The organism is Polyangium sorediatum, assembly GCF_029946465.1.
Taxonomy (GTDB): Bacteria; Myxococcota_A; Polyangia; order Polyangiales; family Polyangiaceae; genus Polyangium; species Polyangium fumosum.
The window spans coordinates 230,687-283,797 of the sequence record NZ_JARZHI010000008.1 but is presented as its reverse complement, the minus strand read 5'-3'; the positions used below and the strand labels follow the sequence as shown (position 1 = coordinate 283,797).

Annotated in this window: 42 protein-coding genes and 1 riboswitch (1 of these 43 cut by a window edge); of the genes, 23 read left to right on the top strand and 19 right to left on the bottom strand. The window is 67.9% G+C overall.

The genetic code is table 11. The features are described 5' to 3' along the window. A partial coding sequence (locus QHF89_RS13095) for a hypothetical protein (protein WP_284720434.1) occupies nucleotides 1–344 on the top strand: 344 nt, incomplete at its 5' end. Here the strand turns inward: QHF89_RS13095 and QHF89_RS13090 are convergent. The 4 genes from QHF89_RS13090 to QHF89_RS13075 all read right to left on the bottom strand — a co-directional run bounded on the left by QHF89_RS13090 (nucleotide 333) and on the right by QHF89_RS13075 (nucleotide 2,548). Continuing rightward, nucleotides 333–851 (bottom strand): hypothetical protein, encoded by a 519-nt coding sequence (locus QHF89_RS13090; RefSeq protein ID WP_136968684.1) that lies wholly within the window; start codon nucleotides 849–851, stop codon nucleotides 333–335. The two genes, QHF89_RS13095 and QHF89_RS13090, sit on opposite strands and share 12 nt — an antisense overlap. Nucleotides 852–1,108: 257 nt before the next feature. Continuing rightward, on the bottom strand, nucleotides 1,109–1,711 hold the full coding sequence (locus QHF89_RS13085) for a sigma-70 RNA polymerase sigma factor region 4 domain-containing protein (protein WP_136968683.1): 603 nt from the start codon (nucleotides 1,709–1,711) through the stop codon (nucleotides 1,109–1,111). Further along, a complete protein-coding gene (locus tag QHF89_RS13080) occupies nucleotides 1,708–1,989 on the bottom strand; it encodes a hypothetical protein (protein WP_136968682.1) in 282 nt (93 codons plus the stop codon). Before QHF89_RS13080 ends, QHF89_RS13085 begins: the two co-directional genes overlap by 4 nt. Nucleotides 1,990–2,317: 328 nt before the next feature. Next, nucleotides 2,318–2,548, bottom strand: a complete 231-nt coding sequence (locus tag QHF89_RS13075) for a hypothetical protein (protein ID WP_136968681.1) — start codon at nucleotides 2,546–2,548, stop codon at nucleotides 2,318–2,320. Between the two features lie 594 nt (nucleotides 2,549–3,142). Between QHF89_RS13075 and QHF89_RS13070 the strand changes: the two genes are divergently transcribed. The 6 genes from QHF89_RS13070 (at nucleotide 3,143) to QHF89_RS13045 (ending at nucleotide 11,055) form a co-directional block, all read left to right on the top strand. Then, entirely contained in the window at nucleotides 3,143–4,639 is a 1,497-nt protein-coding gene (locus QHF89_RS13070; RefSeq protein ID WP_284720433.1) for a serine/threonine protein kinase, read from the top strand. 195 nt (nucleotides 4,640–4,834) lie between these two features. Next, nucleotides 4,835–6,553, top strand: coding sequence for an NHL repeat-containing protein (locus QHF89_RS13065; protein WP_136968680.1), 1,719 nt, complete (start codon nucleotides 4,835–4,837; stop codon nucleotides 6,551–6,553). 32 nt (nucleotides 6,554–6,585) lie between these two features. After that, the gene (locus QHF89_RS13060; RefSeq protein WP_136968679.1) at nucleotides 6,586–7,890 is read left to right on the top strand and encodes a tetratricopeptide repeat protein; all 1,305 of its coding nucleotides are present in this window, start codon (nucleotides 6,586–6,588) and stop codon (nucleotides 7,888–7,890) included. Continuing rightward, a complete protein-coding gene (locus QHF89_RS13055; RefSeq protein WP_136968678.1) occupies nucleotides 7,890–10,025 on the top strand; it encodes a hypothetical protein in 2,136 nt (711 codons plus the stop codon). Before QHF89_RS13060 ends, QHF89_RS13055 begins: the two co-directional genes overlap by 1 nt. 140 nt (nucleotides 10,026–10,165) lie before the next feature. Continuing rightward, entirely contained in the window at nucleotides 10,166–10,585 is a 420-nt protein-coding gene (locus QHF89_RS13050; protein ID WP_136968677.1) for a hypothetical protein, read from the top strand. 50 nt (nucleotides 10,586–10,635) lie between these two features. Beyond that, complete coding sequence (locus QHF89_RS13045; protein WP_136968676.1) at nucleotides 10,636–11,055, top strand: SpoIIAA family protein; 420 nt, start codon at nucleotides 10,636–10,638, stop codon at nucleotides 11,053–11,055. A gap of 4 nt (nucleotides 11,056–11,059) precedes the next feature. On the opposite strand, the gene QHF89_RS13040 is transcribed toward QHF89_RS13045, so the two are convergent. Next, complete coding sequence (locus tag QHF89_RS13040) at nucleotides 11,060–11,821, bottom strand: glucose 1-dehydrogenase (RefSeq protein WP_136968675.1); 762 nt, start codon at nucleotides 11,819–11,821, stop codon at nucleotides 11,060–11,062. A 126-nt stretch (nucleotides 11,822–11,947) separates the two neighbouring features. Between QHF89_RS13040 and QHF89_RS13035 the strand changes: the two genes are divergently transcribed. Next, nucleotides 11,948–13,210 (top strand): serine/threonine-protein kinase, encoded by a 1,263-nt coding sequence (locus tag QHF89_RS13035; protein WP_136968674.1) that lies wholly within the window; start codon nucleotides 11,948–11,950, stop codon nucleotides 13,208–13,210. Nucleotides 13,211–13,281: 71 nt separating this feature from the next. On the opposite strand, the gene QHF89_RS13030 is transcribed toward QHF89_RS13035, so the two are convergent. Next, a complete protein-coding gene (locus tag QHF89_RS13030; protein ID WP_136935734.1) occupies nucleotides 13,282–13,647 on the bottom strand; it encodes a response regulator in 366 nt (121 codons plus the stop codon). 288 nt (nucleotides 13,648–13,935) lie between these two features. Beyond that, on the bottom strand, nucleotides 13,936–16,404 hold the full coding sequence (locus QHF89_RS13025; protein WP_284720432.1) for a hypothetical protein: 2,469 nt from the start codon (nucleotides 16,402–16,404) through the stop codon (nucleotides 13,936–13,938). Nucleotides 16,405–16,591: 187 nt separating this feature from the next. Between QHF89_RS13025 and QHF89_RS13020 the strand changes: the two genes are divergently transcribed. Continuing rightward, a complete protein-coding gene (locus QHF89_RS13020; protein ID WP_136968671.1) occupies nucleotides 16,592–17,368 on the top strand; it encodes a crotonase/enoyl-CoA hydratase family protein in 777 nt (258 codons plus the stop codon). Nucleotides 17,369–17,715: 347 nt separating this feature from the next. Continuing rightward, a complete protein-coding gene (locus QHF89_RS13015) occupies nucleotides 17,716–18,048 on the top strand; it encodes a helix-turn-helix domain-containing protein (protein ID WP_136968670.1) in 333 nt (110 codons plus the stop codon). A gap of 35 nt (nucleotides 18,049–18,083) precedes the next feature. Here QHF89_RS13015 and QHF89_RS13010 read toward each other — a convergent pair whose 3' ends face one another. Together QHF89_RS13010 and QHF89_RS13005 are read right to left on the bottom strand one after the other, a co-directional pair. Further along, nucleotides 18,084–18,905 (bottom strand): NAD(P)H-binding protein, encoded by an 822-nt coding sequence (locus QHF89_RS13010; protein WP_136968669.1) that lies wholly within the window; start codon nucleotides 18,903–18,905, stop codon nucleotides 18,084–18,086. A 128-nt stretch (nucleotides 18,906–19,033) separates the two neighbouring features. After that, nucleotides 19,034–19,726 carry a helix-turn-helix transcriptional regulator gene (locus tag QHF89_RS13005; protein WP_136968668.1) on the bottom strand — a complete coding sequence of 231 codons (693 nt, stop codon included), beginning with the start codon at nucleotides 19,724–19,726 and terminating at the stop codon, nucleotides 19,034–19,036. A 205-nt stretch (nucleotides 19,727–19,931) separates the two neighbouring features. Between QHF89_RS13005 and QHF89_RS13000 the strand changes: the two genes are divergently transcribed. After that, nucleotides 19,932–22,316 (top strand): pyridoxal-dependent decarboxylase, encoded by a 2,385-nt coding sequence (locus tag QHF89_RS13000; RefSeq protein WP_136968667.1) that lies wholly within the window; start codon nucleotides 19,932–19,934, stop codon nucleotides 22,314–22,316. A 232-nt stretch (nucleotides 22,317–22,548) separates the two neighbouring features. Next, complete coding sequence (locus QHF89_RS12995) at nucleotides 22,549–24,282, top strand: hypothetical protein (protein WP_284720431.1); 1,734 nt, start codon at nucleotides 22,549–22,551, stop codon at nucleotides 24,280–24,282. A gap of 43 nt (nucleotides 24,283–24,325) precedes the next feature. Here QHF89_RS12995 and QHF89_RS12990 read toward each other — a convergent pair whose 3' ends face one another. Further along, on the bottom strand, nucleotides 24,326–25,069 hold the full coding sequence (locus tag QHF89_RS12990; RefSeq protein ID WP_136968664.1) for a hypothetical protein: 744 nt from the start codon (nucleotides 25,067–25,069) through the stop codon (nucleotides 24,326–24,328). A gap of 144 nt (nucleotides 25,070–25,213) precedes the next feature. Here QHF89_RS12990 and QHF89_RS12985 point away from each other — a divergent pair, with 144 nt between their 5' ends. Beyond that, on the top strand, nucleotides 25,214–25,816 hold the full coding sequence (locus tag QHF89_RS12985; protein WP_136968663.1) for a glutathione S-transferase family protein: 603 nt from the start codon (nucleotides 25,214–25,216) through the stop codon (nucleotides 25,814–25,816). Nucleotides 25,817–26,518: 702 nt separating this feature from the next. Here the strand turns inward: QHF89_RS12985 and QHF89_RS12980 are convergent. Together QHF89_RS12980 and QHF89_RS12975 are read right to left on the bottom strand one after the other, a co-directional pair. Continuing rightward, nucleotides 26,519–27,139, bottom strand: a complete 621-nt coding sequence (locus QHF89_RS12980; RefSeq protein WP_136968662.1) for a hypothetical protein — start codon at nucleotides 27,137–27,139, stop codon at nucleotides 26,519–26,521. 3 nt (nucleotides 27,140–27,142) lie between these two features. Continuing rightward, nucleotides 27,143–28,036: an alpha/beta hydrolase fold domain-containing protein gene (locus QHF89_RS12975; RefSeq protein WP_284720430.1), complete on the bottom strand. Its 894-nt coding sequence runs from the start codon at nucleotides 28,034–28,036 to the stop codon at nucleotides 27,143–27,145. A gap of 207 nt (nucleotides 28,037–28,243) precedes the next feature. Further along, nucleotides 28,244–28,454: riboswitch (cobalamin riboswitch) on the top strand. A gap of 361 nt (nucleotides 28,455–28,815) precedes the next feature. On the opposite strand from QHF89_RS12975, the gene QHF89_RS12970 reads away from it, so the two are divergent. The 7 genes from QHF89_RS12970 to QHF89_RS12940 all read left to right on the top strand — a co-directional run bounded on the left by QHF89_RS12970 (nucleotide 28,816) and on the right by QHF89_RS12940 (nucleotide 37,297). Then, nucleotides 28,816–31,146, top strand: coding sequence for a ribonucleoside-diphosphate reductase subunit alpha (locus QHF89_RS12970; protein ID WP_284720429.1), 2,331 nt, complete (start codon nucleotides 28,816–28,818; stop codon nucleotides 31,144–31,146). Continuing rightward, on the top strand, nucleotides 31,143–32,165 hold the full coding sequence (locus tag QHF89_RS12965) for a ribonucleotide-diphosphate reductase subunit beta (RefSeq protein ID WP_136968659.1): 1,023 nt from the start codon (nucleotides 31,143–31,145) through the stop codon (nucleotides 32,163–32,165). Before QHF89_RS12970 ends, QHF89_RS12965 begins: the two co-directional genes overlap by 4 nt. A gap of 44 nt (nucleotides 32,166–32,209) precedes the next feature. After that, nucleotides 32,210–33,814: a hypothetical protein gene (locus tag QHF89_RS12960; RefSeq protein ID WP_136968658.1), complete on the top strand. Its 1,605-nt coding sequence runs from the start codon at nucleotides 32,210–32,212 to the stop codon at nucleotides 33,812–33,814. A gap of 42 nt (nucleotides 33,815–33,856) precedes the next feature. Next, nucleotides 33,857–34,855, top strand: coding sequence for an NAD-dependent epimerase/dehydratase family protein (locus QHF89_RS12955; RefSeq protein WP_284720428.1), 999 nt, complete (start codon nucleotides 33,857–33,859; stop codon nucleotides 34,853–34,855). A 4-nt stretch (nucleotides 34,856–34,859) separates the two neighbouring features. Further along, entirely contained in the window at nucleotides 34,860–36,167 is a 1,308-nt protein-coding gene (locus QHF89_RS12950; RefSeq protein WP_136968656.1) for a hydroxyacid-oxoacid transhydrogenase, read from the top strand. A gap of 29 nt (nucleotides 36,168–36,196) precedes the next feature. Next, nucleotides 36,197–36,697: a cupin domain-containing protein gene (locus QHF89_RS12945; protein WP_136968655.1), complete on the top strand. Its 501-nt coding sequence runs from the start codon at nucleotides 36,197–36,199 to the stop codon at nucleotides 36,695–36,697. A 123-nt stretch (nucleotides 36,698–36,820) separates the two neighbouring features. Then, nucleotides 36,821–37,297, top strand: coding sequence for a hypothetical protein (locus QHF89_RS12940; protein ID WP_136968654.1), 477 nt, complete (start codon nucleotides 36,821–36,823; stop codon nucleotides 37,295–37,297). 3 nt (nucleotides 37,298–37,300) lie between these two features. Here QHF89_RS12940 and QHF89_RS12935 read toward each other — a convergent pair whose 3' ends face one another. From QHF89_RS12935 to QHF89_RS12925, 3 genes are all read right to left on the bottom strand, one after another. Next, the gene (locus QHF89_RS12935; RefSeq protein ID WP_136968653.1) at nucleotides 37,301–37,582 is read right to left on the bottom strand and encodes a hypothetical protein; all 282 of its coding nucleotides are present in this window, start codon (nucleotides 37,580–37,582) and stop codon (nucleotides 37,301–37,303) included. Next, entirely contained in the window at nucleotides 37,579–38,112 is a 534-nt protein-coding gene (locus QHF89_RS12930; RefSeq protein ID WP_284720427.1) for a hypothetical protein, read from the bottom strand. The genes QHF89_RS12935 and QHF89_RS12930 overlap by 4 nt, the downstream gene beginning before the upstream one ends. Nucleotides 38,113–38,532: 420 nt before the next feature. Beyond that, nucleotides 38,533–39,468, bottom strand: coding sequence for a hypothetical protein (locus tag QHF89_RS12925; RefSeq protein WP_284720426.1), 936 nt, complete (start codon nucleotides 39,466–39,468; stop codon nucleotides 38,533–38,535). Nucleotides 39,469–39,663: 195 nt separating this feature from the next. On the opposite strand from QHF89_RS12925, the gene QHF89_RS12920 reads away from it, so the two are divergent. The 3 genes from QHF89_RS12920 to QHF89_RS12910 all read left to right on the top strand — a co-directional run bounded on the left by QHF89_RS12920 (nucleotide 39,664) and on the right by QHF89_RS12910 (nucleotide 44,735). Next, the gene (locus tag QHF89_RS12920; RefSeq protein WP_136968652.1) at nucleotides 39,664–40,902 is read left to right on the top strand and encodes a S41 family peptidase; all 1,239 of its coding nucleotides are present in this window, start codon (nucleotides 39,664–39,666) and stop codon (nucleotides 40,900–40,902) included. Nucleotides 40,903–41,087: 185 nt separating this feature from the next. Further along, complete coding sequence (locus tag QHF89_RS12915) at nucleotides 41,088–42,641, top strand: vWA domain-containing protein (protein WP_136968651.1); 1,554 nt, start codon at nucleotides 41,088–41,090, stop codon at nucleotides 42,639–42,641. 39 nt (nucleotides 42,642–42,680) lie between these two features. Further along, complete coding sequence (locus tag QHF89_RS12910; protein WP_136968650.1) at nucleotides 42,681–44,735, top strand: serine hydrolase domain-containing protein; 2,055 nt, start codon at nucleotides 42,681–42,683, stop codon at nucleotides 44,733–44,735. On the opposite strand, the gene QHF89_RS12905 is transcribed toward QHF89_RS12910, so the two are convergent. From QHF89_RS12905 to QHF89_RS12890, 4 genes are all read right to left on the bottom strand, one after another. Next, nucleotides 44,722–49,686 carry an AAA family ATPase gene (locus QHF89_RS12905; protein ID WP_136968649.1) on the bottom strand — a complete coding sequence of 1,655 codons (4,965 nt, stop codon included), beginning with the start codon at nucleotides 49,684–49,686 and terminating at the stop codon, nucleotides 44,722–44,724. The two genes, QHF89_RS12910 and QHF89_RS12905, sit on opposite strands and share 14 nt — an antisense overlap. A 120-nt stretch (nucleotides 49,687–49,806) precedes the next feature. Next, nucleotides 49,807–51,813, bottom strand: coding sequence for a DUF4215 domain-containing protein (locus QHF89_RS12900; protein WP_136968648.1), 2,007 nt, complete (start codon nucleotides 51,811–51,813; stop codon nucleotides 49,807–49,809). A gap of 80 nt (nucleotides 51,814–51,893) precedes the next feature. Further along, nucleotides 51,894–52,835, bottom strand: coding sequence for a DODA-type extradiol aromatic ring-opening family dioxygenase (locus QHF89_RS12895; RefSeq protein ID WP_136968647.1), 942 nt, complete (start codon nucleotides 52,833–52,835; stop codon nucleotides 51,894–51,896). Between the two features lie 113 nt (nucleotides 52,836–52,948). Continuing rightward, nucleotides 52,949–53,111, bottom strand: partial view of a hypothetical protein gene (locus tag QHF89_RS12890; RefSeq protein WP_136934311.1) — the 3' portion only. It continues 53 nt past the right edge of the window; the window shows 163 of its 216 coding nt (coding positions 54–216); its start codon lies beyond the right edge, outside the window; its stop codon occupies nucleotides 52,949–52,951.

Below are 53,111 nucleotides of genomic sequence, written 5' to 3'. Positions count from 1 at the left end.
GCAGGCGTCTGCGCGGTGCTTGCTGTCGAAGCCCGTTGGCGCGCGGTGGCAGGCCCGGATGCGCGTGCTCGCGGCGCCTGCCACGGGGGCGGGGCGGCGTCCAGACGGGGGTGGGCGAGGTGTTACCATTCGAGTTCATCGATGACACGATTTGCCTCGTGGCGTGGCCCGCTGGCATGACCTTGTTCGATACCGCGTCGATGACTTTCGACGCGGTATCGCTGGGCGATGAAACGGTCGTGTTCGGCTATCGATGCCACGTTCCTGTGGTCATCGTACGATTCGTCGACAAGCGAATCGTTGCCGGCTACGTCGAATGTTTTCAGGCGCCTTTAGGCGTGTAAGACTCGCATGTCTTGTATCGCCGTCTCGACCATGCGCCGGGCCGGGAACTCTATTCCGCTGGGACCGGAACAAAGTCGCTGCCCATCGAACGAACCGTAGTGATGATACTCTGCCTTGCCGCCCAAGCGGGCGATGCGGCCGAAGATATGCAGGTTTTGCGTTCGGTACACAGGTATGAAGTGTATCGGGAAGCGCACCAGTGTGACCCCGACCGGCCCGCCTTGCGGGAAAAAGGACAGCGTGAACCACGCACGAAGTCCTTTATGTAGTAGCGCGGAATGTTGTCGAACCACATCGGCAACATCTTGGTCGTATTCGACGATGGGCTGGCGGCCCATCTTCTCCAGCGACTGAAACGCTGCTCCGATGACGCCCGAGAGTATCGGTCGGGACTGTTCCAGACTGTAGTCGAACGCACGGTTCGCGCGCTCGTTGATACTCTCGCGGTCTTTCTCCTCAGAGGGTTGTTCACGCTGGTATTGATTCAGGACGTTGTTGAACAGCATATGCGATCTCTGTGCTGAGATCGAGCGCGGCGCACCGAACCCTTGACGAGATCCCGGTACCCTTGCATCCTCACGAACCCCCTTAACCGGGTGGCGGGCGAGTATGTTGGGGTGTAGGCTCCGCGGCTCTCCCTTCACTTCCCTGAACGGCGAACCCGAGATGGGCGCGCCGTGCCGGGCGAAGGAGGGTTCGATCGCCCGGCACGGACATGGATGCCAGCACACCAGATGGGCGTCAAGCGTCGTGTGTGTCCAATTTAACGATGGCGCTTGCGCTTCCGCTGCTTCCACGTGGGGCGTGGAGCCTGCTTCGGGGCGGGAGCCGCTCCGAGCTTCCGGAGAGCGGCGCGGAGCCGTTTTTCGTGAGCGTAGAACGTGGCCCGTGGTTGTCCCGCGGCTCTCGCCGCATCGGCCCCGATGAACCCACGGGCGGCGAGTTCCACAACGTGCGCGACGTTCGGGCTCGACTCCATTACCCGCGCGAGCAGATCCCGCGCTTCAATGGCCGTCATTGGGTCCGACGTTGCGAGGATCGGGACATCCCGAAGCGATGACGCCGGCACCTCGTGTAGCGTGGAGGCGCGCCGCGAAAGGTTCTTGGCATGGAACCACGCCGTCTGCTTCATGAAGCCCCACAGGGACACCTCGGGCGGCGTCCTTTCCCCACCACGCACGCGCCCCTCATTCAAGGCTTCCCACGTCGTGATCACCGTCTCCTGCACGATGTCCGGTACATGCGCAGACACCACGCCGATCGCGCGAACATAGCGGACGAGCATCGGGCGCATGGCCTCGACGTCGTCCACGTCCACTTCGACGATCGGCGCGCCCCCACCGGGGGAGGCGCGCTGCCGGATCACGTGCTGTCCCCTCGCACGAGGGTTTCCACTTCAATGCCGAGCGCGTGCGCCACGCACATTGTGAAATGCAGCGTGCAGTGGATTTCCCCGCGAAGGAACGCCTGGACGTACTTCGGGGCGTAGCCGATCGCTTCGGCGGCTTTCCACGGCCCGCGACCGGCAACGAAAGGCGTGAGAGCTTTCCGCACGCGATCCGCCTGCTCGCTCGTAAGGATCGCGGGAAGGCTCTCGGGAGCCTTGTCCTGGTCGTGGCCCTGGCCCTGGTCGTGCTCGTTCATGAAGCACCGCCCTTCCGGCGAGGGCCCTTCGGAGACGCGACCAGCACGAGAGACGGGGCTTTCCTCGGCGGAGCTTTCCCCATGAGGGCATCATCGAGCGTGAGACCAACGGCGCGCGCGATGCTCCGCGCAAGCGCCATATTGCCGGGCTCCGTCCCATCGCAGAATGCGAGAATGAACGAACGGCGGAAACCGAGCTTATGCGCCACCAAGATCCACGAGCCCAGCTCCCGATGGAGATGGCGAAGCAGCGCGCGCAGATTTGCCCGCTGAATCTCGATGAGATCCGACCCCTTCAACGGGCGCTGGCGGTAAGGAGAATTCGTCATCACGACGCGCCTCCCTTCCGCCCGCAAAGAGCGCACGAGCCCGCCACGTGGGGACGCCCGGTGAGGACCTGCTCGACGGGGATGCCGCCCGCGCGCGCGAGCAGGACGGCGATTGCGTAGGAACTCTCGTGGCGGATCTTGTTGAGCGTGCCGGGTGCGACGCCGAGCACGGAGGCGAGCACGTCCCGCCCGCCGTAGGCGCGGGAGATGTTGCGTTCGGCGGCCCGCATGTGGGCGCGCTCTTCGGGTGTGGGGAAGAGGTAGGGACTTTTCCGGCCTTTGGGCGGACGAGTCCCTTGGCCCTCGGGACGAGGGTGGACTAGACGAAGCATCGGGTGGCTCCTCGCAGAGTGAGGTGGCTGCCAAGTCGCCCCGGGGGTTTGCAGACCCTTCGGGGCGGCGCCTTTTAGGGGCAAGCCCAAGGGCGCTCTCGCGCCCCCGGCCAGCCCTTCAGGCAAGCCCGATCATGGAGTGTAGTAGGACTGGAATCTACCGAGATCTGGCAAACTTGACCACTCAGAGGCAAATTTGCCCACTACCCCTCGACGTTCGAGTACGAGCCCTCGACGTTCGCGTACGAGCGGTACCTCGTTCGCGTCCGAGTCCTCAACGTTCGCGTCCGAGCCCCCGACGTTCGTGTCCTAGCGGGACCCCCTTCGCGTCCTGGCCCTCGCCGTTCGCGTCCGAGCGGTGCACCCACCGCGTCCGAGCCCTCCCCGCACCCCCCGAAGCTTGACTTCGCTGGCAACTGGCCGTCTACTGCGACGGAAAACCGTTTGCATGCAAACATGTGAACGGCGGGATCTTTGTCGAGGGAGCAGGTCGTGTCGTCTGATCTGGCAGCCGGATCCATTTTCGCCGGGCGTTACCGCGTCGAGCGTCGCATCGCCGCGGGGGGCATGGGGGCCGTGTACGAGGTCGTCCACCTCGAGACGAACCGCCGCCGCGCGCTCAAGGTGATGCACGCGAACTTCCTCCAGAGCGACGACCTGCGCGGGCGTTTCCGGCAGGAGGCGCGTGTCGCTGCCGAGATCGAGAGCGAGTACATCGTCGACGTCTTCGACGCGGGCATCGACGACGCGACCGGCATGCCCTTCCTGGTCATGGAGCTTTTGCGCGGCGAGGAGCTCGGCAAGCGGCTCCGCCACACGGGCCCCTTGCCGCCGGCGGAGGTGGTCTCGTACCTGCACCAGACCTCGCTCGCGCTCGACAAGACGCACCGGGCCCACATCGTCCATCGCGACCTCAAGCCCGACAATCTGTTCCTCTGCGAGCGCGAGGACGGCCCCCCTCGGATCAAGGTGCTCGATTTCGGGATCGCGAAGATCGTGGCCGCCGGCTCTACGGCGGCGGGCGCGACGCAATCGCTCGGCACGCCGCTTTACATGGCGCCCGAGCAGTTCTTGATGGAATCGTCGGTCTCGCCTGCGACCGATATTTTCGCGCTCGGGATGATCGCGTTCACGCTCCTCGTGGGCAAAGCGTATTGGTTCGAGGAGTCGCGCGGCGGCGCGAACGTCTTCGCATTCGCCGCGCAGGCCGCGATCGGGCCACGCGAGCCGGCGTCCGCGCGGGCCGGCCGGCTCGGCGTGAGCTTGCCGCCTGCGTTTGATGGCTGGTTCGCGCGGGCCACGGCGAAGACGCCGTCCGAGAGGTTCCCGTCGGCCACGAGCGCGGTCAAGGCGCTCGCCGAGGCGCTCGGGGTGGCGCAGCCGGGGCTCGGTGGCTCGGGGGTTTTCCCGCCGGGGGCGTTCCCGCGACCGTCGTTCGCGTCGCGCCCGTCTGAGGTGGCGATCAGCACGCTGGACACGCAGGCGACGACGCCGATGGCGCCAAGGCGCGCCCCGCTGCCGAGCGGGGCGGAGTTCGGCGTGATGACGCCGGTGGGGCAGGCAGGGACGCCGATGGGCCCGGTCATGACGCCGCTCGGGAGCGGGATGACCGCGGTGCCGGCGGGGCGACGTTCCTCGCCGGCGGGGCTCATCGCCGCAGGCGTGGGGCTCGCGTGTTTGCTCGTGGCGCTTGTTCTTTTCTTCGCACTCTCGTCGCGCGAGGAAGCCAAGACGCCGGAGCCGGCCGCGGCGGCGCCGTCGGCGCAGCCGGTCGTGGCGACGGCCGCGCCCGTGGTCGTGCCGGCAGCGCCGGTGGAGACGGCGGAGGTGGCGCCTGCGGCGATTGCGTCGGCGAGCGCTGCGCCTGTGGTGAGCGCGGCTGCGGCGACGCCGACGAGCACGCCAGCGACGACGACGCAATCCACGAAGACCAGCGGGACGCCGGCCGGGAAGACGGCGAAACCCAAGTCGACGTGGAGCAGGGATTGAGGCGTTTGGATGCGAGCTTGGAAGCTGCTTGGTGTCGCGGTGTTGCTCACGGCGGCGAGTTGTGTGCAGGTTCTTGGGGGGGACAATCCGTATAACGCAGGGGAATCCGCGGGTGGCGGGGGGTACGCGGGGGGAACGGGGGGAGCCGCGGGCGGCGGAGGAGCCTCGTCAAGCTCGACGGGGGGGACCGGCGGGATGATTGAGCCGTGCACCCCGGGTGAGGCGAGGTCGTGTTATTCGGGGCCCGCCGGCACGGAGGGCGTGGGCCACTGCATAGGCAGCACGCAACAATGCGGGGACAACGGCATGGAGTGGGGCCTCTGCGACGGAGAAGTCGTGCCGGCGAAGCTCGGGGAGGATTGCGTCAACGCCGGGGACGAGGACTGCAATGGCGAGGCCGACGCGATGGATAAGGTATGTGTTTGTGCGCCTGGAGCGGACGTCGAGTGCGACTTGCCGGATCTCGAAGGTACCTGCGCCGTTGGGAAGGGGACGTGCAGTAGCGATGGGAAGACCATTGAGGGCTGCATGCAGGTGACCTTTCCTGCGTTCGACAATTGCACGACGGCGGCGGACGAGGATTGCGATGGGACGGTCATCGCGATGTGCACGGGCGCCGTGAAGCAAGGCGTCACGCCGGCCGGCAAGAACGCCGATCCGATGGACGACGCGATCTACGACGTGGCGTTCACGCCGGACGGTGGGTATGTGGTTGCTGGCACGGTCGACGCGGCGATCGGGGCGGATCTGTTCCTCTTCAGCGCGGCCGAGGGCAGCACTTACGTAGCAAAGGTCGGCGCTGACGGAGCGATCGGGTGGGTGAAAACGTTTCCTACGAGCGTCAACCTCGCCCGTGGTGTCGCCGTCAGCGGCGCGGGTCAGATCACTGTGGTCGGTGAATTCAACGGCACGATCAATTTCGGCGGGAGTGACCTGCAGAGCCAGGACAGCGATATCTACATCGCCACGTTCGACGCGGCGGGCGCGCATGTCTGGAGCAAGAAGTACGGCGCGGGAAATACGCAAACCGCGCAGGACGTGGACGTCGACGCCGCGGGGAATCTCTTCGTCACGGGGTGGGTCACGGACGACTTGGTGAACCTCGGAGGCAACAACCTCGACCCCGACGGCGAAGACATTTTCTTGGCGAGCCATGATTCCGCAGGCAATCACCGTTGGAGCAAAATATTCTCCAGCAATGGTAATGAGCGAGGACGGCGCCTCACGGTCACAAAGGACGGCAACGTCGCGATTTTGGGTGAGACGTTCGACACCGGCGTGAATCTCGGCGGCGGCCAGATGGCCGGTGCCGGCGGTCGTGATGTCGTGGTCGCGATGTACAACGGGTCGAACGGCAATCACATCTGGAGCAAGCTCTTTGGTTCGAGTGGCGATCAATCCCACGGCAACATCGCCACCGCGCCGAACGGCAACATCCTCGTCACCGGACGCTTCATGGATTCGCTCGATTTCGGCGGCGGTGCGATGACGGCCGTGGGAACCACCGACGTGTACGTCGCCGAACTCGCAGCGGCGAACGGAAATCACGTGAACAGCAAGCGCTTCGGGATCACTGGAACCTCGCGCGGCGCGGGGATCGCCGTCGACGGCGCAGGAAACGTACTCGTGACCGGGCATTTCGACGGGTCGATCGATTTCGGCGCCGGCACGATCTCGACGGGCGACGGAAGCGACGTGTTCGTCGTGAAGCTCGCCGCGTCGAGCTGGGCTCCGCTCTGGACGAAGACGTTTGGCGGAACCGGCACGCAGACGGCCTTTGGCGTCGCCGTCGACGGCAAAGGTGACGTGATCCTGGGTGGCAGCTTCGAGCAGCAAATCGTGTTCGGCGCCCCGCTCGGCACGATCACGAGCAGCGGCGGCGCCGACCTCTTCAGCGTCCGGCTCTCGCCGTGACGCACGAACCATGCAGCAAAGGTAGGCACGACATGCGTAAGGCACGATGGTTCTTCGTAGGGCTCCTCTGCGCGGGCCTCGGGCTCCCGGGAGGCATGGCGTCCGCCGCGCCCACGCCGGCGCAACAAGCGGCCGCGGGAAAGCTCTTCGACGCCGCCGTCGCGGAGGTGCAAGCCGGGCGATACGCCGAGGCGTGTCCGCTGCTCGAACAAAGCCACGTGCTCGATCCGAAGCCCGGGACGTTGCACGCGCTCGCCGAGTGCGAGGTGCAGATCAAGAAGCTCGATCAGGCGCTCGCGCATTACAGGGAGTACCTCGAATTCTACGCGACGATGAAGAGCCCGCTGCGCGAAAAACACACCGATCGGGCGCGGGCCGCCGAGGAGCAGGAAAAGAAGCTCCTGGCGGAGATCCTGTTCAATCGGGCCGTCGCGCACCAGGAAGCCGGCCGTCACGCCGAGGCGTGCGCCGCGCTCGCGGAGAGCCTGCGGATCGATCCGACGCCGGGGACGTTGTACGCGCTCGCCGAATGCGAAACCACGCGGGGCCGGAGCGCGACGGCGCTCGGGCATTACACGGCGTACCTCGGGCTCTTTGCGGCGATGAAGAGCCCGCTGCGCGAGCGTCACGCCGAGCGCGCGCGGCTCGCGGAGGTGCAACGGAAAAAACTCGACGCCGAGGCGCCGCGGCTCAAGCTCGTGTGGGCGGGCGAGGTGCCCGAGGGGGTCGTCGTGACGCGGGGCAATACCACGCTCGACCCGAAGGCCCTGGGCGCCTCGGTGCCCCTGGATCCCGGTGAATATGCATTCCGCGTGGAGGTCCCGGGCCGCCCGCCGCAGGAGCGAGCGGTGCGGCTGGAGCAGGGGGATCGAAAGATCCTCGAGCTGACGCCGGGCGTGACGCAGGAGGCGAAGGACGAGCAAGCATTGCGTCCGAAGGAGCCCTTGCCGCCGCCGCCCCCGAAGCCGAGCGCGCCGCCGAAGCCGGGGATGCACCCGTGGACGATCGGCGGAATCGCGGCGATGGGCGTGGGCGGCGCGGGGCTCCTCGTGGGCAGCGTGCTCGGCGGGCTCGCGGTCGCGCAGAAGAGCGAGGTCGACGCGGTATGTGACGCGAATTTCGCGTGTGGCGTCGAGGGCATGAAGACGGTCGAGCGGTTCTGGGCGCTCGGCAATGCGAGCACGGCGACGTTCATCGTGGGGGGCGTCGTGCTCGCGACGGGGGTGACGTTGTTCGTGCTTTCGCCGAAGGCGACCCCGGAGAAGGTCGGGACGGTGCGGGTGCGGGGGATGGCCGGGCCGGGAGCGGGGTATGTGAGCGTCGAAGGGGCATTTTGATGCGATCCTGGAAGCTCGTTTGGATCGGAGTGCTCGTCACGGCGGCGAGTTGTGTGCAGATCCTCGATGGGGACCATCCCTACAGCGTGGAGGGCGTGCCCACGGCCAAGGAGCCTTGCGAGTCCGCCGCCAATTGCAACGACAAGAGCTCGTGCACCATCGACACGTGCAGCGACGAGAAGGTCTGCGTCTACACGCCGATCCAAGACGGGTCGAGCCCGGCGCAGACCGTCGGTGATTGCCAGCGGATCGATTGCGCGGCCGGCAAGGAAGTCGCCGTCCACGACGACGCGGACATCCCCGACGACAACGAGCCCTGCACGATCGACGTCTGCATGGCCGGCACGCCGAGCAATACGGACGCGCCCGAGGGCGAGGCGTGCCAGCGCGGCGACCAGAGCGGCACGTGCGAGATGGGCGTCTGTCAGATCTCGTGCGACGCGCAGAACCCGTGCAACGACGACAATCCCTGCACGGATGATGTCTGCAACATCGGCACGAGCAAGTGCGTCTTCACGAATATCGACGGCCTGCCCACCCCGGGCGCCACGCAGCACCCGGGGGATTGCAAGCAGAAGCTCTGCGTCAATGGCAAGGACACGGACGTCACCGACGACATGGACGTGCCTGTCGACGTGAATCCCTGCACGCTCGACGTGTGCACGATGGGCACGGCGACCAACCCGCCCGTGAGCGCGGGCGAGCCCTGCGAGTTCGGCAAACCCGAGGTCTGCGACGGCGCGTCGGGCTGCGTCGAATGCAACGAGCCCGCCGATTGCGGCCACCTGCCGCAGGATGACATCTGCCAGCAGCGCTCATGCGACAACCACATCTGCGGGCAGACGTTCGCGCCGGACGGCACCACGTTCTCCAGCCAGACGGCCGGCGATTGCATGCGGGTCGTGTGTGACGGCGCGGGCGCGACGAAGGAGGTCGTCGACGATGCCGACCTGCCGAACGACGACAACGCCTGCACGAAGAACGTCTGCACGAACGGCGAGCCCTCGTTCCCGAGCGAGGCGATCAACACGCCGTGCGGCGCCGGGCTCTACTGCGACGGCGGCGGAACCTGCGTCGGCTGCAACGAGGCCGCGCACTGCGACGGCACCGACGATTTCTGCAAGGTCCGCACGTGCATCAACAACCAGTGCGGCGTGACATACACGCCCGCGGGCACGGATTTGCCAGACGGCCAGACGGCCCTCGATTGCAAGGTCGTCGAATGTGACGGCCAGGGCCACATCGTCACATCGCCCGACACGGCCGACAAACCCGTCGACGGCAACGAGTGCACCGACGACGTGTGTAGCGCAGCCGGCGTGCCCTCGAACCCGAACCGGCCCGTCAACGCCACGTGCAATCAGAACGGCGGCATCGTGTGCAACGGCGCAGGTGTGTGCAAGAAGGGGCCCGCGCAGACGTGCAGCGCGGCCGTCGAGTGCTCGAGCGGCCATTGCGTGGACGGCGTCTGCTGCGACGCGGCCTGCAGCGGGATGTGCAAGGCGTGCAACGTCGCGAGCAGCGTCGGCACGTGCACGAACGTGCCCGCCGCGGTCGAGGACGCGCCGACCTGCACGGGCGTGAACGCCTGCGACGGCGCGGGCACATGCAAGAAGGACAACGGGCAGGGGTGCGGCGGCGCGGGCGAGTGCGTGAGCATGTTCTGCGTGGATGGCGCCTGCTGCAACAACGCCTGCACGGGGACGTGCCAAGCGTGCAACGTCGCGGGCAGCGTCGGCACGTGCACGAACATCCCCGCGGGGCAGGACGACAATTTCCCCGCGAGCGCTTGTACCGGCGGCCATCAATCGTGCGACGGCAACGGCGTCTGCAAAGCCGAGTTCGGCATGGCCTGCGCCTACGCGGCGGATTGCCTGAGCGGCTTCTGCGTCGACGGCGTCTGCTGCAACAGCCTCTGCACAGGGACGTGCAAGGCGTGCAACGTCTCGGGGAGCGACGGCACATGCACGAACATCCCCTCGGGGCAGGACGACTATTTCCCCGCGAGCGCCTGTACCGGCGCGGGCCAGTCGTGCGACGGCCTGGGCGCGTGCAAGGGTGAAGTCGGCGCGGGATGCGCCAGCGCGGCGGATTGCCTGAGCGGCTCCTGCGCCAACGGCTTCTGCGTACCATAAACCAGCCGCTCGTCCCCGGGGTTCGGCCACTTCATCGGGCACGCCGTTTCTCCGCAGGCAAACCGGGCGTCTTCCTTGCTCGCCCGCCCCCTGCCCCTCCCCTTGCCCGCCTCCTTTCTCGCAGATACATCGTTGCCGAAATGCCCCCCTCCCCCGCCGAAAGCCACGTCCACACCGAGGAGCCCGATCTCGTCTTCTTCCATTTCCGCGGCCACGTCGGCGCGGACGTGGCGCGGCGCCTCTACGACACCCAGCTCCGTTTCTCCGAAGGCAAACCGCACCTCTTCCTCATCCTCGACGTCCAGACGTTCGAGGAAATGCCCGTCGAAGCGCGTCGCGTCGTCATTGACGGCCCCCGCGACCGAGCGCCCGCCGTCCCCGTCCTCGGCTGCGCCTTCATCGGCGCGAGCTTTCACGCCCGCGTCCTCGGCACCATGATCTTCCGCGCCGCGCGTATCCTCCGCGGGGCGAACGCCTTCCCCCTTCGCTTCTGCGAGACCGAAGCCGAAGCCCGCGCCTTCATCGACGGACTCCGCCGCGACCTCGCCCGCCCCCGCTGAGCCGCCCTCCGCTTGCCCAGGTGTGCGCTCGCCCGATACCCTCCCCCACAATGCCCTCCGCGCCCGGTGAAACCTTCGCCCTCACCGAAGAACCCGACCTCATCGTCTGGCGCATGATCGGGCACGTCTCCGGCGACGACATCCGCCGCCTCTTCGACGTCCAACAGCGCTTTTGCGAGGGCTGGCCCCACGCGTTCGTGCTCGTCGACGTCCGCCGCGCCGAGCACTTCACCCCCGAGGCGCGCCGCATCGCCGCCGAAGGGCCGGCCGGCGGCGCCGTCGTCCTGCCCATTCGCGCCAACGCCGTCGTCGGCGCGAGTTTTCACATTCGTGTCCTCGGCACCCTGGTGAGCCGCGCCGCGGCCCTGCTCAATCCCACGAACACGGCCCCCTTACGCTTCTTCGAGACCGAACCCGAAGCCCGCGCCTGGCTCGCCGAGCGCAGCCGCGAGATCAACGCCCGCCGCTGACGCGTCAGCTCGCCAGCAATCCACCGTCCACGAGCAGCTCCGTGCCCGTCACGAATTTCGCGTCATCCGACGCGAGGTACGCGACCGCCGCCGCCACGTCCTCGGGTTCGCCGAGCCTGCCCAGCGGAATGGGCTTCGCCAGGTTCGCCTTCGACCGCGCCGGATCCGCAGTGTTTTCGACCATCGCGTCGACCATCGGCGTGTCGATGAACGACGGGTGCACCGAGTTCACCCGGATCCCATACCCCTTCCGCGCGCAATGCATCGCCACCGATTTCGTGAACGTGCGCACGCCGCCCTTGCTCGAGCAATACGCCGCGAGGTTCGGCGCGCCGATGATGCCCGCCACGCTCGACAGGTTCACGATCGCCCCGCCTCCGCGCTCCTTCATCACCCGGATCGCGTGCTTGCAGCCGAGGAACGTGCCCTCCGTGTTCACCGCGTGCACGAACCGCCATTGCTCGAGCGTCGTCGATTCCACGTCGCCCACGATGCCCACCCCGGCGTTGTTCACGAGCACGTCGAGCCGACCATGCTTCGCGACGACCGCGTCGAGCACCTCGATCCACGCCGCCTCCTGCGTCACGTCGAGCAGGGCGAACTCCGCCCGCGCCCCGAGCTCCGCGGCGAGCGCTTCGCCCCGCTCCCGCGCGAGGTCCGTGATCACCACGATCGCACCCTCCGCGTGCAATCTCCGCACAGCCGCCGCCCCAAGCCCCGACGCAGCGCCCGTGACCAGCGCTACCTTTCTCTCGAATCGCTGCATGGGCCGGAGGAGAGCGGAGCCGCCCGCTCCGTGTCAAGCTCGCTGCAAGAAAGGCAGTGACCGGCCGGGACAGACGAGCGGTGTTCCGAGCGCGCCCCCCGGCGGGTCCTGTTGGCGGAACTCCCCATGACCTTGCTCGAATCGATGAACGCGGAGACCTTGCTCGCGCCTGGGGACGATGGCTTCGCCCGGGCCAAGACCGCGATGGCGCCCGGGAAGCTCCTCTCCTCGCTGCCGCCGCCCCCGTCGGTCCTGCGCACCACCGTGCTCCCGCGCGTCGAAGGTGATGGGGCCGAGGTGCGCCTCGTGCCCGAGTCCAAGTCGCGCTACGAGCCGATCAAGACGCTCGGCGCAGGCGGCATGGGCGAGGTGGTGCTCGTGCACGATCAGGACATCGCCCGCAAGGTCGCGGTCAAGCGCCTGCTGCCCGAGGCGAGTGATCCCGGGATGCTCGCCCGCTTCGTGGACGAGATCCGCACCGTCGGTCGCCTCGAACACCCGAACATCGTGCCCATCCACGACGTCGGCGTCGACGAGCTCGGCCGCTACTTCTTCGTGATGAAGTACGTCGAAGGCGAGACGCTCGAGACGATCATCCGCAAGCTCGCCGACGGCGACCCCGAGTCCCACGCGAAATACACCTTCGAGCGCCGCGTCGAGATCTTCATCGACGTCCTCCAGGCGCTCGCCTACGCCCACGCGAACGGCGTCGTGCACCGCGACGTCAAGCCCGCGAACGTGATGGTCGGCCGGTACGGCGAGGTCGTGCTCATGGACTGGGGCATCGCCAAGCCCATCGCCGCCGAGCGGGATCTCGCCCGGGGCGCGGACGCGACGCTGGGCGACGAGACCGAGCGCGGGCGGATGTTCCTGACACACGTGGGCATGCTCGTCGGCACCCCCGCGTACATGTCGCCCGAGCAGGCGCGCGGCGACGTGGACCAGCTCGATACGCGGAGCGACCTCTACAGCGCCTGCGTCCTCTTCCACGAGCTCGTCACCCTGCGCCACTACCTGGCAGACAAGCAGACGCTCGGCGACATCCTGACAGGCGTCATGGAGCACGAGCTCACCGTGCGGGACATGAAGCGCCACGGGCACCCGGCACAAGAAGGGCTGCCGCCCGAGCTCGTGCATTTCGCCGTCGATGGGCTCGCGAAGGACCCCGCGAAGCGCTACCCCTCCGCGGGGCAGATGATCGAGCTCTTGCGGCAGACCCTCGAGGGCCGGATCCACGTGGCCTGCAGCGGGACCCTGGCCAAGCGCTTCCTGCGCGAGGCGGCGCGGGGCGTGGACCGGCACCCTCGCCTCATGTTCTGGGGCCTCGTGGGGACGTTCGTCGCCGTCGTCTTCGCCTTCGCCCAGCTCGTTCGGATGATCGTGGCCTAGCGAACGGCGTCGGCACGTGTGCCGGGCACGTGCTGGCACGTGTGCCAGGCACGGACGGCACCCGGCCGGGGTCAGGCGGCGAGGAGCCGCGAGCGGAGGGCCCTCGCGAGCTTGCGGCCGTCCTCGGGGACTGGCTCGAAACGCAGGGTGCGCTCGCTCGTGTGTTCGTTTGGACGCACCGAGAGCCTGTGCCCGCGTGCCAGGCCGACGTGCAGACCTGGGAACCGCGCGTGGAGCTCCTTCGCGAGCTCCAGCCGGTCGCCGGTCGGCAGGGCCAGCACGACAAGCGCGCAATCGAAGTGGCCGGGGCCGTCGAGCGCGACAAAGGCCTCGCGGCGGGTGCCCACAGGCACCACCTCGAGTCCCTCCGCTCGCAAGCCGCGGGCAATGATCTCCGTCCGGTCGTGATCGTCGTCGATGAGCAGGACACGCGCCATGGGTCCGCACCTCTGTTGGTAGCGCCGACCTCATTGCAATCGTCGTGCCGCCCCGAGTCCCTCGCTCGGGCGCGGCGTGACCTGCGCTCCGGCGTTCACGTAGTGGGATGGATGAGGAGTCTAGGCATCAGTCCTGCGGATCACGGGCCGCAGCCCACCGAAGACGCGGGCGGCGGGGGCGGATGGCACAGGCGCCGGATCCGCGTCCTGCAAGGTCTGCATGAAGGGTCGCGCCGCAGGTGCCGGGACGACGCGGCCATGCCGCCGGGGGGCGCGGGCCCGTGCGCGTCAGGGCGAAGGATTTGCGCTCGCGGGGACGATCGACGGCAGCGCCTCTTTCAGCATGTCAAAGGAGCGCTTGCGGTAGGCGTGGTACGTCGGGGTTTCCCACTCGGCCCAGGTGTACGAGACCACCCCGTCTGCGGGGATCACCCACGAATTGCCGAGCTTATGGGCGCGCGGCAGCGTGTCGACCACCACGCCCTCCGCCTCGGCCGTCCCTCCGAGCGCCGCCACCATGAGCCCGAAGCCAGGCGTCTTCGTGATGGTCAGCTCATTCTGCTTGTTCTTCGGCCCGGGCACGTGGTCGTCGACCACGAGGCGCTGCGAGGGATCCGTCACGTTGAGCAAGGTCCAGGGAATGCGGACCTCGATCGTTCCGTCCGCCAGCGAATACCAGAAATTGCTCGTCGAGCGCACGGCTTCGGGGCCCGTCCGGAAGCGCCCCGTGTCCTGCCAGAGGATCGGCGCGAGCATCTCTCCCTGGTACCAGAGCGAGTTGTTCGTGATGGTGCGGACCGGGTTGAACAGACCGTCCTCGTTGGGGGCCGTGCGATAGAGCTGCCAGTCCTTCCGGTCCTGGTGCCAGATGCCAAAAAGGTCGTAAGGCTGATCGACGAACAATGCGACGTCCTGCTCCGACTCGATACGGAGGAGGAACTCGATGTTCCGCTCGGTGCGGAGCGAACACTCCGGGTCGAGGCACGCGTCGCCCGCCTCGGGCAGGAAGGTGTCGAGGCCGACGACGTAGTCCACGTGCTCCCAGTCGACCTTTCCATTGCCGTCGGGGTCGAGCGACTCGACCCGGATCAGGAGGTGCAGAAATCCCTCGTCGGAGTCCACCTTGACCTCGCGGAGGGTGCGCAGAGGATCGTGCACGTCGCCCTGCGGCGCGAGGGGCGGTCCCTCTTGCCAGGCGTTCGGCTCGACCAGAAAGTCGTCCCCGCTCCCGTCGAGCACGTGGTGGACCCCGTCCACGCCGGGGCGCACCGCGATGAGGCCGAAGTTTTGCTCCGGGCTCATCGGGTTGTACCAGACCCTGCGCCGATCCGCCGGCAGCTCGACGCGCTCGACCACCCAGGCCCGCTTGAACCACTCGTCGATGAGCTCGAAGAGGAACGCGCCGTTCAGATCGGCGCGGCGGATCGTCCGGAGCGAGCGCTCGACGGCCTGGGCTTGCTCGACCTCGTCGAAATCACCGTGGTGCAGCCCCGATTTCGCGTAATGCGCGGTTCCCTGGCTCGAAGGGTGCCCGATCTCGGCGATGAGCAAGGTGCGGCCGGCGTAGACCTTCCGGAGGTCTTCGAGGTAGCCGAGGTAGGAGTTCGGCCCGACCTCGTCCTCGACCTGGTAGGCTGGTTCATAAAGGACGAACTCGGGATAATACGGATAGGCGTGGTAGGAGAAGAAGAGCCCGGGGCCGAAGCTCGGGGCGACCTCGATCTTCAGCAGGTCGAGCTGCTCCATGTCGTCGACGGACTCCGGGTACTCGTACTCGACCACGTGATCGATGGGATCGAGCGTGGGCCAACTGGAGAACCCGATGGGGTGCTTCACGTCGTACCGCTTGTCCTCGTAGACCGTGAGGTAATCGAGGTGCTCGGTCACGAACGCCTCTATGGGTGTGGCGTGCTCGATGGAGAACCACGTGCCCGAGAAGGAGACCTCGCACGGCTGCCCCTGGCAGTGGTCGTCGTAGTATTTTTGGTGCGTGGTCATGATGGTGAGCGGCTCGACCTCGCGCCCCACGAGCCAGCCGAGGAGCCACGGCGAGACGTCGGCCGTGAACGTGCCGAAGGCGCGGCCGTAGTTCATCGGGTTCTCGGGCGTGCCGTAGGGGATCTCGCGGTTGCCGTGGACGACGTCGACGACCTTCTCGATCTCGTCCCGGAACCAGCTCCGGATCGAGGGATCGAGGTAATCGGGGATGCCCGAGAACGCGGGGTCCTCGTCGGGCTCCCTGAGCCATGCCCCCTGCAAGAGGAAGAGCGGGTGGTCGGGGTGGTCGGTGTTGTACCGGAGGAGCTCCTCGTAAAAGAGCGGGGATTGTACGGTATAGACGCGCAGCGAATTGGCGCCGAGCTCCGCGATGGCTTCGATCCACTCGGCGATCTGCTCGCGCGAGGCCAGAAACTCGCCGGGCGACGTGCCGGGAATCGCGTGGCTGTAATTGACGCCGATCGGCCAGAACGGCTCGAATTCGCCGTCCTTCACGCGGATCTCGAAGCCGTTCTCGCCTGCACGGAACGTGTAGGGCGGCGCGTCCGTCGTGCCGCCGCCGCCGCCGCTGCCTCCCGTCCCGCCGCCACCTCCTATCCCGCCGCTGCCGCCGTTCGCGCTGCCTGACGTGGCGCCGCCCAGCGTCACGCCGTCCGAAGCACCACAGGCCGCCGTCACGAGGCCAAAAAGCGCCACGAGCGGGCCTGAAAGGACGCGAAGGACGGATGGGGGTTGGAAACAATTCGTGCGCCATTCCATGACCACCACCATAGCAATGCAGGCCATGAAATCCCGAGACATCCCGATCCTGGAAACGAAATCATTTCAATGTCCGGCGATGACATATCGCCGCGCGCCGCCTGCGCCTCGGGCGAAACGGCGCGGTGTGCGGGGCGTGCTTCGATTCCCGGCACGGACGAGCTTCAGGGCGTGGTAACGTCCGCCCATGGCACGTGTCACGGTGGAGCGTCTCGGTTCTGTCGTCCGCATCGGCCTCTGCAGGCCGGAGAAGCGCAACGCATTCGATCTCGCCATGCTCGACGAGCTCGCGCAGGCGTACACGGCCTACGAGGAGGACGAGGGCCTCCGCTGTGGCCTCCTCTTCGCGCACGGAGGCCATTTCACGGGCGGCCTCGATCTCGCGGAGGTCGGGCCCGCGATCGCGTCCGGGCGCGCGCTCTACCCGAAGGGGAGCGTGGATCCGCTCGCGATCGGGCCGCGGCGCCTCACGAAGCCGATGGTCGTGGCCGTCGAGGGGTATTGCTTCACGATCGGGATCGAGCTCGCGCTCGCCGCCGACATCCGCGTCGCGGCCGAGGACACGCGTTTCTCGCAGCTCGAAGTGCAGCGCGGCATCTTCCCGTTCGGCGGCGCCACGCTCCGGTTCCCGGCGCTCGCGGGCCACGGCAATGCGATGCGCTGGCTGCTCACGGGCGACGTGTTCGACGCGAAGGAGGCGTATCGGATCGGGCTCGTGCAGGAGGTCGTCCCCGCGGCCGATCTCTTCGATCGGGCCACGTGGATCTGCGAGCGGGTCGCGGCGCAGGCGCCGATCGCGGTTCGCGCCACACTCGCGTCCGCGCGCGCGGCGATGACCGAGGGCGTCGAGGTGGAAGCCGCGCGCCTCGAAGACCGCGCCCGCGCCCTCATGGGCACGGAGGACGCGGCCGAGGGCATGCGCTCGTTCGTCGAGAGGCGCGCCGGCCGCTTCCAGGGGCGCTAGAACATCGATCGGTTGGACGACCGCGCCGAACGGTTCGGCGCTCTCGAACGACGACAACGGCTCGTCGTTCCTTTCTCCTTGCGAACGCAGCCTTCTCCCTACGTACACGGAACGGAAGACGTTTCGGAACGTTCCCCCGAGGTGCGTCCTGGTGAAACGGCTTGTCAAGACCAACCGGCTGGGTGCGAGGCGATGCCTATGAAGGGCGTTCGGCGCATGTGGGCAGGAGGGCTTCGAAACCACGCCCCTGGGAGGGTTCGTCCGAGGAGCCGGACGGCTCTCCCCCCCTCGCGGCGCGCGCATAGGTTTGTCTCGACCGTTGGTTTGTCCCGTGGTATGTCCTGGCCATGCCTCGACGAACCGAGCCTGAACCCCACTGCGCGAAGGTAGGCGCACGCCTGCGTGAACTTCGCATCGAACGCGGCCTGTCCCTCTCCGCCCTCGCGGACGCCACCGGCCTATCGAAGGGCCACCTCTCGAGCTTCGAGCGTGGCCTCGTCGCGCTCAACGCCATCTCCCTCGTGACGCTCGCGCGCGGCCTCGGCATGTCGCCGCTCTACCTGCTCACCTTCCCGCACGAGGACGAACGCGCCCACGTCGCCGAGCTGCTGCGCAAGCTGCCCGATCGTGACGTGACCAAGTTACGCCAGGAGCTGACAAAGGAGGCAGGTCGGAAGTAAGACGGATGCGCGTGGACCGGGGGGGGATGGTTTGCCTACGATGAGAACGCTTCGGCGTGCTCTGCCGCCCACTGCGCGAACGTCCGCGCCGGCCGTCCCGTCACCTGCTCGACGGTGGGCGTGACGGTAAAGCCGACTTCCGGGGTGTTTCCGTAGACGAACAGGAGGAACTCGATCGCTTCGGACGAGAGCCCCATCCCCTGCCACCGGTCGCGCGCTTCCTGCTCCGTCAGCTCCACGAGCTTGATCTCGCGCTTGGCGGCGGCGGCCAGGATTTCGATCTTCTGACGCAGGCTGAGCACGTCCGGCCCTGTGAGGGTGTACGTCTTGCCGGCGTGGCCCTCCTGCGTCAACGCGGCGACCGCGACGGCGGCGATATCGGCCTCGTGGACCACCGCGCTCAGCCGATCGGGGAACGGCTCGCGCACCAGCCCTTCGCTGCGAATCGACGCCGCCCATTCGAGGTGGTTCGCCATGAACTCCACGGGCTGTAGAAACGTCCAATGGATTCTCCCGGCGGCGACCGCTTCGTCGAGCGGCGCAGGCGCGCCGCCGAGCAGCACCGTGATCCGTTGCACCCCGGCCTGTTCGGCGAGCGCGACGATCCGTGCCCCGGTTTGCAGCGGCGCTTGATCGTCGCCGCCGAAGTTGATCAAGTGCAGGGCCTCGATCCCTTCGAACGCGCTGGCGAAGGTCTCCGGCGTGGTCAGGTCGCCGGCCACGGCGTCGACGCCCTCCGGGAAACGGGCCCGGGCCGGATTGCGCGACAGCGCGCGCACGTGGTGCCCCCGCTCGACGAGCTGCTTGACGATCTCGCGGCCGACGGTGCCGGTCGCGCCTGTGACGAGGATGTTCATCGGTGTCTCGCGTTGGTGAATGGTCATCGTGGCGCCTTGGAAGTGGGCGCCCGACGAACCTGCACCACCCCTCCTGACAAGAGGTGGCAGCAGCGAACCACGCGCGGCATCGGGCCCCGGGATGCTTGCTAGCTCTGCTCGCGCTCCCAGGCCTCGATCCACGCTTGCACCAGCGTTCGACGTGGCTCGCCGTAAGGCTTCTCCGTGAGCGCGAGGCTCACGATCCGATCGGTGCGAAAGTGCCGGAACGACGCGCGCAAGCAGCACCATGCCGCGACGATCTGCTTCCCCTCGTAGTACGCGATCTGCACCGGCCAGATCTCGCGCTCGGTGGTGCGCTCGGACGCGTCCTCGTAGCGCAACGCGAGCGCCCGCTCCTTCCGCATCGCCTGCCGTACGAGGCTGAGGACGGGCACCGGCGCGGCGCCGGCCCCGTGGAGCACGACCGGCCAGAGGCCCACGTCGGCCATGTGATCACGCAGCTCGCGGGGCGACACGGTCGCGATCTTGGCGAGCGCGTTCTTCGCGGCGCCGGCGAGCCCCTCGTCGACCTGCGCGCCGACCCAGCGCGCGCCGAGGACGAGCGCTTCGAGCTCCTCCAGCGAGAACATCAGCGGAGGCAAGAAGAATCCGGGCCGGAGCACATAGCCGACGCCCGCCTCCCCCTCGATCGGCGCGCCGAGCCCGATCAGCGTCTGCACATCTCGATACATCGTGCGCACCGAGACCCCCTGCTCGGCCGCGAGTTCGGCCGCGGTGACCGGGCGTCGATGGCGTCGGAGCGCATCCATGACCGCGAAGAGGCGTTCGGTCCTGTCCATCGCCCACGACCATTGCAGGGCGAGTGGCCTTCGTCGAGCCCGCGCTGTCGTGGCCCGACGCAACGCCCCCGGTGGCCATAAAGAATCCGCCGACGCTCGTCGTGGGGGGCCCTCGCGTTGACCCCGGGAGCAACGCTCCTGTATAGGGACTTCGCCCCTTGCTGCAGGAGGCGCTGGCGTGCGGGGGAGAAAGGGTCGTGGAGAGATGAGCGACAAAAAAGCACGAACAGGCAAGTCGGGCGTGAAGCAATATTTCAGCTTCGGAGAGAGACCTTTCCTCAAGGGGGCCGGGACCCGGTCGCCGGAGGCTTGGTTCCTGGGCACCAAAGCCGAAAACGCCGATGAGCTCGAGAAGCTCCTCGTGGAGGCCATCCGGGACCATTCCTTCTGGAGGCGGAACTTCCACCCCCAGGATCCCACGCACATCACCGAGCAGGCCAAGCGGCACCCGTCCTACCTCCACGCGATGGACACGCTGAAGGACAACCTGCGCTCGCTCATGTCGTTCCTCAAGAAATCGGTGCCCTTCTTCAGCGGCCGATATCAGGGACACATGCTTTGGGACACGTCGCTCCCCAGCATCCTGGGGTACTTCGCGGCGATGCTTTACAACCCCAACAACGTCGCGTTCGAAGGGTCGACCGCGACGACCCTGCTCGAGATGATCGTCGGGGACGATCTGTGCCGAATGCTCGGCTACACCGTCCCGGAGGACGGCGACGCCACGAAAGGGCTCGTGAGGCCCTGGGGACACATCACCTGCGGCGGGACCGTGGCCAACATCGAGGCCCTCTGGTCGGCGAGGAATCTGAAGTTTTACCCGCTCTCGCTCCGGGATGCCTTGAAGGCCGAGTCCTCCCTCGCCGCCGCGCGCGACATCGAGGTCAGCACGTGCGACGGCCGGCGCGCGCGCCTCGCCTCGCTCGATGCGTGGTCGCTCTTGAACCTCAAGGTGGACGACATCCTCGCGCTGCCCGAGCGCCTCACGGAGGAGTTTGGCATTTCGAGCGATACGATCACGAAGGCCATGTCGTGTTACTCGCTCCAGCACCTGGGGATGCACGAGCTCTACCGCCGCTGCGGGGCGGACCTGCCTGCTTCACCGGTGATCCTCGTCCCCGCCACCAAGCATTACTCGTTCCCCAAGGCCGCGGCGGTGCTCGGCCTGGGCTCGGCCAACGTGCTCGATGTCCCCGTCGATTGCGACGCGCGCATGAGCCTGGCCGCGCTGGAGAAGATGCTGCGGGATTGCCTCGAACAGCGGCGGCCCGTCGTCACGGTGGTGGCCGTCATCGGCAGCACCGAGGAGAGCGCCGTGGATCCGCTCAAGGGGGTTCTCGAGCTGCGCCACAAGCTCCAGAAAGAGGGCCTGTCGTTCACGGTCCACGCGGACGCGGCATGGGGTGGATATTTCGCGTCCATCCTGCGCCCCGACGAGGGGCCACGCCCCCGAGACGAGCGCACCGGACCGGTGGCCGAAATCGGGATGAGCGGGTACGTGACCTCGCAGTTCTCGGCCCTCGGCCGGGCAGACTCCATTACCGTAGACCCGCACAAATCGGGCTACATCCCTTACCCGGCCGGGGCGCTCTGTTATCGCAATTCGGCCATGCGCGACATGGTGACGTTCAAGGCGCCCTACATCCTCCACGGCGATGCCGAGCCGACCGTGGGGATTTACGGGCTCGAGGGCTCCAAGCCGGGCGCGGCGGTGGCGGCGGTCTACCTGAGCCACAAGGTCATTCGACCGACCCGGAGCGGATACGGGCAGATCCATCGGAAGAGCCTGTTCAATTGCAAGCGCTTCTACGCGCGGCTGCTCAGCATGGCGGTCCCGGAGGATCGCTTCATCGTGGTCCCGGTCCCGCGGCTGCCCGCGGAGATCTCGGGCGCCGACGTGGAGACCGAGCGGCGCTTCATTCGCGAGCGCATCGATCGGCGCAGCGTCGAGGATCTCCTGTCCGACCCGGAGGCGATGGCGCTCCTGCCCGAGATCGGGCCCGATCAGAACATCCTGACCTACGCCGTGAACTTCAAGCACCCGGACGGGTCGCTGAATACGAACCTCGATCTCGCCAATCGGTTGAACAAGGCCATCTACGATCTCCTGAGCATCAATCCCGGCGACGATATCTACGGGTATCGAATGATCGTGAGCACGACGGACTTCAGCGAGGAGCACTACGGGAGCGTCTTCATCGAAGATTACAAGCGACGCCTCGGGGTCGCGTCGTCCCCCGGCACCACGGTGACGGTGCTCAGGTCCACGACGATGGAGCCGTGGATCCTGGAGACGCCCGAGGGGTCGATGCTCGACGTGCTGGAGAAGGAGTTCCGTGATGCGATCTTCAAATCGCTGATGCGCGACTCGATGTTCCAGATCTTCGAGGAGATCGACGCCAACCGGGACGGCGTCCTCGACGTGGGCGAGGTGATGGCCAAATTCCGGGAGAAGGGCTATCGGGACACCGAGATCGACGAGTTCTTGCACATGTGCGACATCGACAGGAGTGGAACCGTGACGATGGACGAGTTCCTCGGCGCATTCTCTCAGTTCGTGGCCAAGGGGGCGCTCACCGCCAGCCGGTAAATCGGCTGCCCATGCCTGGCGCCGCGGCCCCTGCCGGCGGCGCAGGTCCCACCCCGCAGGCGGCTGTCGAGCCCATTCCTCTCCGTCCTCGCCACGTCGATGAAATCTTGCAATACAGATCGGAGGACGCTATACGCTGCCTCCCCGCGCTGGACGTCTTCCTGCGCGGTCTACATCGACATCTTTCGCCCCGTCCGCGACGCGGGCGATTTTGATCTTGGAGAATTGCACCATGCAACGTAGCATTGTTTTGTCCGCGCTCTGTGCGCTGTTCATCGGCACGACCGGCTGTGACGGCAGCGGCGAGGGCACGGGCGGCAACGGCGGAAGCGGCAACGGCGGAAGCGGCGCGGAAGGCGGCGCCGGTGGAAACGGCGGCGAGGGCGGCGTCGGCGGCAGCGGCGGCGAGGGCGGCGTCGGCGGTGGAATGGGCGGCAGCGGCGGAATGGGCGGCTCCCCCGAGGAGAACGCCGCCGACCAGCTCGAGGCCGTGCGCAACGATCACGCGGCCCTCGTTGCATTCGTGCGAAACATCCCGAAGGGCGCCGATCTGCATAGCCACACCTCGGGCGCCGTGACCCCCGAGAGCATGATCGAGTGGGGCGCCGCCGACGGCGCCTGCTTCAACGCGGCCACGGGCTTCGCCTCCGCCGGTCCCTGCATGGGGGCCACCGTGCCCATCTCGAACGCGCTCAATGACCAGGCCCTCTACGACAGCATCTTGATGGCCTGGTCCATGGAAGGCTTCATGGGCACCCTGCTCCAAGGCCACCAGCACTTCTTCGACGCGTTCGGCAAATTCGGCGCCGTCCTCAACGAGTCCCGCGGCGACGACATGCTCGCGCAGGTCCGCTCGACCGCAGGCCACAACAACCAGGTGTACATCGAGCTGATGCAGGGCTTCGGCTCGGGCACCGTCGGCAACATCGCCGAGACCAAGGTCATGCCCGGCGACGGCTGGGACGAGCCCTACCTCCTGCAAAAGCGCACCCAAATCATCGCGGACCCCGGCTTCCAGACCGCCATCAACAATGCAAAGGCGAGCATCGCGAACTCGCTCTCCGGCTCCGACACGCTGCTCAACTGCGGCACCCCCATGGCCGATCCCGGCTGCAACGTCGAGGTGCGTTTCATGGTCGCCGGCACCCGCACGCGAACGCGCGCCTACGTCTTCGGCCAGTGGGTCTTCGCCTTCGAGCTCGCGCAGGTCGTCCCCGAGCTCGTCGGCGTGAACCTCGTCTCGCCGGAGGAAGATGCAAACTCCCTCCTCTATTACAACGACGAGATGCTCGCCGTGAACGTCCTCCGCACCTTCAACGACCAGGATCCGAGCCGGAAGAAGGTCCACATCGGCCTGCACGCCGGCGAGCTCATCCCCGAGGTCCTGCCCATGACGCAAGCAGGCCAGGCAGAGCTGACCTATCACATCCGCAGTGCCGTGGACATCGCAGGCGCAGAGCGCATCGGCCACGGCGTCGACGTGCTCGGCGAGACGTCCGACGAGGGCCCCGACCAGCTCCTCACGACCATGGCCCAGAAGGGCGTGATGGTGGAGATCTGTTTGACATCCAATGACACGCTGCTCGGCGTCGCAGGCGACAAGCACCCGCTCGGCGCCTACATGGCGAAGAACGTGCCCGTCGCGCCGTCCACCGACGACCAGGGCATCCTTCGAATCGAGATCACGGACGAGTACGTGCGCGCCGTGGAGGAGCACGGCCTCGACTACCTCGCGCTCAAGAAGCTCGCCCGGACGAGCCTCGAGCACGCCTTCGTCGAGGGCAAGAGCCTCTGGAAGACGCGCGACGACTTCACCACGCGCGTCGACGAATGCGCAGCCGACGTCCCGGGGGCAACGCTCTCCGCCGCATGCGACGCGTTCCTCGCGGCGAACGACAAGGCGCGCATCCAGTGGCAACACGAGAGCGACTCGGCCGCGTTCGAGCAGTCCCTCGTGAAGCCGTGACCCCCAAACGCGCCGAGCCGTTCTCCCGCAAAACGACGACCCCTCAGTCGTAACGAGCGAGGATGAAGTAACGCGCGTTCTCGTCGCCGAGCTCCTTCACGCGCTCGGCATGCGCCGCCTCGCCAAGATCAACCTCCTCGCTCTCCGGGCTCTCGTACTGCACGTACGTGACCTTCAGGCCCCACACGCCCTCCTCGTGGGCCATCTGCTCCATGTCCACGCCGCGCATGTACTTGCCGGGCCCCGCGCCGTCCTCGGTCCCGAGCACACCAAACGCGAGCGTCGCAGCCGCAAGAGGTCCTACGCACGTGAAGTGCATGGACACGGCCGCCTCGTCCCACGCCTCGCGCGCGTCCCCTTCGAGCTTCTCGCCGATCGCCGCCCACACCTCCGCCGGCACCGCCTTCGCCCTTTCGAGCGCGTGCAGCGCCACATCGCGCGAGATCGTATCCGGCCCATACGTGCCGCCACGCCCGCCCTCGAAGCCGATGTGCACGTCCGTATAGGCCGTGTCATCCGGCGCAGGCCCCGTATCCGTCAAGTCGCCCGAAGCCACGATCGTGACCGCATGCCCCGTCTTCTCAGCGACCGCCTGGACATGCTGCGCGAACTCGCCGATCTGCTTGCGCGTCATACGGCTCGAAGAGAAGCGCTTGCCCGCAACGAGCACGCCCTCCGTGTCCTCGTCGAACGACACCTCATGCGGGCTCTCGCCCTCGTCCTCGTCGCCCTCGTCGCCTTCGCCTTCGTCCTCGTCCTCGAACTCGTCCGTATCTTCGTCGCTCATTCGAATCCTCCGGGCGGCGCACGGTAGAGGAGTTCGTCAGGATTCGCACGGGGAAATCGGAGGCGGCGTTCTCTCCGCCCAGGTCTTCAGCCCCGAGACCCGCAGGGCTTCTCGGGCTCGGCCCTTCCTGGTACAAGGTCGGCCATGTCCACTTCCTACGAGCTGCTCTATTTCCCCCTCCGTGGCCGCGCCGAGCCCATCCGGCTCATGTTCGCCACGGCAAACGTCGACTTCACCAACACCCCCATCACAAACTGGCCCGAGCTCAAGCCAAAGACGCCCCTCGGCCAGCTCCCCGTGCTCGTCGAGCGCAGCGATTCCGGCGAGCGCCAGATCGCGCAGAGCATGGCCATCGTGCGTCACCTCGCGCGCGTCTTCGACCTCGCCGGCAAGGACGAAGCCGAGAAGACGAACGCAGACGTCGCAGCCGAGACCATCAACGACTGGCGAAGCAAGTTCGCCCCCGTGCAATTCGCCGCATTCATGCACACCGATCAAGCCGTGATCGACAAGTACTGGGCCGACCTGCCCGCGACGCTGCGCACCGCAGAAGGTCTGCTCGGAAGCTGTACCTGGTTCGGCGGCGGAGAGTCGCCGACCTACGCCGACGTGCTCGCCTTCGACACCCTCGACAACCACCTCAGCACAAAGCCCGAGAGCCTCGCCGACTTCCCCAAGCTCCGCGCCCTCCACGACCGTCTCCGCGCGCTCCCGAGCGTCGCCGGTTATCTCGAAAAGCGCGCCTGAGCTGGGGCGTCGCCCCAGGCCCCAGGAGGGGGCTGTCCGCCCCCTCCACCCCGGACCAGCGAGGCGCTGGACCCAGGATCGATGAACTGCGCAATGCGCAGTTCATCGAACGGGCCGAGGCAAGGTCCGTGGCGAGTCTGCCAAGCAAGGTCGCAGCGTAGACAAGTCCCGGTGGGAGAGGACGAGATCTGCCAGGGGCTTGGTAGCAATCAGCGCGCCCGAGCCGTCGCCCCCCGCAGAGGCTCGACAAACGACGTCAGCCCTCGTCCTTGTTTGTTCCGCGCCGTGACGAGTCACCGCTCCACCGCCCAGCATCAAGCACGGAACGGAACAAGGCGCGTCAGCGCGAAAGGGAACGTGTCTCGGCGCCGGACACGGTGCGACGCGTGGACCCCGAGGAAGGTCGAGCCCAAAGACAAGGCCCGGAGCCGGCCGACGGTCCTTGTCGAGCCGCGAAACACGCGCGGTAGGACCTCGCCGGAGCTTGTCACAGGGGACGACCCGAAAGCGCCCAGGCCAACGGCAGGAAGCGCGCCGCGTCCCTCGGGCCGTCGTCCGGCGGAGGCGTTTGTCGCGCCGCCAAACAAGCACCGTCGACGGCAGAGGGCACGTGTTCAGCCAGATTCCAGGCCTCTTCCGCCGTCTCCACCGCGTGGCGGAGCGTGGATCTCCTCGCGGAGCGTCGCGACGCACCCGATCCGTTTATGGTTTCCGCGAGGTCACGATGCGCCAGTCATCGAATCGCACGCCGATCTCCGGACCGAGGCCAAAGATGACGTCGGTCAGGCTGGCCAAGCCCTGGACGCCGACATAAAGCGGCCCATAAACCTTCGCGCCCACCGCAGCCTGAACCCCGAGCCGCATGTTGTCCCCGAACATGAACTGCGGACCGAAGCGCGCATAAAGGAGGGAACCATCGATGCGGACGGCCGGCGTCACCGCGAGGCGGAACCCCGGAAACCCCCACGCATCCTTGATCGGAATCATCCCCGAAACCGCGAGCTCGAAGGCAAGGGACCTCCACACCCGGATCGCAGGCGCGATGTCGATCGGAACCCAGCCGCCATTGTCCAACGAGTGAACCTCGCCATACCCGAGCGTGACCATGCTGTATCCGACGACAGGCGTGACGCCGACGCCGATCCGGAAAGGAAAGGAGATGCCGGGGGGCGGACGAAGCTCGGGGGCCGGTGTCGCAGCACGCGCCGGCGCGGGAGGCGTCTCCGGCGCAGGGGCGGCCTCCTCTGCCGCCAAGCGCCCAGCGCCGAGCAGGACGACCGTGGACGCCGCCACCCACGCGGGAAGTGTCTTTCGAATGCGCATGGGTCAGAGCCTCGTCGACAGCCAGTCGATGGCGCGGTTGCTCTCCTCGATCGCGTCGATACCGTGGCCGACGCCTTCCAGGAACGTGATCGAGACGTCCTGGCCCGCCCCTTCCGCAGCAGCGCGGAACCCGCGCTGCGTCTGCGGCGGGACAATCGTGTCGGCGGTCCCTTGCAGGATGAGCGACGGGATCTTCGGCCCCGTCCGCAGGTAACTCGCCGGGTTTGCATCCGCGAACCGCGCCGCGTCGTCCGCCGTGCTGGCGCCGTCCGGAAGATCGAGCCAGCGGGTCATGTACGCCCTGACCCACCACTCCTCCGACGTGTCGTACACGGCAGCGAGGTCGTTCGCGCCGTAAAACGACACGACCGCCCCCACCGCGACGCTCTCTTCGTGGGGACACCACGTGGGCTCGAACCTCGGCTCGTCCTGCGCATACCCCGCCATCATCGCGAGGTGCCCGCCGGCCGACCCGCCCGCCGTGGCGACGCGGTCCGTGTCGATCTTGAAGGTCGAGGCATTGGCCGAAAGCCATCGAAGCGCGCAACGCACATCTTCTATCTGCGCGGGCCAGGGGGAAAGCGCGCCGCCCTCGTCCTTGGATTCGTTCGCGAGCCGGTAATTGATCGAGACGCCCACGAAACCCCGGCTGGCTGCATTCTCGATGGCGCCGCGGTAGGTGCTCAGATCCCCGAACATCCAGCCGCCGCCGTGAATGAAGACGAGGGTGGGGAACGGGCCCGGCCCTTCCGGGACGCGGATGTCGAGCGTCAGCGGATGCTTGCCCTGAGGCGTCGGGGCTTCGGCGTACGTGATCTCCCCCTCCACAGGGGCCTGTGCGCAATGTATCAACCCCATCGCCATCAGGCCTACGGCTCCCTGCATTGCGCGTGTCATGCCGACGCTCCTTACCTCCATCACGCCCCGATGCACTCCACGGTTTTCAGACGAGCACATCCTCGACGGCTCGCGTTTGGAGAGGACGACCTCCCCGCCCCGCGACCTCGGGGCCTCCCCGTCGACGTACGGCCCGAAGTTCACACGTACATTCAACGACTTACGCCTCGTCCCAACATCCCCGTTGACATCCCGCCCGACACGACCATAGGGTGCGCCCGTGCTGGTGGTTGGGCCTCGGCCCGGCCTTAAAAAGGGAACCCGGTGAAACTCCGGGACTGCCCCGCAGCGGTCATCGAGAACGAAATTCGCCTCATGCACTGGGACCTTCGGGGCCTGGGAAGCGGCGAAAAGTAGGAACCCGGCAATCGCCGAAGCGCTCGTGAGTCCGAAGACCTGCCTGCACCCGACACCGAGGAGACATTCGGCGTCGGTTTCGACCTGGGAGCCTCGTGGGAGGGCAAGAAGGTCCGAGCCGCGCCCCTTCGTACAGCGCGTCCCGGTCTCGACCTGTCCCCTCGTGCTGGTGTTCCAGTCGCCCGCGGGGGCGAAGGTCGGTCCGAAGGCTCCCCACGTTTCCAGCGCGGGTGCACGTCGGCCGGCTTCCTCTCTCGCGGGTTTCCACCCGAGCGGTCTGGTCCTGCTCGGAATCCGGAGGCCGGAGAGGAGGCAGCCTGATGCATAACGATACGAGCCCGAGCAGCAACGGCGCGGCGCCGTCGCGGACGACCCCACGGACGACGAGCTCGACGGCTGGCGACGTATATACACAAACGACCATGCGCGTGACGAAGCGCAATGGATCGAGCGAGCCTGTCGACGTCAACAAGATCGTACGCGCCGTGGGCCGATGCTGCGTGGGGCTCTCGGACGTCGATGCCCTGCGCATCGCGACCAAGACCATCAGCGGCCTTTACGACGGCGCGACGACCCGCGAGCTCGATCAGCTCTCGATCCAGACGGCGGCCGGGCTCATCGTCGAGGAGCCACAATACGCGCGGCTCGCGGCCCGCCTCCTCTCGACGTACATCGAGAAGGAAGTCCGCAACCAGGAGATCCACGCGTTCTCGCAGTCGATCGCCGCGGGGCATCGCCTCGGCCTCGTCAACGATCGCCTGCAATCATTCGTCGCGGCGAACGCACGCAAGCTGAACGACGCGCTCGTCCCGGAGCGTGATCGCGAGTTCGAGTATTTCGGCCTCCGGACGGTCTACGACCGCTACCTGCTCAAGCACCCCGCCTCGCGCCTCGTCCTCGAAACGCCGCAGCAGTTCTTCCTGCGCATCGCCTGCGCCCTGTCGGAGACGGTCCAGGACGCGCTCGGGCTCTACCACCTGTTCTCGTCGCTCGAATACCTGCCGAGCTCGCCGACGCTCTTCAATGCAGGGACGCGCCACGAGCAGCTCTCGAGCTGCTTCCTCCTCGACTCCCCCGAGGATCACCTCGAGACCATCTACCGGAGTTACACCGACGTCGCGATGCTCTCGAAGTTCTCGGGCGGCATCGGCCTCGCGTACCACCGTGTCCGCTCGCGTGGCTCGCTCATCGAGAGCACGAATGGATACTCCAATGGCATCGTGCCCTGGCTCAAGACGCTCGACGCCTCCGTCGCCGCCGTCAACCAGGGCGGCAAGCGCAAGGGCGCGTGCTGCGTGTATCTCGAGCCGTGGCACGCGGACATCGAGGCGTTCCTCGAATTGCGCGACAACACCGGCGACGAGGCGAGCCGCACGCACAACTTGAACCTCGCCAACTGGGTCCCGGATCTCTTCATGAAGCGCGTCGAGGCCGACGCGAACTGGAGCCTCTTCGACCCGAAGACCGTGCCGGACCTCCCCGATCTCTATGGCGAGGCCTTCGAGCGCCGCTACGAGGAGGCGGAACGAGCGGGCCTTTCGCTGAGCACCATCAAAGCACGTCACCTCTATGCGCGGATGATGCGCACGCTCGCGCAGACCGGGAACGGCTGGATCACGTTCAAGGACAAGTCGAACCGCGCCTGCAACCAGACGGCCCTCCCGGGCCGCGTCGTGCACCTCTCGAACCTCTGCACGGAGATCATCGAGGTGACGTCGAGCGACGAGGCGGCGGTCTGCAACCTCGGCTCGATCAACCTCGCGCGGCACACGCTCCAGGCCGAGGGCCGCGTCGTCGGGGTCGACTTCGAGAAGCTCGGCCGCACCGTGCGGACCGCGGTCCGGCAGCTCGACCGCGTCATCGACCTGAATTACTACCCCATCACCATCACGCGGGGGTCGAACCTGCGGTGGCGACCGATCGGGCTTGGTCTCATGGGGCTCCAGGACGTCTTCTTCCAGATGCGCCTCGCATTCGACGCGCCCGAGGCCCGCGCGCTCTCGAAGCAGATCTCGGAGGAAATCTATTTCCACGCGCTCACGGCGTCCGTCGAGCTCGCCGAGGAGAAAGGGCGCCACCCGGCATTCGAAGAGACGCGCGCCGCGCGGGGCGAGCTTCAATTCGACGCGTGGGGCGTGACGCCGGACGACCTTGGGCGCTGGGAGCTGCTCCGCGCCCGGATCGTCGCGCACGGCATGCGCAACTCGCTGCTTTGCGCCATTGCGCCGACCGCGACGATCGCCTCCATCGCCGGCTGCTACGAGTGCATCGAGCCGCAGGTGAGCAACCTCTTCAAACGGGAAACCCTCTCCGGCGACTTCCTCCAGGTCAACCGTTACCTCGCCCGCGAGCTCAAGGCGCTCGGGTTGTGGACGGAGGCGACCCGCTCGCGCCTCAAGCTCGCGGAGGGCTCCGTGCAGCGGCTCGACGAGCTGCCCGAGGAGCTGCGCGCCGTCTACCGCACGGCGTGGGAGATCCCGATGCGCTCGCTCATCGACATGGCCGCCGATCGGGGGGCCTTCCTCGACCAGAGCCAATCCCTCAACCTCTTCATCGAGAGCCCCAACATCGGCCAGCTCTCGTCGATGTACTTCTATGCCTGGAAAAAAGGCCTGAAGACGACCTATTACCTGCGCTCGCGCCCCGCGACGCGTATCGCGAAGGCCACGGTCGAGGAGCCCAAAGCGACGACGGACGACGCCGCCGTGGCGTGCTCCCTCGAAAACCCCGAGAGCTGCGAGGCCTGCCAATGAGCGCCGCTGCCCGTCCCGCCCGCCTGCTCGACCCGGGCCTTTGCCTGACGCTCCGGCCGATGACGTACCCGAAATTCTTCGAGATGTACCGCGCGGCCATCAAGAACACGTGGACCGTCGAGGAGGTCGATTTCTCGACCGACGTCGGTGATCTCAAGAAGAAGATGAACGACGCCGAGCGGCACCTCGTGCAGCGCCTCGTCGCCTTCTTCGCGACCGGCGATTCCATCGTCGCGAACAACGTCGTCCTGAACCTGTACAAGCACCTCAACGCGCCCGAGGCGCGGATGTACCTCTCGCGGCAGCTCTACGAGGAAGCGCTCCACGTGCAGTTCTATCTGACGCTCCTCGACACGTACGTCCCCGACCCGGAGGACCGCCACCGCGCGTTCGCCGCGGTCGAGAACATCCCGTCCATCCGGAAGAAGGCCGCGTTCTGCATGAAATGGCTCGACGCCACGCGCGGGCTCGAACGGCTCGACGCGCGCGCCGAGCGACGCGCCTTCCTCCTGAACCTCATCTGCTTCGCGGCTTGCATCGAGGGCCTCTTCTTCTTCGGCGCATTCGCGTACGTGTATTTCCTTCGCTCCCGCGGCCTGCTCCACGGGCTCGCAGCGGGGACCAACTGGGTCTTCCGCGACGAGAGCGCGCACATGGCCTTCGCCTTCGAGGTGGTGAAGACGGTGCGGCGCGAGGAGCCGGAGCTCTTCGACGACGCGCTCTCCAGCGCGGTGGTCGCGATGATCGAGGAGGCGATCGATTGCGAGATGCAGTTCGCCGAGGATCTGCTCGGGGACGGCATCGCCGGGATGTCGACGCGCGACGTGCGCCGTTACCTCGAATTCTGCGCGGATCAGCGCCTCGCGACGCTGGATCTCCCGAGGCGCTACAAGACAAAAAACCCGTTTTCGTTCATGGACCTCCAGGACGTGCAAGAGGTCACGAACTTCTTCGAACGGCGCGCCTCGGCCTACCAGGTCGGCGTGTCGGGCGAGGTCGTGCTCGACGCCGCGTTCTGACGCGCCTGCCCGCCCGCAGGCGTGGTAGCCTCACGCCTGCTGCGATGTTCACCGAGAATCCCTTTCAGCGCCCCGAGACGGCGGCGATCGCCGGGGCCCTCGGCGGCGCGGCGGCGTTCGTCGTGGGAATGGGCGCCTGGGCCCTCGGGACCACGTTCTCGGCGCGGCGCGAGGCGCGGGCGGCGCGGCGCGCGCTCGGCAAGGCGCAGGCCACGCTCGCGGGGCTCGATCCGGGGACGAACGTCACGCTCGAAGGCGTGCTGGAAGTCGTCGGCGAGCCGGGGGCCCGGTTCGAGGACGGCGCGCCCGCCGCGGCGGCCACGGCCGCGGGGCCGTATTGCGCGGCGAATGCACGGGCGCCCCGGCTGCGGCTCGTGCTGCGGGACGGGACGGTGGATCTGCGCGGGAAGACGCGGGTCGTGGCGGGATCACGCGAGGCGCGGGACGGCGCGATCGACGTGCTCTCCGAGGAAACGGCGACGCGGATTCGCGCGGCTTGCGGGGACACGGATCCCCTTCCCGCAGGGCCGCTCCGCATGCGATCGGTCGCGCACGGAGATCGGGTCCTCGTCGCGGGGAGAATCGTGCAGGCGGAGGAGACCCCCGGCGCCGCGGGGTATCGCGAGCGCGGCGCGCCGTGGACGCTGGAGGCGCCGTCGTCTGCGGATCGAGCGTCCGAGGTCCTACGAATCGCGTTCGCAGGGGTGCCCGTGGTGTCGGGCGTGATGCGGACGGCGTTCTCGCGGTGGCGACTGCGAAAGATCGCGCCGTATGCCTTGCAGGCGGCGGCGTTTGGAGCAGCGCTCGGCGTCGGGAAGGCCACGTACGACGTGCACGTGCTCGCGGCGCGGGCCGAGGCGCAGGCCGCGGCCGAGGCTGTGGCGCGGAAAAAGGCCGCGGCGCAGCGCGGGCCTCCCGCGTACTGCAAGGAGTTCGCGGATCAGTACACGATCGCGATGGATCGCGCCTCCACCTGCACGCACGACAACGACTGCCGCGTCACGTTGCGCGGCGAGCAATGGTACGACCTCGACGGCTGCTTCCGGTTCGAGAATCGCCATGCCTCGACCGAGGCGGCGGATCGCATCGCGCGCGAGTGGCTCGAAGCAAAGTGCGTATCGAGCTACGAGGTGTGCAGCGTGCAGCCCTCCTCGATGTGCCGGAAGGGCCACTGCGTCGAGCGCCCGCCGAGCGGCGTGCCCGAGACGTGGGTCCGGAAAACCTTCGCGCGGCAGTTCACGTTCTTCGCGCCGCCCGACGTCGACACCACGCTCCAAAACGGCTTCCAGTGTGGCCCGGGCGCGCTCCTCAACCTGCATCGGTTCGATTTCGACGTGACCTTCCTCCTCGATGGATATGGCGTCGCGCTCGACGGGCCTACGACGTCCGTTCGAATCGGGCGCTACGGCGCGGTCGCGAAGTGGATGGAGGGGCTCGATCTCGCGATGGCCGGCCCGGACTACGTGCGAGGCTTCCTCGTGGTCTTCGACGAGAAGGAGGCCACCTGCCCTCCGTTTTGCCTCCCGGGCTTCGGGGGCTTCGGCAGCGACACAGGCAACGTCGGGTATCTGCACGTCAAGGCGCGCTGCAAGACCGATGCGGTGTGCGAGGAGGCCTTCAAGATCCTCGAGACGCTCGGGCCCCTCTGATCGGCTCTTGCCGCCCCGCGCCAGTTGAGGCAAAGCGGCGACGTGGAAGAGTTCGGAATTTCAACCGGAAAAGTCCTCCTCACGGGCGCGAGTGGTTTCATCGGCGGGCGCCTGCAAGGCGCGCTCGCCTCGCGCGGCGTGGACGTCGTCTCCTTGCGGCGGCGCGGCTCGCCGCCCGCGAAGCAGGGGCGCTCGGTCGAGGTCGAGTACGACGATCGCGCGGGCCTCGAGCGCTTGATCGGCGAGGAGAAGCCGGACTACGTGCTGCACGTCGCGGGCGCGACGAAGGGCGTCGCGTACGCCGATTTCCAGCGCGCGAACGTGATGCCCACGGAGAACCTGCTCGAAGCGCTGCGCAAGAAGCACCCCGAGGTGCGCCGCTTCGTCCTCGTCAGCTCGCTCGCGAGTTACGGCCCTTCGAGCGCCACGCGCCCGCACGTCGAGGCGGACGCGGCGCGCCCCATCGAGTTCTACGGGCAAAGCAAGCTCGAAGCCGAGCGCGTGGTCGAGCGCGCCGGCGACGTGATCCCCTGGACGGTCCTGCGGCCGGGCGGCGTGTACGGCCCCGGCGACGTCGACTACTTCAACCTTTTCCGCGAGGTCGAGCGCGGCCGGAACGTCTTCTTCGGCAACAAGAAGCGCTGGTTCTCGGGCATCTACGTCGACGACCTCGTCACGGCGACGCTCGTCGCGGCCTCGCACGACGGCGCGAAGGGCCGCGCGTTTTTCGTGTGCGACAACGAGCCCGTCACCTGGGAGCGGTTCCAGGGGGCGATCGTCGAGGCGAGCGGCAGGCGCGTGCTCACCATGGATCTGCCCGAGATGCTGGTCGACGTGGCGGCGTTCGGCGGCGAGATCGCGACGCGGTTCGACAAGAAGCCGCGCCTCTTCAACCGGCAGAAGGCGAAGATGGGCGCGCAGGAGGCGTGGACGTGCAAGAGCGACGCGCTGCGCGAGGCGACAGGCTGGCGCTCGAAGGTCGGGGTCCAGGAGGGCGTGCGCCTCGCGCTCGAATGGTACCGCCGCGAGAAATGGTTCTGAGGCGATGGGGTATTGCCTCGGATATGCGCTGATCGAGGGCGGCGACGCGGCCTTCTCGATGGACGCGTCGGCCATCACGTTCGGCCCGGGCGCGCTCGCGGAGGTCGGCGAGGAGGCCGCGGCGCTCGGCCTGCGTCGCGTCGCGCTCTTCACGGACGCGCGGCTCGCAGCGCTCGCGCCCGTCGAGGAGGCGCGGCGCTCGCTCGGGCGCGCGGGCGTGGACGTCGTGGTGTACGACCAGGTGCACGTCGAGCCGACGGATCGTTCGTTCGCCGAGGCCACGCGCTTCGCCGCGGAGGGCCGCTTCGACGGGTACGTCTCGGTCGGCGGCGGCTCGGCCATCGATACGTGCAAGGCCGCCTTGCTCTATGCGACCTACCCGGCCGATTTTTATGCGTACGTGAACCGCCCGATCGGCGAGGGCCGCGAGGTCCCGGGTCCCCTGCCCCCGCACATCGCTTGCCCGACGACGACGGGCACGGGCGCCGAATGCACGGGCATCGCGGTCTTCGACGACACGGGCCGCAAGGCGAAGACGGGCATTGCCTCGCGGAGGCTCCGCCCGACCCGGGCGATCGTGGATCCTTTGGCCACGCGGACGATGCCCAAGAGCGTGGTCGCGGCGAGCGGGTTCGACGTCGTCACGCACGCGCTCGAATCGTACACGGCGCGGCCTTATTCGACGCGGCCGCGGGCGCCGGAGGCGAGCAAGCGGCCGATGAGCCAGGGGGCGAACCCGTGGAGCGACATGGGCTGCAAGAGCGCGCTGGAGCTCGCGGGCCGGTATTTGCTCCGCGCCGTCTCCGACGCGGAGGACGAGGAGGCGCGCGAGGGAATGGCGTGGGCGGCGACGCTCGCGGGCATCGCGTTCGGCAATGCGGGCGTGCATTTGCCACATGCGATGTCGTACGCGGTCTCGGGCCTGTGCCGCTCGTTCACGATGCCGGGGTATCCCGAGGGCGAGCCGCTCGTGCCGCACGGGGTGTCCGTCGTGGTGAATGCGCCGGCGGTGTTCCGCGCGCTCGCGAAGACGAGCCCGGCGCGGCACCTCGACGCGGCGGCGCGGCTCGGCGCGGACGTACGCGGCGCGGGCCTGGAGGACGCGGGCGAGGTGCTGGCGACGCACCTCGGCGGGATGATGCGGGCCGCCGGCGTGCCCAATGGGCTCTCCGGGGTGGGATATGGGGAGACGGACGTGGACGCGCTTGCAGCCGGGACGATCGTGCAGGCGCGGCTCGTGTCGAATGCGCCGTGCGCAGTGGACGAGGACGTGCTGCGGGGGCTCTTCCGGGGGGCGTTTGCTTATTGGTGAGGCCGCGGCGTGCTAGCCTCGGCGCTGCCATGAGTGATCAAGCCACGGACCTGCGACAGCGCCTGATTCGCAACTTCAACACGGCGCCCCTCGAGCGTTTCCAGCGCGAGCCGCTCTACGACACCTCGTTTGCCGCCCTCGCCCCGGGCACGGCGGCGAAGAAGCTCGGCGCCTCGATCGACATCATGCCGCCGGGCGGCCGCGGCTGTCCCTACCATTACCACTACACGCAGGAGGAGATGTTCATCGTCCTCGAAGGGGAAGGGACGCTGCGCGTGGCGGGCGAGCATTTGCCGATCGTGGCCGGCGACGTGATCTTCATCCCGCCGGGCCCCGAATACCCGCACCAGATCCTCAATACCTCGAAGGCGCCCCTCAAATACCTGTCGCTCAGCACGATGGAGTACCCCGAGATCTGCGAGTACCCCGATTCGGGCAAGTACCTCGCGAAGGCCGAGGCGAAGCCCGGGGCATTCCGTGTGGTGCAGCGCAAGGAGGCGTCGGTCGATTACTGGGACGGCGAGCCGTAGAGGCGCGGCGCGGGCGTCGCACCAGGACCACCAAATTCCTGTTTCCTTGCACGTGGGGGTCTGCTACGAGGCCGCCGCGTCACCCACGATCTCCACGATCCGGGAAAGGAACCGCTACCCTCCATGAAGAGCTCGATCCAAGCCGCCGCATCCATGTTCGTCGTCGCCGCCGCCCTCGTCGGGTGTGGCAAGGGCGAAGAGGCCCTCGTCCGCGTGCAGGTGCCCGAGGCGAAGTGCGAGGTCGCGATCCCCGGGAACATGACGATCGCGGACGCGAGCGCGGGGGGTTTTTACGTTGTCGAGAAGGGCAAAAACGCGAAGTTCGACGGGATGCTGCTCGCCGTGACGCCCGTCGCGCCGATGGGCGGTATCGCGCCCCCCGACGCAAAGGACGTCAAGCTCGACAAGGACGAGAAGAACCCCGACGGCTCCGTGGCGCGCGAGGGCTCGTACAAGACCGACATCCAGAGCTTTTACGTGGCGGAGTACGCCTATCCGATCGGCAAGGACTGGCTGCATTGCACGATCAAGGCGGCGAAGCCCGAGCGGCGGGATCAGGTCGCCAAGCTCTGCCGCGTGCTCGCGCCCAAAGCGCTCTGACGGCTACGGGAAGGAGCCGGCGCAGGCCTCCAGGGCGGAGCGCTGGGACGCGCAAGACTGCCCCCACGAGCAAGTCGCGCCCGCCACGCAATCGATGTAGTCCTCGAACGGATCGTCACAGCCGCGGGACTCCGCGGCCGACTGAAGCGCACGGCCATCGGAGAGGCAACGGTCCGGGACCACGTCGGGGCATTGCCCGAGGTCCTCGCAGACGTCCTCGACCGTGTTCTGACAACCCAAGCTCAGCATCACGAGGCCGAGCGTCACGAAAAGAACGCGCTTCAATTCCCACCTCCCATTCCACCGGCGCCACCGACGCCCCCGCTGCCGCCCGCTCCCCCGATTCCACCGGCGCCCCCGCTGCCGCCCGCGCCTCCGATCCCGCCTTCGCCCCCGACGCCGCCTTCGCCTCCGACACCGCCTTCCCCTCCGGCGCCCCCGAAGCCTCCCGCGCCGCCGAAGCCTCCGACGCCGCCGTTGCAGAACGAGCCGCAGTTACAGACCTTCTTGCCAGGCGATTCGGCCCCGAAGGGGTTGTCGGGGGGCATCGTCGCGCGCTGGATGCAGATCGCCCCGCCCGGGCAATCCGCGTTGCTCTGGCACTCGGTCGCAGCGATACACGCGAGGCCAATCGAAAACGTCTCCTGGGCACAGATGAACCCCGGCCCGCATTCGCCGTCACCGTGGCAGTTGTCGAAATTCAGGTTGCAGCTCGGCGCCTGGTAGCACGAGCCGGCAAAGATGATGATCGGCAGCAGGGCGAGGCGCCCGAGCTGCCGGATACGAGGAGGAGACCATGGTCGAAGTAAGCTCATGGCTGCAAGGATACCACGGCCCTCGCATCGATGGCCCAGCTTGGCGCGGAAGGACCCGTCGGCCCTGCAAACCCACCCCCGGGGCGCTGCCCCGGACCCCGCGGGGGCTGTCCGCCCCTCGACCCGGACCAGCGAGGCGCTGGACCCGGGGTGGAAGAACTGCGCTCCGCGCAGTTCTTCCAACGGGCCGGTGGCAAGACCATGGAGGTGGGGTTCAAGCGGGCGACGGGTGCGTTGCCGGTTGAAACGGCAGCGTCGCTGTCTTGGTGGGCAGGGTCGTCGCCGGCCTTGACCCTGGCTGTTCGATGAACTGCGCATCGCGCAGTTCATCGACCCTGGGTCCAGCGCCTCGCTGGTCCGGGGTGGAGGGGGCGGACAGCCCCCTCCTGGGGCCTGGGGCAACGCCCCAGCTCTGCGCCTTCATTTGGGAGGGAGCGGGATGTCTTCGGCGGCGATTCGGAAAATCAGGTATGCGCGAAACGTATTGGAGCCGGTCGATTGGAAGGGGTTTGTGATGCCGCCGGGTTGGTACCACATCCAGTGTGCTTCTGGGTCGATGCTGGCGGTGCCTGGGGGCGCGGAGCCTGTGGGGCATGTGGGGGGAAAGGTCCCGCCGGGGGTGGGGTCGTTGGCTTCGCCGACGGCGAGGGAGCCGATGGCGCCTGTCGTCACGGCGCCGGCTGCGTTCACCCAGCCTCCGCTCGTGGTGGCGTCGTCGCCGCTGCCGTTGTTGCAGAGGGTGATTTGCTCGTTGATTTCGGTTTGCGTGGGGCCGGTCTGGCTGCTCTGCATGTTGATGCCGGTCGCGCATGCCTCGAATTGGCTGTCGCCGGTGTACAGGGGCGCGCCGGTGCCGCGACGGAATTGACCTAGCACGCCTTGTGTCACGGAGAGATCGTCCCAGGTCACGATGTAAAGGTATGCGGATGGGGGGGCTTCGGCGGCGGGCACCAGGTATGCTTCGGGGCCCTCGCCGCAGTTGAAGATTTGGCCGGCCGTTTGTGCGCGGGAGCCTTGGATGAAGTTCGTGATGCCTGCGGCGTCGCCATAGCCGAAGCTGTAGGCGTTGTCGGCCGTGAGGACGACGTCGACGTCGACCGCGGGGATGCCTCCGCCGCTGCCGCTCGTGAAATTGATTCCGCCTTCGCCGCCTTGATTTCCCCCCTGGCCCATGCCGCCGAGGCCGCCGAGGCCGCCGAGGCCGCCCATGCCGCCTGCGGATCCGCCGCCGGTCGAGCTCCCCGCGCTGCCGGTCGAGGTCGTCGTCCCGCCGGTGCTGCTGCTGCAGGCGAGCGCTACGAGGCTGACGATTGCACCGAGAAACCAGACTCTGTCGAGGTGGAGGAAGTCATGCATTAAAAGACGGTACATGAGGCCGCCCGGACGTGTCCACAGAAGAGCGTCCGGACGCGCGGCCATTCGTCCTCCGCTCCCGGCCGCGCCGCTCTCTTGCCCGAGGGCGACGAGCGCGCAGCGAAAACGTGCTCCCGAGCGGTGGTTTCCCCAGGGTCCGTTGCAGGGGGACGGACGCTCGGCTAGGTTCGCGCCGGTATGCGCGGTTTTGCCGTCCCATTCGCCATCGCCCTCCTCGCGGCGCTCTCCGGTTGCGCCTCGGCGCCGCGTGGTGTCGCGGCGGACTTCGATCAGCTCGTGAAGGAGATCGGCGAGAACTACGGCTATTTTGCGGAGCAATCGATCGACTGGGACGCCGTGCGCCGGCGGCACGCCGCGCGCGCCGCCGAGGTCCGCACCAAAGCGGAGCAGGTCGCCCTCTTCGAGGTCGTGCTCGATGAGCTGCACGACGCCCACGCGCACCTCGGCACCAATACGAAGCATTCGTATCGCCTCGTGCCGAGCGGCGCGGATCTGTGGGCCGAGCTCGATGGAACACGCGTGATCGTCACGCAGGTCCGGCCGGGCAGCGCTGCGGCGCGGGCGGGCCTGCGGGCGGGCCAGGAGGTCCTTGCGATCGGCGGCGTCCCCGTCGCGCGGGCCATGGCGGAGCGGCTGGGGACGACGACGGCGAGCGCCGACCCCGCGGCGCAGGGATGGGCGCTGCGTAGCCTTCTGGCCGGACGCCATGACGAACGGCGCCGGCTTCGTATCGTGACCGCCGAAGGTCCGCGTGATATCGACCTCGCCGCCCCCGAAGTCCCGTCCGGCGACGGGCCGCTCGAAGAGCGAAGGCTCGCGGGCGGCGTCGGGTATCTCCGGATCCACAATTCCCTCGGCGACGACGCGCTCGTCCCTGCATTCGACGCCGCGCTCGCCGCGCTCGCCGATTGCCGCGCGCTCGTGCTGGACTTGCGCGACACCCCGAGCGGCGGAAACTCCGCCATCGCGGAGGCATTGCTCGGGCGCTTCGTGCGGGAGCCCCTGCCCTACCAGAAACACGAATTGCCGGGCGTCGGCTGGCAGGGGCGGAGCCGGATATGGGTCCAGTACGTGCTGCCACGCGGCCCTTCCACGTACGAAAAACCGCTCGCCGTGCTCGTCGATCACTGGACGGGGAGCATGGGCGAGGGCATGGCCATCGGCGTCGATGGGATGCGGCGCGGCGTGGTGGTCGGCACGGCCATGGCGGGGCTCAAGGGCGCCATCACGTCGTCCACCCTGAACCAAAGCGGGATTCGTTTTGCGATCCCGGTCGAGCGGCTCTTTCACGTCGATGGCACCCCGCGGCACCGCTGGCTCCCGCCCGAACGCGTCGATCTCGTCGGCCACGACGCGCCGGGCGAGGACGCGATCCTGGCGCGCGCGCTCGAGATCCTCGCGGCGTCCTCGCATTGAGCCCCGCGCGCCGGGCCGCCCACGGGACCTCGAACGTCCGCAGCGCGCTCGCTCGAGCCGTCGCCGCGCGGGATCGATTCTTCAGGCAAAGGCTTCCTGCTGGAATCCGCCTCCGTTCTCATTCCCCGCGGGCGTCCCTCTTGCTTCCTCCCTGCGCCCGGGCTCGGCCCGGGAAGGAGGTTTCCATGCAAATCCTCTTGCTCCTCGCCACGCTCATCCTTTTTGCGCGCCCCGCCCTCGCCGCGCCGCGTGTCGACGTCTCCTGGCGTTACGAGCGCGCAGACAATGCACGCACCGAGTCCGGATCCCGCTCCCTCGATATTCCGGCGCTCGGCGCCCCCGGGCTCACCGCGACCGATCCCGGCATCGAAAAGACGATTTTCCTGGCGCAGACCGCGCAGACCCTCGTGGATTTCCTCGGTCGATATCAGGAAGCCTGCACCGAGCCCGTTCGCCCCCGCGAGCGAAGCATCTTCCCGGTTTGCGCGGCTCCCCGCCGGGCCGTCGCTTCCGCGTTGCGCACCGAAATCCAGACCCTGGACGCCCGGATCCTGGCGAATCCGCGTCTCCGCGCGGATCAGGACGTCACGGAAGTCCTGGAACTCATGCGCAGGCTTGCGGCGAACATGCAGAAGGCGGAGCCCCCTGTGGGCGGGTATTCGCCTCCGACCCCGCTCCCGTGGCACGGGGTGCGGGTGTTTGCGCGCGCGGCGGCGCCCGGGGGTGGGCTCGCCCTGGGCGGCGGCGGCGCGCAGGGGTACGGGTATTTCCGAAAGATCGTGGGGGATGGAAGCGTGCCCAAGGCCGACGTGCTCACCGTCGAGGGGTTCTTGCGCGAGTTTTCCCTGCCGCTCACGGGCGCCGCGGCTTGCCACGCCCTCGTTTGTGTCGATCCGGCCGTGGCCGTCGATTCCGAGAAGCGCAGGCTTTACGTGCAGCTCGGCATGAGCTCTTCGATGACGGCCGAGGCCTTCCAGCGTGATCCGCTGAACCTCGCGGTCGTGCTCGATGTCAGCGGCTCGATGAGCGCCACGGACGCCACCGAAAAGTCGCGGCTCGAATGGGCCAAGGACGCGCTCGTGCAGACCATCCACGAGCTCGACGAGGCCGATATGCTGTCGATCGTCCTGTTCGATACGAACAGCGAGATCCTCGTCCGGCCGGCGCCCGTGCGCGACAAGCAGGTGCTCATCGCGAAGGTGAAGGCGCTCCAGACGCGCGGCTCGACGAACCTGGAAGCCGGCCTGCGTGATGGATTCAAGCTCGTCGGAGAAAACGTGGACCGCCTGGCGGGCTATGAGCACCGCGTGCTCCTCATCTCGGACGCGGGGCTCAACACGGGCGTGACGGATACCGCCTCGCTCCAGCGGCTCGTGACCGAGCAGGCCGGCCGGCGCATCGGCCTGACCGCCCTCGGGCTCGGGGAAAACTTCCACCAGTCGGTGATCCACGCGATCTCGAACAGCCGGGGCGGCAATTACATGTTCGTGCAATCGGGCAAGGACATGCTCCGCTACTTCGAGGCGTTCGATTACCTCGTGACGCCCGTCGCCTACGATTTCAACGTCGGCGCGCTCGTGCAGGATCTCGGCGCCGAGCTCGTGCGCACCTATGGCGTCACGACGGAGGCCGGAGCGCAGCCCACGCGGAGCCTGATCGATCTGAAGACGTTGTTCTTCACCGAGGCGGGCGGCGCAATCTTGCTCGAATACGCGTTGCCCGAGACGCGCAGAGAATAGGACTTTCCCCGCCCAGCATGCGCGTGTAGGTTGCGCGCCATGCGTTCGTTCCTACCCGCCTTTGCGCTCGTCACGCTCGCCGCGTGTGCGTCTTCCCCAGAGCCCACGATCCCGACGCCGCCCGCGGAGCCGGCCCCTTCTTCCGCGCCCGCCGCCTCGGCCGCGCCTGCGCCCGAAGCCCCGGCCCCGCAGGCCGTCGCGGGCGAGCGGCTCGCCGCGGATACGCCGAAAACCACGGTGGCCGGAAACTCGTTCATCGCGCCGGGCGGCTGGACGATGACCGTGAAGGGAAAGGCCACCCTCCTCGAAGCCCCGGAGGCGGGCTCCCGAATCGTGCTCGTCGACGTGCAGGCGAAGGACGCGGACGCCGCTGTCGCGCTCGCGTGGGCCGCTTATGGCGCCGAGGTGAAATGGCCGCTCAGGCCGACGATCGACGCCCCCGACAAGGACGGCTGGACGCGCGTTCGCATCTACGACTACCAGACCTCGCCCAACGAGAAGCGCGGCGTCAGCGTGATGACCCGGTTCGCGAACGACACGTGGACCGTCGTGATCTACGACATGGAGGACGCCGTCGGCGACAAACGCGGCGCGCAGGTCTCGCAGATTTATGGGCGCCTGCTCCCCAAGGGGCAGGCGCGCGAGTCGTTCGCGGGCAAGAAGGCAAATACGCTCGATCCGGCGCGTATCGCCGCGCTCGGGAAGTTCGTCGAGACCGCGCAGCAAAAGCTCGGCGTGCCGGGCGTCTCGGTCGGCCTCATCCAGGGGGGCAAGGTGGTGTTCGCCGGCGGGTTCGGCGTGCGCGAGCTCGGCAAGAAGGCGGCGGTCGATGCGGACACGAAGTACATCATCGCGTCGAACACGAAAGCGCTGACGACGCTGATGCTCGCGAAGCTCGTCGAGGAAAAGAAGCTCACGTGGGAGACGGCGGCGACGGGGCTCTTGCCTTCGTTCAAGCTCGGGGATCAGGACACGACGAGCCGCGTGCTCGTGAAACATTTGATCTGCGCGTGCACGGGGCTGCCGCGGCAGGATCTCGAATGGATCTTGCAGTTCCAGGGATTGACGCCCGACGGCGCGCTCGCGACGCTCGGGACGATGCAGCCGACCAGCAAATTCGGCGAGCTCTTCCAATATTCGAATCCGCTGGCCGCCGCAGCGGGGTTCATCGGCGGGCACGTGGCGTTCCCGAAGCTCGAGCTCGGCAAAGCCTATGACGAGGCGATGCGCACGCGCGTGTTCGAGCCACTCGGCATGAAGGGGGCCACGCTCGATTTCAAGCGCGCGCAGACGGGCAATTACGCGGTGCCGCACGCGCCGGACCTCGACGACAAGCCGGCGCGGGCCCTCGCTGCGGTGAACGACGCCGTCATCCCGGTGCGCCCCGCGGGCGGCGCCTGGGCCACGGTGAACGACGTGCTCAAATACGTTCAAATGGAGCTCGCCGAGGGCAAGCTGCCGGACGGAAAACAGTACCTTGAAAAAGACGTCCTCCTCGCGCGCCGCGCGCCCCAGGTCTCCATCAGTCCGGACGCGACCTACGGCATGGGCCTGATGGTCGACAAGAAATGGGGCGTGACCGTGGTGCATCACGGCGGCGATCTGATCGGGTTCCACAGCGACATGATGTGGCTGCCCGAGTACGGGGTCGGCGCCGTGGTGCTGACGAACGGCGACCCGGGCTGGTACATTCGTTCGGTCTTCCAGCGCAAGCTGCTCGAAGTGCTCTTCGACGGTCGCCCCGAGGCAGACACGGAGATCGCGACGATGGGCAAGATGTACTTCGAGCACAGGGCCACCGAGCGCAAGTTGCTCACGTCCCCGGCCGACGCCGCAGCGTCCGCGAAGCTCGCGGCCCATTACACGAACGCGGCGCTCGGCGAGATCAAGGTGTCCCGCGCGGGCGCCGCGACGATCTTCGATTTCGGCGAGTGGAAGAGCGAGGTCGCCTCGAAAAAGAACCCGGACGGGACGATCTCGTTCGTCACGACAGTGCCGGGCATGATGGGGGTGGAGCTCGTGGTCGGCAGCGCGGCCAAGCGGACGCTGACCATCCGCGACGCCCAGCACGAGTACGTGTTCAACGAGAAGTGACCCGCGCGAGGCGCGCGGCGTGCGCGACGCCTCGCTTCAAGCTCCCGAACGTGCGAATCCCTCCGAGCTCGATCCCCATGGCAATCAGCGTCTGGGCCACCTCCTGACGCACGCCCGTCAGCCACGCCTGCATCCCGAGCAGGCGTAACGCGGAGGCCGTGCGGATCAGCGCGGACGCGGCCGCCTCGTCGACCGTCTTCATCCCCGTGATATCGATGATCACCACCCGGGCCCCGCTCCCGGATGCACCGGACAGGACCGTGTCCATGACCCGCTCGGCGCGCCGCGCGTCCATCGCGCCGATGAGCGGCATGACGAGGATGTCATCCGTGATGGGAATCAGGGGCGTGGAGAGCTCGACGAGGAGGTCGGTCTGCACGCGAATGATTTCCTCCTGGAGAGCTCTGCGTTCCTGCTCGGCGCGTTCTCGCTCCGAGAACTCGCGCGTGAGCTGCGTGTTGGCCTCGAGCAGATCGTGGGTTCGCTCGGCGACCTCTGCTTCGAGCCGCTCGTTCGATTGCCGGAGCGCCTGGCTCGCCTCCTGGAGGCGCCCGACGAGGAGCGCATTCTCCAGCGCGGTCGCGGCCTGCGCGCACAGCAGATCCAGAAACTCCACCCGATCGGGGCTGAAGGCGTCGCGGACGAGCCCATTCTCCAGCGAAAGCAAGCCGACGAGGTGGCGCCGATGCACGAGCGGGATGCATACGATGGACAGGGCCCCGCGGCCGCGCAACGTGTTGTCCTTCGCGAAGCGCGGATCGGCCGTCACGTCGCCGAGCACCACGACCTCCCGGGTGCGCGCCGCATATCGGATCACCGAGATCGGCAGGTCGGTGCAAGCCTCCATGGGGCCGCGATCGCATACCGTGACGACATCGGGCCCGAGGGTGATCGTCGCCTCGTTCCGCAGCACGCCTTCCCGGTCGAGGATCAGGGCTCCTCGCGTGGCGCCTGCATTGCTCAGCACGATGTGCATGAGCTGCTCGATCACCTTGGACAGCTCCATTTCCCCGGCGAGGGTTTGCCCGAGGCGCAGGACCGTGGCCATGTCGACCATTCCGCCCACACCCCGGCCCGCGGAGGTGCTCGTGCTGGCCGAGGCGTGTGCTACCGGCACACGCGCGAGGCCGTGGGCCACGATGTGCGGGTGCTCGTTCACGAGGCGCTCGGCCTTGTGCGTCGCGCCCCAGCGAAGGTAGGCGGCGTGCGCCTCGCGTAGATACACGGGCGCGAGGAGCTGCCTGCCGCGCGCGAGGAGCGCTCGGCCGGCGAGCTCGTTCGCGAGCGCCTCGTACGGCGTGAACCCGTGGGCCCGCGCGGAGAGGATCGCCCGATCGTAAAGATCGTCCGCTTCGAGGTGCCGCCCTGCGACGCGCGCCGCCTCGGCGCGCACGAGGAGATGTTTGTGCTCGTAGTTCTCGGGGCCGAATTCGGCATACCGCGCGAGTTTGTCGAGGCTCGTATCGATCCGCGCTTGGTCCCGCCGCGCGGCCTCCGCGTCCCCCACGGGGCCACGCGCGAGCAGGGCGAGCGCCTCGTACAGGTAAAACGTCGGCTCGATGGGCAGGGTCGGCACGGCGTCGAGGACCTCGCGCGCGCGGTCGGCCGAGGCCACCGCCTCCTCGTAATGCCCCACGGTGTAATGCAGCAGGAGCAAGGTGATGTGGTAGAAGGCGATGCCTGTGCGGAAGCCCGCGCGCGTGAAGGTCGCGAGGACGGCGTCCCCGCAGAATCGGTCGTCATCGAGGGGCCGATCCGGGAGCCAGGCGCGCGTGAGGCTCTGGGCAAACTGCTGCGTGATCCGAATGGCGAGCAGGATGAGCTCGTTCCGGCTCCGCTTCGCGAAGGTAGCAAAGCGCTCGGAAAACTGGACGACGTCGTCGAGTGCATCCCCCCGCTCCAGGGCGAGCCATGTCACCGCGTGGGCAATGAAGCCCGCGTTGACGAACTCCCCGACGGCGAGGCAGGCGTCGAACGCGCGCTCGACGATGGGAAAACACGTGCGGTAAGGATGGACCCAGAAATGGATGTGGTTGCCGTGCACGTGCAGCACGCGACCAAGCGACGCGGCGTCGCCGAAGCGCTCGTTCAACGCCATCGCCATCTCGGAGACCGCGACGGCGGTCGGGATTTGATCCCATGTGACGAGGAGGACGGCGTAGCAACTATACGCGTAGCTCGACTCGGGCGAATTGCCGTGGCGGAGCGAATGGCGGACGGCCCGCATGACGCTGAGCGGAAACACCGCGGGGCGTCCGATGTACGAGCAGGACAGGAGCTCGTTCAGGATGCACATCACCGCGATCGGCTCGGGATTGTCCATCACCGGCGCGTCGAGGAGCGTGTCGATGGGCCTTTCGCCGAGGAGGGCCTGGACCTCCTGCATCTCGCGCGTCGTCGCCGCCTGCAGGGCTTCGTCGTTCTCGGGGATCTCGAGGCCAAAGCGTCGCAGCGCCCAAGAGCCAACATCCACGGCCTCGGCGTACTTGCCCGCGACCTGGTAGAGCCGGAGCTCCAGGGCGAACACGTTCGCCAGATCGGCCTTGCACCGGGCTCGCTCCACGAGGCGCTCGAACGAGCCCTCGGCCCGATCGAAGTGGCCGCAGAGGGAATCACACTCCGCGAGCTCCTTGTGCAGGGCGAACGTGAGCGCGTAGAGGTCTTGCCAGGACGATTCCGGGAGCAGGGTCGTCCCGAGGCGGAAATGGTAGGCCGCCGCCTCGTACGCATTCGACGCCTTGGCTTTGCGGCCGACGTCGAGGTTCCGCTCGGCGAGCGAGATCCTTTCGGCAGGGTCCTGCATCTGCGCCTCGCCTCGATTGAGGTGGAAGGCGACCTCGAAGTGGGCCCGATCCGGCGCGCCAGGCTCCATGCCTGCGACGAGGAGCCGCCCGATGCGCAGGTGTGTCGAGGCCCGGTCGGCCTCCTCGATCATGGCATACGCGGCCTGCTGCACGCGGTTGTGCAGGAAGCGATATCGCTCGGACGCTTCCTGCACCACGAGCCCCTCGCGGATCGCGGGCAAGAGCGCATCGGCGGTCCGGTCGGGCGATAACTCGTCGATCGTGGAGAGCGTTTGCAGCGTGAAGCCGTGCCCGATGCACGCCGCGAGGCGGAGGACGTGCTGCGTTTCGCTGCCGAGAAGCGCGAGGTTTCCGACGATCAGATCCACGACGTTGTCCGTGACCTCGCGCGCTTCGATGGCCTCGAGGTCCCAGCGCCATGCGCTCTGCTCGGCGTCGTAGCGAATCTGCCGGCCTTCGTGCAATGCGTGCAGGAACTGGCCCACGAAAAACGGATTTCCCTGGGTCTTCGCCTGGACGGCCATGGCGAGTGGCCTTGCACGGAGCGGTTCCACGGCGAGCGCGTCGCCGAGCAAATGCGCGAGGTCCTCGACGCCGAGCGAGCCGAGCCCGATCTCGCGCACCGCGACGCCCTCGTTCCGCAGCGCAGCGAGGATCGTCGTCAAGGGATGCGCCGCGTCCACCTCGTTGTCGCGGTACGCGCCGAGGATCAAGAGGCCGGGGTTCTCCCGATCGGCGAGCAGGACCCAAAGGAGCTTGAGGGTGCCCGGGTCGGCCCATTGAAGATCGTCGAGGAAAAGGACGAGGGGCCTCTCCGGGGTCGTGAAGACCTGCACGAAGCTCTCGAGCACGAGGCGCATGCGGTTCTGCGACTCGGTCGGCCCGAGGGCCGGGAGCGTGGGCTGCGGGCCCAGGATCGTCGCGAACTCCGGGACGAGATCCACGAGGAGCCGACCCTTGCCGGCGAGGGCCCGCGACAGACGCGCCTGCAAGGACGCGAGCTCGGCGGCGCTCTCGCCGAGGAGCTGCTGCGCGAGATCGCGAAATGCGTGAATGACGGGGCCGTACGGGACGCCGCGGCTCAGGAGATCGAATTTGCCGGTGATGAAGCGCGCGCCGTCGCGAGGGAGGCAGCGGCGGAACTCCTGGACGAGCGCCGATTTGCCGACGCCGGACGGGCCCGCGAGGAGGACGAGCTCCGGGGGCCCGAGGCGCGCCCGATCGAATGCGTCACGCAAAGCTCTTTCCTCGTCCGCGCGACCATAAAGCCTCTCCGGCAGATGCAGCTCCGCGGCGCTGTCGTGGCGGCCGAGCGGAAATACCAAGGCAGTGCCCGTGGCCTCGATCTGGCGAAGGCACGCGGCGAGGTCGAGCTCGACGCCACGAGCGGTCTGGTATCGATCCTCCGGCGCCTTGGCGAGGAGCTTCATGACCAGCGCGGAGATGACTTCGGGGATACGCCCGTCGACCTCCCGCGGCGCAATGGGGACACGGGCGATGTGGCTGTGCACGAGCTCGACGGGGTCGGTCGTCGTGAAGGGCAGCGCCGCGGTGAGCATGTGATAGAGGGTGACGCCGAATGCATAGAGGTCGGCGCGGTGATCCACCGGCCGATTCATGCGGCCCGTTTGCTCGGGCGCGAGATACGCGAGCGTCCCCGCCAGACCTTCCACGCCGAGGCGCTCGGGCGCCTCCGACATTCGCATGGCCAGGCCGAAATCGAGGAGGTGAAGGCTCCCCGTCTCCGGTTGATGAAGGATATTTTGCGGCTTCACGTCGCGGTGGACGATCCCGCGCTGGTGGACGCTCCCGAGAATGCCCGCGATGCCGCAGGCAATCCTGAGCGCCGTCGTCACGTCGAAGCGCCGCGCGCGCAGGAGCGCGGCGAGCGTCTCGCCCGGGAGCGCCTCCAGCACGAGCGCGACGCCGCGCTCGGAGGGCTCGAGCGCCAGGGCCTTGACAATCCCTGGCGCGTCGAGGGTCTTCAGGATCGTATATTCGTGCCGGAGCCGCTCGATGTCCCGCGAGGACACGTCTCCGCGTGGGAGCTTGACGACAACGGGGGTGAGGTCGTCATCTCGCTGCCCGCGATAAATGACGGAGTTCGAGCCTTCGTGGATCGCAGCTCCGACGATACGGTAGGCCATAACGTGTCAACAGACCACGTTCGCTCGGTAGCTGCCAAGCCCAATCTTGCCCACCTGTCGTGCAGTGCAGTTACGCACGGATGCCCGTGACAATCCCCCCCGAGGGTGGTGGTGTCCGCCTCACTTGAGGATGACGCGTCCCATCGCGAAGCGGAAGAAACTCGAGTATGCGGCCGCGTCGAGGCAGGTGGAGACGTTCACCGCCGCGTTGTTCACGTCGGTGCAGCCCGTCACGACCTTCTGCGCATTCACGGTCAGCTTGTAGGGCGCGCCGGCGCCGCCGACGGGCGCGGCCGGATCGGCCTCATCCGGCTGCGTCGCGTTGATGGCTACAATCGGGAACCCAAAGGGGCTGATCGAGCAGCCGGACGTGATCACGTCGAGGAGCGAATTCGCGGCGCTGTAGCCCTGCGTGCACGCGAGCTGGCCGCCGGGGAGGAACTCCGACGGAATGGGGGCTTGCGCGAGCGACCTCGCGCTGATGTTGCCGCAGAGCAGACCGGAGAACGTCGCGTCTTTTTGCCCTACGCTCGCGAAGCTCTGCAACGCGGGGTTCAGGTGCTCGGAGGCGAGGTGGCCGGGGGGGGTTCCATTCGAGACGAGCGGCACCGAGCCCGCGTTGACGGAGACGCGGAACTTGGCGCTCGACAGGCGGAGGAGCGTCGCATTGCCCGGGAAGAAATTGAGGGGGAGGGTCATCGAGCCCGGCCCCGCCTGCAAAACGCCGCCGGTGATGTTGCCCGCGAGCTTGTCGAGCGGGTTCCGGGACGCGTCGAGCGTCGCCGTGTTCGTGTTGTACCACCAATCGAGATCACTCGATCCGTTGTAGGCCGCGCCCGCCACGGGCGTGCCGCGCACGACGCCGACCTCGACCGACGGATCGTCGACACCAACGAGGCTCGCGAGGCCGAACATCTTGGCGAGGAAGCCCGTCGTCCCGGTGCTGATGCCCTGATCGATGTTGATCTGGAGCTGATTTCCGGCGACGCCCGCCGTGATCGCTTGGCCGAGCCGGTTCACCGTCCCGCAGAAGGTGTCGGTGCCGAACTGCATGACGAGGTAGTTCGATCGCAGATCCTGCTCGAACTTGCAGGACCCGTCGCAGCCGTCGAGGTTGACCTGGTTGCCGTCGTCGCAGTCCTCGCCGACCTCCCGGATGGCATTGCCGCACATGGCCGAGGGGACGGTCTTGCACATCGCGTCGCAGAGGGGGGTGCTCGGCGGCTCGCATTGCTCGCCCATCGTGGGGTCGACGCAGCCGTCACCGCAGGTGGACGCCTTGCACACACCGGAGGCGCAGACGCCCGAGGCGCACGCCGTGCAATCGAGGACCTGCACGCCCGGCATGCATTTCTGCCCGACGTTCGCGCCGTTCATCACGGTCGTGCACGACTCGACGCCGTTGCACGTCTCGGCGTCGGGGCAGGAGTCCGGCCCCTTGGTGCACGAGAACGTGCAGTTCGCCTCGCAGCCCGCATTGGGGCCGTTCGCCGCGCCGAAATCACATTGCTCCCCGTTCTGCACGACGCCGTCGCCGCAGACGGCGGCCGCGCAGACGCCGTCCTTGCAGATCGCGTTCGGGCCACACGAGGTGCCGTTCTGCGCGGGATCGGCGAGGGTGACGCAGGTATGGTTCGCGATGCACGCGCTTTGCTGGCAAGGCGGCGCCGCGGGGCAATCGGTTGCGGGGTTGACGCACGAAAACGTGCAATCCTGATCGCAGCCGTCCCCGTCGACGAGGTTGCCGTCGTCGCACTGCTCCGGGGGCTTTACGACGCCATCGACGACGCACGCAGGCGCGCCTCCCGCGCCTCCCGAGCCGCCCATGCCCCCTGCCCCACCCGCGCCGCCCATGCCACCGGCGCCGCCCATGCCACCGGTACCGCCCACGCCGCCCATTCCGCCGGTGCCGCCCACGCCGCCCATTCCTCCGGCGCCGCCGCCCCCCATGCCTCCGCCACCGCCGAGGCCGCCGTCGCCCCCGGTACCGCCGTCGCCCCCGGTGCCGCCGAAGCCGCCGGAGCCCGAACCGGAGCTCGAGCTCGTGCTCGTGTTTTGACTGGAGCCGTCGCTGCAACCGACGAGGAGGAGACCACCAAGAGAAATGCCGACGAAGAGACGCTTCATGAGGGGCATCCTACGCGGATACCTCCGCACGAGGCGGAAAAAATGGAACCGCCCGCCGCCCGCCGCCCGCGCCTTTCGCCTCAGCCGAAGTGATACGCCGACAAACGTTTCCCCCACACCGCGCCATTGTACGCCGTCGTGCCCCGATCGGCGCCCGCCGCGCCGGCGATGACCATCAGCGGCAAGAGGTGCTCCTCCCGCGGGTGCGCGAGGCGCGCGGACGGCGCGCTCGACCACGCGGCGAGCCGCGCATCTCGCTCCTCCGCGGCGAGCGCCATCGTCTCGCGTAGCCAAGCGTCGAACGCCTCCGAGACCCCGCCGGCGCCCGGATCCCGGAAGCCCCGCATGTTGTGGTACGTCATGCCGCTGCCGAGGAGGAACACGCCCTCATCCCGCAGCGGCGCGAGCGCGCGGCCCATCGCGATGTGCTCGGCCGGGTCGAGGCCGAGCTTGAGCGAAAGCTGGATCGTCGGCACGTCCGCGCCCGGATACGTGAGCATGAGGGGCACGAACGTGCCGTGATCGAAGCCGCGCTTCGCGTTCTCCGCCGTCGGAAACCCCGCCGCGCCGAGGAGCTCACGCACGCGCGCCGCGAGCGCCGGGGCGCCGGGCGCGGGCCATTGCAGCGTGTACGACGCGGGTGGGAAGCCGTAATAATCGTAAAACATGGGCGGCCGCTCGGCCGTCATCACCGTCGGCACCGGCTCCTCCCAGTGCGCCGAGATCACGAGCAACGCCTTGGGCGGCGCCGCCGGCAGCGCGCGGATCGAGCGCAGGTACCCCGCGAGCTCGTCGTGCTCCGCCTTGCCCATCCCGACGTCGACGAACGGCCACGGCCCCCCGCCGTGCGGCAGGAACACGACGGGCAAACGCCCCGCCGCCGAAGGCTTCCGGGGCTCGTCCGCCGAAGGCTCGGCGGCGCCGCCCAAGGCGCCCGGGAGCGCCGCGATCGTCGCCGCTCCGGCGATACCCGCGACGATCGCCTGGCGGCGCGTGAGGCCTTCTTCTCGTTCGTGGCTCATCGACTCTTCTCCTCGCGTGGGACCGAGGAAGGATGCACGTCCGCCCTCGATCGCACCAGAGCACGCGGGAGAGACACACTGTTCTCCTGCGGGCACCAATCAAAGCGGGAGTGCTACGTTTTCTCGACGATCTCGGCCCCCAGCCACCCGAGCGCGGTGGTGAGGGGCGTCGTCCGATGGCGCTCCCGATGCCACGAAAACAAAAGGACGAGGGCCTTCCCAGAGACCTCGCCGCTCTTGTCGACCGCGCGGATGAGCGAGCGCACCCGCTCCACC

Coding starts and splice junctions, on each gene's coding strand:
- QHF89_RS13090 (WP_136968684.1), bottom strand. CDS start 851: ATGCTGTTCAACAACGTCCTGAATCAATACCAGCGTGAACAACCCTCT.
- QHF89_RS13080 (WP_136968682.1), bottom strand. CDS start 1,989: ATGAACGAGCACGACCAGGGCCAGGGCCACGACCAGGACAAGGCTCCC.
- QHF89_RS13075 (WP_136968681.1), bottom strand. CDS start 2,548: ATGCGGGCCGCCGAACGCAACATCTCCCGCGCCTACGGCGGGCGGGAC.
- QHF89_RS13065 (WP_136968680.1), top strand. CDS start 4,835: ATGATTGAGCCGTGCACCCCGGGTGAGGCGAGGTCGTGTTATTCGGGG.
- QHF89_RS13060 (WP_136968679.1), top strand. CDS start 6,586: ATGCGTAAGGCACGATGGTTCTTCGTAGGGCTCCTCTGCGCGGGCCTC.
- QHF89_RS13055 (WP_136968678.1), top strand. CDS start 7,890: ATGCGATCCTGGAAGCTCGTTTGGATCGGAGTGCTCGTCACGGCGGCG.
- QHF89_RS13050 (WP_136968677.1), top strand. CDS start 10,166: ATGCCCCCCTCCCCCGCCGAAAGCCACGTCCACACCGAGGAGCCCGAT.
- QHF89_RS13045 (WP_136968676.1), top strand. CDS start 10,636: ATGCCCTCCGCGCCCGGTGAAACCTTCGCCCTCACCGAAGAACCCGAC.
- QHF89_RS13040 (WP_136968675.1), bottom strand. CDS start 11,821: ATGCAGCGATTCGAGAGAAAGGTAGCGCTGGTCACGGGCGCTGCGTCG.
- QHF89_RS13035 (WP_136968674.1), top strand. CDS start 11,948: ATGACCTTGCTCGAATCGATGAACGCGGAGACCTTGCTCGCGCCTGGG.
- QHF89_RS13030 (WP_136935734.1), bottom strand. CDS start 13,647: ATGGCGCGTGTCCTGCTCATCGACGACGATCACGACCGGACGGAGATC.
- QHF89_RS13025 (WP_284720432.1), bottom strand. CDS start 16,404: ATGGAATGGCGCACGAATTGTTTCCAACCCCCATCCGTCCTTCGCGTC.
- QHF89_RS13020 (WP_136968671.1), top strand. CDS start 16,592: ATGGCACGTGTCACGGTGGAGCGTCTCGGTTCTGTCGTCCGCATCGGC.
- QHF89_RS13015 (WP_136968670.1), top strand. CDS start 17,716: ATGCCTCGACGAACCGAGCCTGAACCCCACTGCGCGAAGGTAGGCGCA.
- QHF89_RS13010 (WP_136968669.1), bottom strand. CDS start 18,905: ATGAACATCCTCGTCACAGGCGCGACCGGCACCGTCGGCCGCGAGATC.
- QHF89_RS13005 (WP_136968668.1), bottom strand. CDS start 19,726: ATGGACAGGACCGAACGCCTCTTCGCGGTCATGGATGCGCTCCGACGC.
- QHF89_RS13000 (WP_136968667.1), top strand. CDS start 19,932: ATGAGCGACAAAAAAGCACGAACAGGCAAGTCGGGCGTGAAGCAATAT.
- QHF89_RS12995 (WP_284720431.1), top strand. CDS start 22,549: ATGCAACGTAGCATTGTTTTGTCCGCGCTCTGTGCGCTGTTCATCGGC.
- QHF89_RS12990 (WP_136968664.1), bottom strand. CDS start 25,069: ATGAGCGACGAAGATACGGACGAGTTCGAGGACGAGGACGAAGGCGAA.
- QHF89_RS12985 (WP_136968663.1), top strand. CDS start 25,214: ATGTCCACTTCCTACGAGCTGCTCTATTTCCCCCTCCGTGGCCGCGCC.
- QHF89_RS12980 (WP_136968662.1), bottom strand. CDS start 27,139: ATGCGCATTCGAAAGACACTTCCCGCGTGGGTGGCGGCGTCCACGGTC.
- QHF89_RS12975 (WP_284720430.1), bottom strand. CDS start 28,036: ATGACACGCGCAATGCAGGGAGCCGTAGGCCTGATGGCGATGGGGTTG.
- QHF89_RS12970 (WP_284720429.1), top strand. CDS start 28,816: ATGCGCGTGACGAAGCGCAATGGATCGAGCGAGCCTGTCGACGTCAAC.
- QHF89_RS12965 (WP_136968659.1), top strand. CDS start 31,143: ATGAGCGCCGCTGCCCGTCCCGCCCGCCTGCTCGACCCGGGCCTTTGC.
- QHF89_RS12960 (WP_136968658.1), top strand. CDS start 32,210: ATGTTCACCGAGAATCCCTTTCAGCGCCCCGAGACGGCGGCGATCGCC.
- QHF89_RS12950 (WP_136968656.1), top strand. CDS start 34,860: ATGGGGTATTGCCTCGGATATGCGCTGATCGAGGGCGGCGACGCGGCC.
- QHF89_RS12945 (WP_136968655.1), top strand. CDS start 36,197: ATGAGTGATCAAGCCACGGACCTGCGACAGCGCCTGATTCGCAACTTC.
- QHF89_RS12940 (WP_136968654.1), top strand. CDS start 36,821: ATGAAGAGCTCGATCCAAGCCGCCGCATCCATGTTCGTCGTCGCCGCC.
- QHF89_RS12930 (WP_284720427.1), bottom strand. CDS start 38,112: ATGAGCTTACTTCGACCATGGTCTCCTCCTCGTATCCGGCAGCTCGGG.
- QHF89_RS12925 (WP_284720426.1), bottom strand. CDS start 39,468: ATGCATGACTTCCTCCACCTCGACAGAGTCTGGTTTCTCGGTGCAATC.
- QHF89_RS12920 (WP_136968652.1), top strand. CDS start 39,664: ATGCGCGGTTTTGCCGTCCCATTCGCCATCGCCCTCCTCGCGGCGCTC.
- QHF89_RS12915 (WP_136968651.1), top strand. CDS start 41,088: ATGCAAATCCTCTTGCTCCTCGCCACGCTCATCCTTTTTGCGCGCCCC.
- QHF89_RS12910 (WP_136968650.1), top strand. CDS start 42,681: ATGCGTTCGTTCCTACCCGCCTTTGCGCTCGTCACGCTCGCCGCGTGT.
- QHF89_RS12905 (WP_136968649.1), bottom strand. CDS start 49,686: ATGGCCTACCGTATCGTCGGAGCTGCGATCCACGAAGGCTCGAACTCC.
- QHF89_RS12900 (WP_136968648.1), bottom strand. CDS start 51,813: ATGAAGCGTCTCTTCGTCGGCATTTCTCTTGGTGGTCTCCTCCTCGTC.
- QHF89_RS12895 (WP_136968647.1), bottom strand. CDS start 52,835: ATGAGCCACGAACGAGAAGAAGGCCTCACGCGCCGCCAGGCGATCGTC.